Annotated in this window: 47 protein-coding genes and 1 pseudogene (2 of these 48 running past the window's edge); 15 read left to right on the top strand and 33 right to left on the bottom strand. The window is 64.8% G+C overall.

Going from position 1 to position 57,671, the window contains the following annotated elements:
* Both AB3X95_RS23565 and AB3X95_RS23560 read left to right on the top strand, forming a co-directional pair.
* On the top strand, window positions 1–228 hold the 3' portion of the coding sequence (locus AB3X95_RS23565) for an acyl-CoA thioesterase (protein WP_176122442.1). It extends 168 nt beyond the left edge of the window; the window shows 228 of its 396 coding nt (coding positions 169–396); its start codon lies off the left edge, out of view; the stop codon is at window positions 226–228.
* Window positions 229–349: 121 nt separating this feature from the next.
* The gene (locus AB3X95_RS23560) at window positions 350–961 is read left to right on the top strand and encodes a glutathione S-transferase family protein (protein ID WP_176367928.1); all 612 of its coding nucleotides are present in this window, start codon (window positions 350–352) and stop codon (window positions 959–961) included.
* A gap of 63 nt (window positions 962–1,024) precedes the next feature.
* Here AB3X95_RS23560 and AB3X95_RS23555 read toward each other — a convergent pair whose 3' ends face one another.
* On the bottom strand, window positions 1,025–4,204 hold the full coding sequence (locus AB3X95_RS23555; RefSeq protein WP_368622676.1) for an EAL domain-containing protein: 3,180 nt from the start codon (window positions 4,202–4,204) through the stop codon (window positions 1,025–1,027).
* 178 nt (window positions 4,205–4,382) lie between these two features.
* Window positions 4,383–4,859 carry a nitrate reductase associated protein gene (locus tag AB3X95_RS23550; protein ID WP_013088389.1) on the bottom strand — a complete coding sequence of 159 codons (477 nt, stop codon included), beginning with the start codon at window positions 4,857–4,859 and terminating at the stop codon, window positions 4,383–4,385.
* 158 nt (window positions 4,860–5,017) lie between these two features.
* Between AB3X95_RS23550 and fdhD the strand changes: the two genes are divergently transcribed.
* Window positions 5,018–5,902, top strand: a complete 885-nt coding sequence (gene fdhD / locus AB3X95_RS23545) for a formate dehydrogenase accessory sulfurtransferase FdhD (protein WP_368622675.1) — start codon at window positions 5,018–5,020, stop codon at window positions 5,900–5,902.
* A gap of 68 nt (window positions 5,903–5,970) precedes the next feature.
* Here the strand turns inward: fdhD and AB3X95_RS23540 are convergent, their stop codons facing one another.
* The 18 genes from AB3X95_RS23540 to AB3X95_RS23455 form a co-directional block, all read right to left on the bottom strand.
* Window positions 5,971–6,741 (bottom strand): enoyl-CoA hydratase, encoded by a 771-nt coding sequence (locus AB3X95_RS23540; RefSeq protein ID WP_176122437.1) that lies wholly within the window; start codon window positions 6,739–6,741, stop codon window positions 5,971–5,973.
* Window positions 6,742–6,859: 118 nt separating this feature from the next.
* A complete protein-coding gene (locus tag AB3X95_RS23535) occupies window positions 6,860–8,059 on the bottom strand; it encodes an acetyl-CoA C-acyltransferase (RefSeq protein WP_368622674.1) in 1,200 nt (399 codons plus the stop codon).
* 28 nt (window positions 8,060–8,087) lie between these two features.
* Window positions 8,088–10,523, bottom strand: coding sequence for a 3-hydroxyacyl-CoA dehydrogenase/enoyl-CoA hydratase family protein (locus tag AB3X95_RS23530; protein WP_184226031.1), 2,436 nt, complete (start codon window positions 10,521–10,523; stop codon window positions 8,088–8,090).
* Window positions 10,524–10,646: 123 nt separating this feature from the next.
* Window positions 10,647–12,434 (bottom strand): acyl-CoA dehydrogenase C-terminal domain-containing protein, encoded by a 1,788-nt coding sequence (locus tag AB3X95_RS23525; protein WP_368622673.1) that lies wholly within the window; start codon window positions 12,432–12,434, stop codon window positions 10,647–10,649.
* Between the two features lie 98 nt (window positions 12,435–12,532).
* On the bottom strand, window positions 12,533–13,132 hold the full coding sequence (locus tag AB3X95_RS23520; protein WP_176122433.1) for a TetR/AcrR family transcriptional regulator: 600 nt from the start codon (window positions 13,130–13,132) through the stop codon (window positions 12,533–12,535).
* A gap of 214 nt (window positions 13,133–13,346) precedes the next feature.
* Entirely contained in the window at window positions 13,347–14,606 is a 1,260-nt protein-coding gene (clsB, locus tag AB3X95_RS23515; protein WP_184226032.1) for a cardiolipin synthase ClsB, read from the bottom strand.
* Window positions 14,603–15,118 carry a dihydroneopterin triphosphate diphosphatase gene (gene nudB / locus AB3X95_RS23510; protein ID WP_176109569.1) on the bottom strand — a complete coding sequence of 172 codons (516 nt, stop codon included), beginning with the start codon at window positions 15,116–15,118 and terminating at the stop codon, window positions 14,603–14,605. Before nudB ends, clsB begins: the two co-directional genes overlap by 4 nt.
* Before the next feature lie 180 nt (window positions 15,119–15,298).
* Complete coding sequence (gene aspS, locus AB3X95_RS23505; protein ID WP_176109570.1) at window positions 15,299–17,098, bottom strand: aspartate--tRNA ligase; 1,800 nt, start codon at window positions 17,096–17,098, stop codon at window positions 15,299–15,301.
* Between the two features lie 75 nt (window positions 17,099–17,173).
* A complete protein-coding gene (locus tag AB3X95_RS23500) occupies window positions 17,174–17,830 on the bottom strand; it encodes a DUF502 domain-containing protein (protein ID WP_176122430.1) in 657 nt (218 codons plus the stop codon).
* A gap of 75 nt (window positions 17,831–17,905) precedes the next feature.
* Complete coding sequence (locus AB3X95_RS23495; protein WP_176367936.1) at window positions 17,906–18,238, bottom strand: FmdB family zinc ribbon protein; 333 nt, start codon at window positions 18,236–18,238, stop codon at window positions 17,906–17,908.
* A gap of 170 nt (window positions 18,239–18,408) precedes the next feature.
* The gene (locus tag AB3X95_RS23490; RefSeq protein WP_368622672.1) at window positions 18,409–19,032 is read right to left on the bottom strand and encodes a methyltransferase domain-containing protein; all 624 of its coding nucleotides are present in this window, start codon (window positions 19,030–19,032) and stop codon (window positions 18,409–18,411) included.
* Between the two features lie 96 nt (window positions 19,033–19,128).
* Window positions 19,129–20,706 (bottom strand): ubiquinone biosynthesis regulatory protein kinase UbiB, encoded by a 1,578-nt coding sequence (gene ubiB / locus AB3X95_RS23485; RefSeq protein WP_176109573.1) that lies wholly within the window; start codon window positions 20,704–20,706, stop codon window positions 19,129–19,131.
* A 15-nt stretch (window positions 20,707–20,721) separates the two neighbouring features.
* Window positions 20,722–21,366, bottom strand: coding sequence for an SCP2 domain-containing protein (locus tag AB3X95_RS23480; RefSeq protein WP_176122427.1), 645 nt, complete (start codon window positions 21,364–21,366; stop codon window positions 20,722–20,724).
* A 174-nt stretch (window positions 21,367–21,540) separates the two neighbouring features.
* The gene (locus AB3X95_RS23475; RefSeq protein WP_176122426.1) at window positions 21,541–22,545 is read right to left on the bottom strand and encodes a Tim44 domain-containing protein; all 1,005 of its coding nucleotides are present in this window, start codon (window positions 22,543–22,545) and stop codon (window positions 21,541–21,543) included.
* Window positions 22,546–22,582: 37 nt separating this feature from the next.
* Complete coding sequence (gene ubiE, locus AB3X95_RS23470; RefSeq protein ID WP_176122425.1) at window positions 22,583–23,314, bottom strand: bifunctional demethylmenaquinone methyltransferase/2-methoxy-6-polyprenyl-1,4-benzoquinol methylase UbiE; 732 nt, start codon at window positions 23,312–23,314, stop codon at window positions 22,583–22,585.
* A gap of 66 nt (window positions 23,315–23,380) precedes the next feature.
* Window positions 23,381–23,794 (bottom strand): gamma-butyrobetaine hydroxylase-like domain-containing protein, encoded by a 414-nt coding sequence (locus AB3X95_RS23465; RefSeq protein WP_013088372.1) that lies wholly within the window; start codon window positions 23,792–23,794, stop codon window positions 23,381–23,383.
* Between the two features lie 98 nt (window positions 23,795–23,892).
* Complete coding sequence (locus tag AB3X95_RS23460) at window positions 23,893–24,321, bottom strand: HIT family protein (RefSeq protein WP_176109577.1); 429 nt, start codon at window positions 24,319–24,321, stop codon at window positions 23,893–23,895.
* Between the two features lie 33 nt (window positions 24,322–24,354).
* Window positions 24,355–28,461, bottom strand: a complete 4,107-nt coding sequence (locus AB3X95_RS23455; protein ID WP_368622671.1) for a DUF3683 domain-containing protein — start codon at window positions 28,459–28,461, stop codon at window positions 24,355–24,357.
* A gap of 523 nt (window positions 28,462–28,984) precedes the next feature.
* Between AB3X95_RS23455 and ilvA the strand changes: the two genes are divergently transcribed.
* Genes ilvA through queF form a run of 3 tightly spaced genes read left to right on the top strand, consistent with a single transcriptional unit; the run spans window position 28,985 to window position 32,276 of the window.
* The gene (gene ilvA, locus AB3X95_RS23450; protein ID WP_368622703.1) at window positions 28,985–30,529 is read left to right on the top strand and encodes a threonine ammonia-lyase, biosynthetic; all 1,545 of its coding nucleotides are present in this window, start codon (window positions 28,985–28,987) and stop codon (window positions 30,527–30,529) included.
* A gap of 23 nt (window positions 30,530–30,552) precedes the next feature.
* Window positions 30,553–31,455, top strand: coding sequence for a 5'-nucleotidase (locus AB3X95_RS23445; RefSeq protein ID WP_176125028.1), 903 nt, complete (start codon window positions 30,553–30,555; stop codon window positions 31,453–31,455).
* The gene (queF, locus tag AB3X95_RS23440; RefSeq protein WP_176125029.1) at window positions 31,452–32,276 is read left to right on the top strand and encodes an NADPH-dependent 7-cyano-7-deazaguanine reductase QueF; all 825 of its coding nucleotides are present in this window, start codon (window positions 31,452–31,454) and stop codon (window positions 32,274–32,276) included. The genes AB3X95_RS23445 and queF overlap by 4 nt, the downstream gene beginning before the upstream one ends.
* 87 nt (window positions 32,277–32,363) lie before the next feature.
* Here queF and AB3X95_RS23435 read toward each other — a convergent pair whose 3' ends face one another.
* The 3 genes from AB3X95_RS23435 to AB3X95_RS23425 all read right to left on the bottom strand — a co-directional run bounded on the left by AB3X95_RS23435 (window position 32,364) and on the right by AB3X95_RS23425 (window position 35,198).
* Window positions 32,364–32,750 carry a RidA family protein gene (locus tag AB3X95_RS23435; RefSeq protein WP_008923846.1) on the bottom strand — a complete coding sequence of 129 codons (387 nt, stop codon included), beginning with the start codon at window positions 32,748–32,750 and terminating at the stop codon, window positions 32,364–32,366.
* A gap of 72 nt (window positions 32,751–32,822) precedes the next feature.
* Window positions 32,823–34,304 (bottom strand): amidohydrolase family protein, encoded by a 1,482-nt coding sequence (locus AB3X95_RS23430; RefSeq protein ID WP_184226038.1) that lies wholly within the window; start codon window positions 34,302–34,304, stop codon window positions 32,823–32,825.
* A 3-nt stretch (window positions 34,305–34,307) separates the two neighbouring features.
* Entirely contained in the window at window positions 34,308–35,198 is an 891-nt protein-coding gene (locus AB3X95_RS23425) for a MurR/RpiR family transcriptional regulator (protein WP_176125031.1), read from the bottom strand.
* A 155-nt stretch (window positions 35,199–35,353) separates the two neighbouring features.
* Here AB3X95_RS23425 and AB3X95_RS23420 point away from each other — a divergent pair, with 155 nt between their 5' ends.
* Complete coding sequence (locus AB3X95_RS23420; RefSeq protein WP_176125032.1) at window positions 35,354–36,631, top strand: amino acid deaminase; 1,278 nt, start codon at window positions 35,354–35,356, stop codon at window positions 36,629–36,631.
* A 110-nt stretch (window positions 36,632–36,741) separates the two neighbouring features.
* On the opposite strand, the gene AB3X95_RS23415 is transcribed toward AB3X95_RS23420, so the two are convergent.
* Together AB3X95_RS23415 and AB3X95_RS23410 are read right to left on the bottom strand one after the other, a co-directional pair.
* Window positions 36,742–37,245 carry a MarR family winged helix-turn-helix transcriptional regulator gene (locus AB3X95_RS23415; protein WP_176125033.1) on the bottom strand — a complete coding sequence of 168 codons (504 nt, stop codon included), beginning with the start codon at window positions 37,243–37,245 and terminating at the stop codon, window positions 36,742–36,744.
* A gap of 30 nt (window positions 37,246–37,275) precedes the next feature.
* Window positions 37,276–38,871, bottom strand: a complete 1,596-nt coding sequence (locus AB3X95_RS23410; protein WP_368622670.1) for an MDR family MFS transporter — start codon at window positions 38,869–38,871, stop codon at window positions 37,276–37,278.
* 137 nt (window positions 38,872–39,008) lie between these two features.
* Between AB3X95_RS23410 and AB3X95_RS23405 the strand changes: the two genes are divergently transcribed.
* Window positions 39,009–39,848, top strand: a complete 840-nt coding sequence (locus tag AB3X95_RS23405; protein WP_176109587.1) for an EcsC family protein — start codon at window positions 39,009–39,011, stop codon at window positions 39,846–39,848.
* Here the strand turns inward: AB3X95_RS23405 and AB3X95_RS23400 are convergent.
* The 8 genes and pseudogenes from AB3X95_RS23400 to AB3X95_RS23365 form a co-directional block, all read right to left on the bottom strand.
* Complete coding sequence (locus AB3X95_RS23400; protein WP_176125036.1) at window positions 39,815–40,783, bottom strand: alpha/beta hydrolase; 969 nt, start codon at window positions 40,781–40,783, stop codon at window positions 39,815–39,817. The genes AB3X95_RS23405 and AB3X95_RS23400 overlap by 34 nt on opposite strands.
* 132 nt (window positions 40,784–40,915) lie before the next feature.
* Window positions 40,916–41,350 carry a CHRD domain-containing protein gene (locus AB3X95_RS23395; RefSeq protein ID WP_176125037.1) on the bottom strand — a complete coding sequence of 145 codons (435 nt, stop codon included), beginning with the start codon at window positions 41,348–41,350 and terminating at the stop codon, window positions 40,916–40,918.
* 338 nt (window positions 41,351–41,688) lie between these two features.
* Window positions 41,689–46,151, bottom strand: a pseudogene (locus AB3X95_RS23390) (transporter substrate-binding domain-containing protein).
* Window positions 46,152–46,267: 116 nt separating this feature from the next.
* Window positions 46,268–47,011 carry an aquaporin Z gene (gene aqpZ / locus AB3X95_RS23385; protein ID WP_176368408.1) on the bottom strand — a complete coding sequence of 248 codons (744 nt, stop codon included), beginning with the start codon at window positions 47,009–47,011 and terminating at the stop codon, window positions 46,268–46,270.
* A gap of 249 nt (window positions 47,012–47,260) precedes the next feature.
* Window positions 47,261–47,905: a response regulator gene (locus AB3X95_RS23380; protein WP_368622669.1), complete on the bottom strand. Its 645-nt coding sequence runs from the start codon at window positions 47,903–47,905 to the stop codon at window positions 47,261–47,263.
* 108 nt (window positions 47,906–48,013) lie between these two features.
* The gene (locus tag AB3X95_RS23375) at window positions 48,014–48,703 is read right to left on the bottom strand and encodes a response regulator transcription factor (RefSeq protein ID WP_176125040.1); all 690 of its coding nucleotides are present in this window, start codon (window positions 48,701–48,703) and stop codon (window positions 48,014–48,016) included.
* Window positions 48,704–48,839: 136 nt separating this feature from the next.
* On the bottom strand, window positions 48,840–49,508 hold the full coding sequence (locus AB3X95_RS23370; RefSeq protein ID WP_176125041.1) for a response regulator transcription factor: 669 nt from the start codon (window positions 49,506–49,508) through the stop codon (window positions 48,840–48,842).
* Window positions 49,509–49,774: 266 nt separating this feature from the next.
* Window positions 49,775–51,106, bottom strand: coding sequence for an MFS transporter (locus AB3X95_RS23365; RefSeq protein WP_368622668.1), 1,332 nt, complete (start codon window positions 51,104–51,106; stop codon window positions 49,775–49,777).
* 94 nt (window positions 51,107–51,200) lie between these two features.
* Here AB3X95_RS23365 and AB3X95_RS23360 point away from each other — a divergent pair, with 94 nt between their 5' ends.
* The 7 genes from AB3X95_RS23360 to AB3X95_RS23330 all read left to right on the top strand — a co-directional run.
* Window positions 51,201–52,100, top strand: a complete 900-nt coding sequence (locus AB3X95_RS23360; RefSeq protein ID WP_368622667.1) for a LysR family transcriptional regulator — start codon at window positions 51,201–51,203, stop codon at window positions 52,098–52,100.
* A gap of 521 nt (window positions 52,101–52,621) precedes the next feature.
* Window positions 52,622–53,347: a cytochrome c gene (locus AB3X95_RS23355; RefSeq protein ID WP_368622666.1), complete on the top strand. Its 726-nt coding sequence runs from the start codon at window positions 52,622–52,624 to the stop codon at window positions 53,345–53,347.
* A complete protein-coding gene (locus AB3X95_RS23350) occupies window positions 53,344–54,684 on the top strand; it encodes a cytochrome c (RefSeq protein ID WP_184226047.1) in 1,341 nt (446 codons plus the stop codon). The genes AB3X95_RS23355 and AB3X95_RS23350 overlap by 4 nt, the downstream gene beginning before the upstream one ends.
* Window positions 54,685–54,736: 52 nt before the next feature.
* The gene (locus AB3X95_RS23345) at window positions 54,737–54,913 is read left to right on the top strand and encodes a hypothetical protein (protein ID WP_176125045.1); all 177 of its coding nucleotides are present in this window, start codon (window positions 54,737–54,739) and stop codon (window positions 54,911–54,913) included.
* A gap of 2 nt (window positions 54,914–54,915) precedes the next feature.
* Window positions 54,916–55,488: a cytochrome C oxidase subunit II gene (locus tag AB3X95_RS23340; RefSeq protein ID WP_176125046.1), complete on the top strand. Its 573-nt coding sequence runs from the start codon at window positions 54,916–54,918 to the stop codon at window positions 55,486–55,488.
* Complete coding sequence (locus tag AB3X95_RS23335) at window positions 55,475–57,100, top strand: b(o/a)3-type cytochrome-c oxidase subunit 1 (protein WP_176125047.1); 1,626 nt, start codon at window positions 55,475–55,477, stop codon at window positions 57,098–57,100. The genes AB3X95_RS23340 and AB3X95_RS23335 overlap by 14 nt, the downstream gene beginning before the upstream one ends.
* Window positions 57,097–57,671, top strand: the 5' portion of a protein-coding gene (locus AB3X95_RS23330; protein ID WP_176125048.1) for a cytochrome c. The gene runs 232 nt beyond the window's last position; the window shows 575 of its 807 coding nt (coding positions 1–575); it begins with the start codon at window positions 57,097–57,099; its stop codon lies beyond the right edge, outside the window. Before AB3X95_RS23335 ends, AB3X95_RS23330 begins: the two co-directional genes overlap by 4 nt.

Here is a 57,671-nt window from a genome sequence, read left to right as displayed (position 1 = left end):
ATCGCGGTCAATTCGTTCCTGTTCAAGCAGCCGGTGTTCGTCGGCGACCTGCTGAGCTTTTACGCGGATATCGTGAAGACCGGCAATACGTCGGTGACGGTGTCGGTCGAGGTCTACGCGCAGCGGATGAGACTGTCGCAGGAAGTCGTCAAGGTCACGGAAGCGATCCTCACCTACGTCGCCACCGACAGCGACCGCCGTCCGCGCGCGCTGCCCGCGCTGGACTGAGCCAGCAAGGATGCTTAAGCTAGCGGTTCCATGCGTCACGCGCCGCGCCACCCGCTAGCCGTTTCAGCCGATCAGCGCACGAGGCCGGGCGCCCGATAGTCGCTCTTCTAATGGATACGTGATGAAACTGATCGGAATGCTCGACTCGCCGTACGTGCGGCGCGTCGCCATCTGCATGAAGCTGCTCGCGCTCGACTTCGAACACGAGTCGATTTCGGTATTCCGCACCTACGACCAGTTCGCGAAGATCAACCCGGTCGTCAAGGCGCCGACGCTCGTCGCCGACAACGGCGCGGTCGTGATGGATTCGACGGTGATCCTGCAGTATCTGGCGACGCTCGCCGGCCCCACCCCGCTGTTCCCGACGCAAGCCGACGCGGCGTTGCGCGCCGCGCGTCTGACGGGTCTCGCGCTCGCCGCGTGCGAAAAGAGCGTGCAGATCGTCTACGAGCGCAATCTGCGACCGCAGGAGAAGCAGCATGAAGCGTGGGTCGAGCGCGTGCGAGCGCAACTGCTCGCCGCCTATGCCGAACTCGAACGCGAGTTGGGCGAAGGGCCGCTGCCGGACACGCAGCAGCAGTTCAGCGCGGCGGACGTGGCCGTCGCCGTCGCGTGGCAGTTCACGCACATGATGCTGCCGGAGGCGGTCAGCAAGGCCGATCATCCGCGGCTTGAGAAATTTTCCGCGTTCGCGGAAAGCCTGCCGGTATTCAAGGACACGCCAGCGGAGTGACCGGCGTTTGACACGACACGCGGTGACACGCGGCGACCCTGGGCGCCGCGCGTCACGCTCCCTTCACGCCGGCTCCAGCTCCCGCACCAACCCGCCCTGCAGCAGTTCGGAGATCCCTTCCGTCGATAGCGGCTTCGCGAAATAGAAGCCCTGCATCTCGTCGCACGCGCGTTCCTTCAGGAAGTCGAGTTGCGCGGACGTTTCCACGCCCTCGGCGATCACCTGCAGCTTCAGCGAATGCGCGAGCGCGATGATCGCCGACGTGATCGTCTCGTCGTCGCCCGACACGCCGATATCCGACACGAACGAGCGGTCGATCTTCAGGCGGTCCACCGGAAAGCGCTTCAGATAGCTGAGGCTCGAATAGCCGGTGCCGAAGTCGTCGATCGCGAGACCGATGCCGAGCGCGTGCAGCTCGTTGAGCATCAACACCGCTTCTTCCGCATTGCGCATGATCGTGCTTTCGGTCAGCTCGAGTTCGAGATACTTCGGTTCGAGCCCGGTCTCGGCGAGCACCTGCATCACGAGCTTCGCGATGTTGCGCTGCTGGAACACCCGCGCCGACAGATTCACCGACACGCGCGCCGGCGGCAAGCCCTGATCCTGCCACGCCTTGTTCTGGCGGCACGCCTCGCGCAGCACCCACTCCGACAGCGGCCCGATCAGCCCGCTTTCCTCGGCAAGCGGAATGAACGACGACGGCGGCACGAGGCCGGCCTCCGGATCGCGCCAGCGCACCAGCGCCTCGATGCCGACGATCTGGCCGCTGACGATATCGACCTGCGGCTGATAGTGCAGCAGGAACTCGTTATCGCGCAGCGCGCGGCGCAGGCGTCGTTCGAGATTCAGGCGCGCGCCCGCGCTCGCGTTCATCTCCGGCTGATAGAACTGGAACGTGTTGCGGCCCATGTCCTTCGCGCGGTACATCGCGACGTCGGCCTTCTTCATCAGCGTTTCGGCGTCCTCGCCGTCCTGCGGGAACAGGCTGGCGCCCATGCTGCAGCCGACGTACAGCTCGGTGCCGTCGAGCCACACCGGCTCGGCGATCGACGCGCGCACGCGCTCCATCCACGTGATCAGCGATTGCTCGTCGACGGTGTCGGTCATCACGATCACGAACTCGTCGCCGCCGTGGCGCGCAACCGTGTCGCTGGTGCGCGAGCAGCGCGCGAGCCGTTCGGCGACCACGCTGAGCAGCCGGTCACCGACGCTGTGGCCGAGGCTGTCGTTGACGTTCTTGAAGCCGTCGAGATCGAGGAACACGACCGCCACGCCCGTGTGATGCCGCTGCGCGACGACGAGCGCATGCTCGAGCCTGTCGCGCAGCAGGTTGCGGTTCGGCAGCCGCGTGAGGCCGTCGTAGTTGGCCTGGTATTCGAGCTGCTCCTGGTAGCGGATCAGCTCGGTCACGTCGTTGATGACGCCGATATGATGGGTGATCACGCCTTCCGCGTTCGGCACCGGCGCGATGAACAGCTGATTCCAGAACAGCGCGCCGTCCTTGCGATAGTTGCGCACCACGGCGCTGACCTCCCGATTCGCCACGAGCGCCTCGCGAATCAATGCGACGCCCTCCTGGTCACGGTCGTCGCGTTGCAGCACGCGGCAGTCGTGACCGATCACCTCATCGAGATCGTAGCCGGTGATACGCATGAACGCCGGATTCACGTATTCGATCAGATTGCCCGACGGCGACGGCGCGGTGATCAGGATCGCGTTGACACTCGCGTCGAGCGCACGGCTTTGCAGACGCAGCGCGAGATCGGCGCGCTTTTGCTCGGTGATGTCGGTGTACGAGCCGAGCACGCCGATCACCCGGCCGTCGCCGTCGGTGAACGGCAGCTTGCTCGTGACCCTCGTGCGATGCACGCCGTCGATCACGAAGTCGACCTCGAAGTTCATCTTCGGCACGCCGGTGCTCGCGACTTCGCGATCGTGCTCGTTCAGCAGGTCGGCGAACGCGCGCCACGGCAAATCGGTGTCGCTCTTGCCGATCACCTGCTCGGGATACGCGAGCCCCGCGTCGCGCGCGAACGCCATGTTGCAGCCCAGATAGCGCGAGTTCAGATCCTTCCAGAAAATCCGCTGCGGAATGTTGTCGATCACCGCTTCGAGCATCTGATTCGAGCGCAGCGCTTCGGCTTCGGCGTTGATCTGATCGGTCACGTCGTCCGCCAGTACGAACGACGCGTCGCGGCCCATGAAGCTGAGCGCGTGATACGACACGTTGACGCTGATGATCGAGCCGTCGTTGCGCCGATGCCGCCAGATGCCCGCCATCGTGTGGCTCTGGCGCAAGTCCGCGCTGCGCGCCAGATGCTTCTCGAGGCGCGCAACTTCGGAATCAGGGTGAATCGCGCGGATCGTCATGCCCAGAAACTTGCTTTCCGTGTAGCCGTATTGCTCGATCGCGGCAGCGTTGACGGCGAGAAAGCGCAGCGTATCGCGATCGAAGATGTACATCGGCACCCTGTGGTCGTCGAACAGGCTGCGAAAACGCTCGTCGTTGCGCGCCAGCGCGCGGGCGCTGCGCAGCTTTTCACGCGCGCTGTTCTCGCGCACGCCGAACGTGAGCATCAGCAGCACGCTGCCGGAGAGCATCGTCACGAGCAGTACGAACATCGCGCGCTGGCTGTCGCTCGCCGATGCCGCGAGCGCGGTCTGCAACGAGCGGTTTTCGTCGCTGCGCAACGAGGCGAGCGCGGCTTCGACACGCTCTAGCGAGGGGGCAAGCTGCGGGTCGGACGGCGCGGAGTCGACGGATGCGTCGAATCGCGCGTCGTCGTGGGCCGAGACCGGTGCTTCGGTCGATGCCGCGCCCGACGTCGCGCTGGCCGGGCCGGGTAAGTCGCTCGCGTGGTTGCGCAGCGTGTCCTCGAGATCGTGCTGCAGCGCGTGCCGCGCCGCGCTCAGGCTGGCGAGCGCCGCCGACATGGACGGTTCGCTCGCGAGCTCGTCGCGCAGTGCATCCTCGCGGCTCGCGAGTGTATTCGTCATCGAAGCGGCCGCGTCCGGCGGGACCGGATCGCCCGATTCCTTCAGGCGGTGCACCGCGGCGAGCGCTTTACCGAGCGCGGCGTGATAGGCATCGAGGTTCTGGCGCACGCTGGTCGAGCGCGCGAGGCGCGCATCGGCGTCTCGCTGCCCGCGAATCTGCGTGTACGCGACGAACGCGTTTGTACCGACCGCGACGACCACGACCGCAATATTGATCAGCAGTCGCTTCGACAAAAAAGGATTCATGGGTTCCGAACGTCAATCGTTCCGAGGGCGGGAGAGCGCGCTCGCTACCGGTGCGTCGGGCCGCATCGATGCAAATCTTTTACGCGCCAACCTTTGGATATCGGCAGCGATCGGAAGCGGGTTGAGGGTCGGCGTGAAAAAAAATCTGAGGATTGGGGAGTTGCGGAGCCGGCCGCGCCTAGCCGGCCGCGCCAAATTCCTTCATCGCCGGGACGAAATCGTGGTTGGCCTCGGGCTTGCGCGACAGCTTCGCGAGCACGTAACGTTTGAATGGATCGAGCTCCGCCCAGCGCGCGACGCTCGGCGCGGCGAGTCCGGCGAGACCCGCCTGATGCGCGACGCCGTCGGGCACGCTGTCGGTTTGTCGCCAGGCCGGCGACTCCTCTGGCGTGAACCACTCCGGTTCGATGTTCGCGTGCGTGCGCAGCATCTCGAACAGCGCGTGATCGAAATTCGGTTCGATCTGCGTGTCTTCTTCGACCGGGAAACGCGCGAGCAGCTTGCGGTCTTCGAGCGGCAGTTGCTGCCACTGCGCGAGCGTGATGCGCAGCCCGAACCGGTCGAGATTGAAGCGCACGGACATCGGGATATAAGTGAAATTCTCCGAAGACGCGACTTCGAAGTCGAACAGAAGCGGTGCTTCGTTGAGTCCCATGTCAGTGCTCCTTGTCGGTGGCGGACAGCGTACGGGCGTCGCTTGAGGTATTTTAGAACCTTATTCGCGCGACGGCGGCCCGCGCGGCGGCGGCCGCGAAGCATACGGCGAGCCGGGCGGGCACTTGAATGCGCGGCATGCTACAGGAGTGAAGCAGCTTGAACGGACAGGAAAACGGACGCGCAACCGCGGCGGCAAACGGCCAGCTCCACGACCTCGACAGCGACGAACAACCCGGCGCGGTGCAACTCGAGGTGCGCCGCCATCGGGGCACGGCGATCGAAACCGCGACCGATCACGTCGGCCAGGAGTGGCCGGTCGCGCTGGTGTTCAACGGCATCTCGCACGCGGTGATGATGTGCACACCGCGCGATCTCGAAGCGTTCGCGGTCGGCTTCGCGATTTCCGAGGGGATCGTCGAGCGCGGCAGCGATATTCAGGACATCGAGGTCGAACTGCACGGGCACGGCGAACTTCCGCATGCCGAGGTGCAATTGCAGGTCGTGCAGCAGGCGTTCGCCGGTCTGAAGGAAAAGCGTCGCGCGCTCGCCGGGCGCACCGGCTGCGGCGTATGCGGCATCGAAAGCATCGATCTGCTCGATCTGAAACCGCAGCGTGTAGCAAATACCGGCTTTCTGCAGCGGCTCGCGCCCGATGCGATCGCGCGCGCCGCGCGCGCGCTGCCCGAGCACCAGGCGCTCACCCGTTTGACGGGCGGCCTGCACGCGGCCGCGTGGTGTGATGCGCAAGGCGCGATCCGCTATGCGTTCGAGGATGTCGGCCGCCACAACGCGCTCGACAAGCTGATCGGCCAGCTCGTGCTCGAGCGCGCCGATACGCGCGACGGTTTCGTGTTTCTGTCGAGCCGCGCGAGCTACGAACTGGTGCGCAAGGCCGCGCGCGTCGACGTGCCGATGGTCGCGACGATCTCGGCGCCGTCGTCGCTCGCGATTGCGATTGCGCGCGAGGCGGGTGTGAGGCTCGTGAGCTTCTGCCGCGAAGGCAGCTACGTCGATTACGACACCTGGCAGCCGCGGGTTTGAGCGATTGAAGCGGCGCAGCGGCGACTCACGGCTAACCCGCCCCGAAGCACGGCTGCGCCGTACGTCCCTCAGTCGAACTGCCGGAAATCCGGCTTGCGCTTCTCGAAGAACGCCTTGAAGGCCTCGCGCGCCTCGGGCGCGAGCAGCATCTTGCCGAAGTGCACGAACTCCTCGGTCATCTGCGTCTGCACTTCCTGTTGGCTCGCGCGTTTCATCAGGCTCTTCGTCACGCGCAGCGACGACGCCGGCAGCGCCGCCAGCTTCGCAGCCTGCGACGCCGCGAACGCGTCGACTTCGCCCGCCGGCAGCACGCGATTCACCAGGCCCATCCGGAGCGCTTCCGCCGCGTCGAACGCCTCGCCGAGCAGCAGTTTTTCCGCCGCCGCCTGATAGCCGGCTACGCGCGGCAGCAGCAAGCTCGACGCAGCCTCCGGGCACAGCCCGAGTTGCGTGAACGGCAGCGAAAAGCTCGCGGTGTCGGCCGCGTAGACTAGATCGCAATGCAGCAGCAGCGTCGTGCCGACGCCCACCGCCGGCCCCGCAACCGCCGCCACGAGCGGCTTCTCCGCCGCGCTGATCGCGCGCAGGAACTGGATCACCGGGGGGTTGCCGCCGACCTGCGGCGTCTTCATGAAGTCTTCGAGGTCGTTGCCCGCGCTGAAAATGCCCGCGCTGCCGCGAATCAGGATCGCGCGCACCGACGCGTCGCCCTGCGCTTCTACGAGCGTGTCGGCCATCGTCTGATACATCGCGGCCGTGATCGCGTTTTTCCTGCCGGGCCGATTGAAGCTGATGGTCAGCACCGCATCGGCGCGCTCGACCAGAATATCCGTCGTCATCCCGCTCATCTCCTTGTGCTCCTGCTGAATGTAAAAACGGTTCGCAAGCCGGGCGGCCTGCGAACCGTTGCGCGGTCCTCACTGGATCACCGGAAGGATCCCCGGTGAAATCAGCGGCTCACAGACGCTCGATGATGCCCGCCGCGCCCATGCCGGTACCGACGCACATCGTCACCATGCCGTACTTGTAGTTGCGGCGGCGCAGGCCGTGCACCACGGTCGCCGCACGAATCGCGCCCGTCGCGCCGAGCGGATGCCCCAGTGCGATCGCGCCGCCGAGCGGGTTGATCTTCGACGCATCGAGGCCGAGGTCCTGGATCACCGCGAGCGACTGCGCGGCAAACGCCTCGTTCAGCTCGATCCAGTCGAGGTCGTCCTGCTTCAGGCCGGCAGCCTTCAGCGCGGCCGGAATCGCTTCCTTCGGGCCGATGCCCATGATTTCCGGCGGCACGCCGCGCACCGCGAAGCTGACGAAACGCGCGAGCGGCGTCAGGTTGAACTGCTTGAGGATCTTTTCCGACACGACGATCAACGCGCCCGCGCCGTCCGAGGTCTGCGAGCTGTTGCCCGCCGTGACCGAGCCCTTGTTCGCGAACACCGCGCGCAGCTTCGCCAGGCCTTCCATCGACGTGTCCGCGCGCGGGCCTTCGTCGAGCTTCACCTCGCGCGTTTTCACGTTGATCTCGCCGGTCGCGAGATCGGGCACGCGGTCGGTGATCGTGTACGCGGCGATTTCGTCGTTGAATTCGCCGGCTTGCTGCGCCTCGATCGCGCGGCGGTGCGATTCGACCGAAAACGCGTCCTGCGCTTCGCGGCTGATCTTCCAGCGCTCGGCGACCTTCTCCGCGGTCAGACCCATGCCGTACGCGATGCCAACGTCCTCGTTGCGATCGAAGATATGCGGCGACAGCGACGGCTTGTTGCCCATCATCGGCACCATGCTCATCGATTCGCAGCCGCCCGCGATCATTGCGTCCGCCTCGCCGACGCGGATGCGGTCCGCTGCCATCGCGAGCGCGGTCAGACCCGACGCGCAGAAGCGGTTCACCGTGACGCCGCCGACCGTGTTCGGCAGACCGGCGAGCAGCGCGCCGATCCGCGCGACGTTCAGGCCCTGCTCCGCTTCCGGAATCGCGCAGCCGACGATCGCGTCTTCGATCACGCCGGTGTCGAGGCTGGGGACCTGAGCGACGGCCGACTTGATCGCGTGTACCAGCAGTTCATCCGGGCGCGTGTTCCTGAACATGCCGCGCGGCGCCTTGCCGATCGGCGTGCGGCTCGCGGCGACGATATATGCGTCTTGCAATTGCTTTGCCATTTGTGAATCTCCTTTGTCGGCAAACCGCTTAGTTGCGCACCGGCTTGCCGGTCTGCAGCATGCCCATGATCCGTTCCTGCGTCTTCTGCGTGCCGAGCAGTTCAACGAACGCACGACGCTCGAGTTGCAGCAGCCATTCTTCGTCGACGAGGCTGCCCGCTTCGACGTCGCCGCCGCACACCGCTTCCGCGATGCGGCTCGCGATCAGGAAATCGTGATCGCTGATGAAGCGGCCGTCGCGCATGTTGACGAGCGACGCCTTGATCGTCGAGATCGCCGAGCGGCCCGCGACCGGCACCTGCGTCGCGCGCAGCGGCGCACGGTAGCCCGCAGCAGCAAGCGCGCGCGCTTCCTTCTTCGCGACGTCGAGCAGTTCGAACACGTTGAAGACGATCGTGTCGGACGGCTTCAGGTAGCCCATCGCGCGAGCATCGAGCGCGGAGGACGACACCTTGGCCATCGCCGCGTTCTCGAACGACTTCTGCAGGAACTTCAGCAGATCGTTGGTCGCGCCGACCTGGCTTGCCGCTTCGGCCGCGCGCAGCGCCGCTTCCTTCAGACCGCCGCCCGCCGGCACCAGACCTACGCCGACTTCGACGAGACCCAGATAGCTCTCGATGTGCGCGACGCGCTTCGCGCTATGCAGCGCGAGCTCGCAGCCGCCGCCGAGCGCGATGCCCGAGATCGCCGCAACCACCGGCACGTTCGCGTACTTCACGCGCAGCATGCCCTGCTGGAAACTCTTCACGAACGGCTCGATGCCCTTCGCGCCGCCCATCATGAACGCGGGCATCGCTTCTTCGAGGTTCGCGCCCGCCGAGAACGGACCGCCCGGCGTGCCGAGCTTCAGCGACGTGGGCTGCCACACGACGAGGCCCTTGTAGTCTTTCTCGGCCAGTTCGATCGCCTGCGTCAGACCCTCGATCACCGCCGGTCCGATCGTGTTCATCTTGCTCTTGAACGACACGATCAGCACGTCGTCCTCGCCCGCGCGATCGTCGACCCATGCGCGCACCGCATCGGTCTCGAACAGCGTCTTGCCGTAGGTCTTCGGATCGGCGCCGGTTTCGCCGACGAGCGGCGCGCGGAACACCTGCTTCTTGTACACGTCGAGCGACGAGCGCGGCACGAAGCTCTGCGTAGCCGGCGACCAGGAACCTTCGGCCGTGTGCACGCCACCCTTGTCGGCGACCGCGCCTTCGAGCACCCACGACGGCAGCGGCACGTCGGCGAGCGCCTTGCCCGCCGCGATGTCTTCTTGTACCCACTGGGCGACCTGCTTCCAGCCGGCCGTCTGCCAGCCTTCGAACGGGCCTTCGTTCCAGCCGAAGCCCCAGCGGATCGCGAGGTCGACGTCGCGTGCGTTGTCGGCGATCGACTCCAGATGCACGGCGATGTAGTGATAAACATCGCGGAAGATCGACCACAGGAACTGCGCCTGCGGATGCTGCGTTTCGCGCAACAGCTTCAGGCGTTCGGCAGCCGGACGCTTCAGGATGCGGCCGACGATTTCGTCCGCCTTGCCGCCGCCGTCGACGTAGTTGCCGGTCTTCGGATCGAGCACCTTGATCGCCTTGCCTTCCTTGCGGTAGAAGCCGGCACCGCTTTTCTGGCCGAGCGCGCCCTTCTTCACCAGTTCAGCGAGCACGGCCGGCGTTTCGTAGACCGGCAAGAACGGATCGTCCGGCAGTGTGTCCTGCATCGTCTTGATCACATGCGCCATCGTGTCGAGACCGACCACGTCGGCTGTGCGGAACGTCGCGGACTTCGCGCGGCCGAGGCGCGCGCCGGTCAGGTCGTCCACCTCGTCGAAACGCAGGCCGAACTTCTCGGCTTCGGCGACAACCGCGAGGATCGAGAAAACGCCGACGCGATTCGCGATGAAGTTCGGCGTGTCCTTCGCGCGCACGACGCCTTTGCCGACCACGCTGGTCAGGAAGGTTTCGAGCTGATCGAGAATTTCCGGACGCGTCGTCGCGGTCGGGATCAGTTCGACCAGATGCATGTAGCGCGGCGGATTGAAGAAGTGCACCCCGCAGAAGCGCGCCTTCAGTTCGTCCGAGAAACCTTCGGACAATGCGGTGATCGACAGCCCCGACGTATTGGTCGCGAAGATCGCGTTCGGACCGATGTGCGGCGCGACCTTCTTGTACAGGTCGTGCTTCCAGTCCATGCGTTCGGCGATCGCTTCGATCACGAGGTCGCACTCGGCGAGCTTTTCGATGTCGTCGTCGTAGTTCGCGGGCTGGATGTATTGCGCGTCGTCCTTCACGCCGAACGGCGCCGGCGACAGCTTCTTCAGATTCTCGATCGCCTTCAGCGCGATGCCGTTTTTCGCGCCTTCCTTAGCGGGCAGATCGAACAGCAGCACGGGCACCTTGGCGTTGATCAGGTGCGCGGCGATCTGCGCGCCCATCACGCCGGCGCCGAGCACGGCTACCTTGCGAATGATCAGATTGCTCACGTCGTTTCTCCGGAGAGTTGTGCGGTGGCGCGAAGCGTCAGCCATGCTTCGCGCGAGGTGTGTGGTCTGGAGCGAGGCAGCGCGGGTTCGCTGCGCGCGGGCGCCTCGCTCTATCTGTGAGCGTTAGAACAACGCTTCTTCGACGTCCATCATCGGCTTCGAACCGGCTCGCGCCTGGCGGATCGTCATCGCCGTTTCGGGCAGGAGCTTCGCGAAGTAGAACCGCGCGGTCGCGAGCTTCGCCTTGTAGAACGGATCGCCCGATGCCTCTTTGTCCAGCGCGATACGTGCCATGCGCGCCCAGAAGTACGAGAACACCAGATGGCCGACCGTGCGCAGATACGGCACGGCCGCGGCGCCGACTTCGTCCGGGTTCTGCATCGCCTTCATGCCGATTTCCATCGTCAGCTTCTGCACCTTTTCACCGATGTCGGCGAGCGGGTTCACGAACTCCTGCATTTCCGGCTTGATGCCTTCGGCTTCGACGAACTCGGCGACGAGCTTGCCGAACTTCTTAAGCTTCGCGCCCATGTCGCCGAGTACCTTGCGGCCGAGCAGATCGAGCGACTGGATGCCGTTGGTGCCTTCATAGATCATGTTGATGCGCGCGTCGCGCACGTACTGCTCCATGCCCCATTCGGCGATGAAGCCGTGGCCGCCGTAGATCTGCATCGCGTGGTTGGTGCCTTCGAACGCGTTGTCCGACAGGAACGCCTTCAGGATCGGTGTGAGCAGCGCGACGAGGTCGGCGGCATCCTTGCGCTCGGCTTCGTCGGCGTGCGACAGCTCCTTGTCGATCTGCAGCGCCGACCAGTACGAGAACGCGCGGCCGGCTTCGGCGTAGGCCTTTTGCGTGAGCAGCATGCGGCGCACGTCCGGATGCACGATGATCGGATCGGCGGCCTTCTCCGGCGCCTTCGGACCGGTCAGCGAACGCATTTGCAAACGCTCTTTCGCGTAGGCGAGCGAGTTCTGATACGCAACTTCGGTCAGGCCGAGGCTCTGCATGCCGACGCCGAGACGCGCGGCATTCATCATCACGAACATCGCATTCAGGCCTTTGTTCGGCTCGCCGACCATCCAGCCCTTCGCGTTGTCGAGATTGATCACGCAGGTCGCGTTGCCGTGAATGCCCATCTTGTGCTCGATCGAGCCGCACTTGACGCCATTGCGCTCGCCGGGCTCGCCCGCTTCGTTCGGCACGAACTTCGGCACGATGAAGAGCGATATGCCCTTGGTGCCCTTCGGCGCATCCGGCAGACGCGCGAGCACGAGGTGAACGATGTTCTCCGCCAGATCGTGTTCACCGCTCGAGATGAAGATCTTCGTGCCGCTGATCGAGTACGAGCCGTCGCCATTCGGCTCGGCCTTGGTGCGCAGAATGCCGAGGTCGGTGCCGCAATGCGGCTCGGTCAGACACATCGTGCCGGTCCAGACGCCCGCGACGAGCTTCGGCAGATAGCGCTGCTGCAGTTCCGGCGTGCCATGTGCGTGCAGGCATTCGTACGCGCCGTGCGACAGGCCCGGATACATCGTCCACGCCTGATTCGCCGAGTTCAGCATTTCATAGAGCGCGTTGTTGACGAACGCGGGCAATCCCTGACCGCCATATTCCGGGTCGCAGCCAAGCGCCGGCCAGCCGGCTTCGACGTATTGCTGATAGGCTTCCTTGAAGCCCTTCGGCGTGTTCACGACGCCGTCGCCGGCATACGTGCAGCCTTCCTGATCGCCGCTGTGGTTGAGCGGGAACAGCACTTCGGAGCAGAACTTGCCGGCTTCCTCGAGCACCGCGTTGATCGTGTCGGCATCGAGATCGGCGTGCTTCGGCATGTGCCGAAGTTCGGCTTCGACGTTGAGCAGTTCGTGCAACACGAATTGCATGTCGCGCAGCGGCGCGGCGTACTGTCCCATGACTTCCTCTCCCTGAATTGACAAAAAGCCAGACCGTTGGCCGGGTCCGTGTAGGGACCTTGTGCGCCGCGCGTTTCCGGTAAGTTCCGGCGACGCCGCTAACGGCTTTCGCTCTGATACGAATTAATCAGTTTTTCCAGCGCGGCCCACGTGAGGCGCACCGCATCCGGCAAATGCAGGAAGCGCGCGTCGTGATGCAGGCCGAGCGTGACGCTATACAGTTCGAACAGCATCAGCTGCGGGTCGGTATCGGCGCGCAGATGCCCTTCGTCCATCGCTTGCGAAATCGCGCGCGTGAGCGCCGCACGCCACGTCGTCACGCTCGACACCAGTTGCTCGCGCACCTGGCTGTCCGCGCGATCGTCGTATTCGACGGCGCCGCTGATGTAGATGCATCCGGTCGTGACTTCCTGAATGCGCTTCTCGAACCAGCGGGAAATCATCGCGCGCAAGCGCGGCAGACCACGCGGCTCGCGCAGGCTCGGGAAAAACACCTCGTCTTCGAAACGGCGGTGATATTCGCGCACGACCTCGACCTGCAGATCCTCGCGCGACCCGAAATGCGCGAACACGCCGCTCTTGCTCATCTGCATGCGCTCGGCGAGCAGGCCAATCGTCAGACCTTCCAGTCCGTCTCGGCCTGCCAGATCGAGTGCTGCGTCGAGAATCGCGGCTCGGGTTTGTTCGCCTTTTCGCATAGCTGTTCTACCGTTCTAATGTGACCGAATCAAAAATCGAACGGCCGTACTATTATTGAGTGCTTGCCGTCCTAGAAACAAGGACTTTATTAGAAACCGGTTTCTAACCGGGCCTCTAATTTTGCGGCTTTCGACCATCAGATCAATCAGATTTTTTAGAGGCGTTTGCCTTGCATTGACGGTTGCCGACGAGTGCGCGCGTGCTCTATTGGCGTCAATCGTAGCCGCCCACCGTCAGCAGTTTCATCGCGACCCGGTAGCTCGTGTACGCGAGCCAGCTCAGCGCGCGCAAGCGCGCCGGTCGCGATTCGTAGTGCGCTTCATCGATCCGGCGCGCGTCCGTGAACGCATCGAGAATCGCCTCGCGAAGTTTCGCGATCGACGGATCGTTGACGAGCACGACGTTCGCTTCGTTGTTGAGCATCAGGCTGAGCGCATCGAGATTCGACGAACCGACCGTGCCCCAGTTCGAATCGACCACCGCGACCTTGCCGTGCAGCAGCGTCTTCTCGTATTCCGCGATCTGCACGCCCGCGCGCAGCAGCGCGTGGTACAGGAACGGCACCGCGTAATCGAGCGCCTTGAACTCCTTGCGCCCGATGATCAGCTTCACGACCACGCCTCGCCGCGCCGCGAACACCAGCGCGCGGCGCAGCTTGCGCCCCGGCATGAAGTACGGATTCGCCAGCAGAATTTCATGGCGTGCCTGGCCGATCGCGGCCAGATAGGCCTTTTCGATCGCACGGCGGTTGATCAGGTTATCGCGCGCGACGAACGCGACGCACGGCTCGCCGCCGGCCCACAGCTCCTCGTTGCGGCGCCGCCGGCGCCGGCGCAGACTGCCGAGCGAGTTGGCGTCCTGCGACGACACGTCTGGCCTGATCGAATCGAGCGGCCGATGGCCGAGGCGAATCCGCCGCCACTGCACCTCGATCGCGTCGCGCACGTCAGCGACCACCGGCCCGCGCAGTTCGACCGCGAAGTCCCAGCGGTGGTAGGGCAGCTTCTCGCCGTTGTTCTCGTAGTCATCGACGATATTGATGCCGCCGCAATACGCGATCCGATCGTCGATCACCGCCAGTTTGCGGTGCGTGCGCGAAAAGCCGAAGCGGCCGAACAGATGCGGGTTGTAGATGCGATGCTCGATGCCGCCCGCCGGCCATTGCTCGAACATTTTCAGGCGCGCGGTGCCGATGCCGTCGGTGATGACGCGCACCCTGACGCCGCGCGCGGCCGCGCGCAGCAACGCCTCGCTGACCGCGTGGCCGGCTTCGTCGTCGCAGAAGATGTAGGTTTCGAGCGCGACGCTGTGCTCTGCAGCATCGATGCGCTCGATCAGCGCATCGAAGAAGTCGTCGCCGGAGCGCAGGAGCTCGACCTGGTTGTTGCCGGTGAAGCGGTAGCGCTGAAAGTAACGACGGCCGAGCAACGTATGCCGCAGACGCGCGAGACGGCCCGAACCGCCTGCGCTCACTGGCCACGCTCCCCGGCCAGCTGGCCGGATTGGGGGTCGATCGGGCGCGCGGCGAGGCGGCGCGGCAACTGCAGGATCGCATCGGCATTCGACGACGAAAAGCAGCGCGATGCGGCCTCTTCATACGGCAGCCACATATAGGCGGTGTGTTCACGCGGCGCGAGCGACACGTCGATACGCTCCGGTACCTGCAGGCTGAACCAGTGCTCGGTGTTGTAGAGCACGCCCGCTTCGTAGCGGTAACGAAATTCCGGGTAGATCTCGTAGTCGATCGAGTACTGCCAGTCGAACAACGCGCTGCGCGGCACCAGCGCGCCGCCGATCATGATGCCGGTTTCCTCGCCGACTTCACGCACCGCCGTGTCGGCGAGCGGTTCGTCGAGCCGGTCTTTCGAACCCGTTACCGACTGCCAGAACGCGGCATGGTCGGCGCGTTCGAGCAGCAGCACGTCGAGCGCGGGCGTATGAATGATGACGAGGACGGACTGCGGAATTTTCGGCGGTTTCGGCATGGCTCAAAACTGGGCGCGACGCGACGCGCGGTACATGTCGGATGACGGTCGAAAGGGTCGGGAAAGCGGTGGCTTCACTGTAACGCAAAAAATGAAAAAGGCGCTGAGGTGGAGAACACCTCAGCGCCTTTTCGTTTCGCTCGTGTGGCTTTTTTGCGGCCGCGAGAAGCGGCCACGGTTTTACGCCTTCGGTTCCGGCGAACGCAGACGGATGTGCAGCTCGCGCAGCTGACGCTCGTCGACTTCGCTCGGCGCCTGCGTGAGCAGATCCTGCGCGCGTTGCGTCTTCGGGAACGCGATCACGTCGCGGATCGAGTCGGCGCCGGCCATCATCGTGACGATGCGGTCCAGGCCGAACGCGATACCGCCGTGCGGCGGCGCGCCGTATTGCAGCGCGTCGAGCAGGAAGCCGAACTTGGCCTGCGCTTCTTCCGCGTTGATCTTCAGCGCGCGGAACACCTTGCTCTGCACTTCCTCACGATAGATACGCACCGAGCCGCCGCCGATTTCCCAGCCGTTCAGCACCATGTCGTAGGCCTTCGCGAGGCAGCGCGCCGGGTCCGTTTCGAGGTACTCGAGGTGCTCGTCCTTCGGGCTCGTGAACGGATGATGCGCGGCGACGTAGCGGTTGTCTTCCTCGTCGTATTCGAACATCGGGAAGTCGACGACCCACAGCGGCTTCCAGCCGGACTCGACCAGACCGTTGGCCTTGCCGAACTCCGAATGACCGATCTTCAGACGCAGCGCGCCGAGGCTGTCGTTGACGACCTTCGCGCGATCCGCCGCGAAGAAAATGATGTCGCCGTCTTGCGCGCCGGTGCGCTCGATGATCGCCTTCAGCGCTTCGTCGTGCAGGTTCTTGACGATCGGGCTTTGCAGACCGTCACGGCCCTTCGCCGCTTCGTTGACCTTGATCCACGCGAGGCCCTTCGCGCCGTAGATGCGCACGAATTCCGTGTAGCTGTCGATGTCGCCACGCGACAGCTCGCCGCCCTTCGGCACGCGCAGCGCCGCGACGCGGCCGTCCTTCGTGTTGGCCGGCGTGCTGAACACCTTGAAGTCGACGTCGCGCATCGCGTCGGTCAGCTCGGTGAACTCGAGCTTCACGCGCAGGTCCGGCTTGTCCGAACCGAAGCGGCGCATCGCTTCCGCGTATTCCATCACCGGGAATTTCTCGTCGAGCGCAACGCCGATCGTCGTCTTGAACACGTGGCGGATCATCGCCTCGAACAGATCGCGAATTTCCTGCTCCGACAGGAACGAGGTTTCGCAGTCGATCTGCGTGAATTCCGGCTGACGGTCGGCGCGCAGGTCTTCGTCGCGGAAGCACTTGGTGATCTGGTAGTAACGGTCGAAGTTCGCGACCATCAGCAACTGCTTGAACAGCTGCGGCGACTGCGGCAGCGCGAAGAACTGGCCCGGGTTCGTACGCGATGGCACGAGGTAGTCGCGCGCGCCTTCCGGCGTGCTCTTCGTCAGCATCGGCGTTTCGATGTCGATGAAGCCTTGCTCGTCGAGGTACTTGCGCACTTCGATCGCGACGCGATAGCGCAGACGCAGGTTGTGCTGCATCTGCGGACGGCGCAGGTCGAGCACGCGATGCGTGAGACGCGTGGTTTCCGACAGGTTGTCGTCGTCGAGCTGGAACGGCGGCGTGACCGACGCGTTCAGCACGATCAGCTCGTGGCACAGCACTTCGATCTTGCCGCTCTTCAGCGACGCGTTGGTCGTGCCTTCCGGACGACCGCGCACGACGCCCTTGACCTGCACGCAGAACTCGTTGCGCACGCCTTCGGCAATCTTGAACATGTCCGCGCGATCCGGATCGCAGACGACCTGAACGAGCCCTTCGCGATCGCGCAGGTCGATGAAGATGACGCCGCCATGGTCGCGGCGGCGGCTTACCCAGCCGCACAGCGAGACGGATTGGCCCAGCAGTTCTTCGGTCACCAGACCGCAGTATTCAGATCTCATCGACATGATGTTTGTCTTTCGTTTTGCATTGGTTGAACGGCGCGCCGCAGACGATCCTGCATGAAGCGTTGCGCGCCGGCATTACAGCGGAGGCTCGACGGTGGTGCGGCGCACCGGCGCCGGCGGTGGCGCGGACGGCGCCACGACGCCCATCGAGACGATGTACTTGAGCGCAGCGTCGACCGTCATGTCGAGCTCGATCACTTCGCTTTTCGGCACCATCAGGAAGAAGCCGGACGTCGGGTTCGGCGTGGTCGGCACGTACACGCTGACGTAATCTTCCTTCAGATGGTTGGCCACGTCGCCGCCCGGGATGCCGGTCAGAAACGCGATCGTATAGGAACCGCGGCGCGGGTACTCGATCAGCAGCGCCTTGCGGAATGCATTGCCGCTGCTCGACAGCAGCGTGTCGGACACCTGCTTGACGCTGGTGTAGAGCGGGCCGACCACCGGAATGTGCGCAACCAGCAGCTCCCACCACTGCACGAGCTTCTGCCCAATGAAGTTCTGCGTCAACAGCCCGACGACGAAGATGAACGCGAGCGTGAGCACCGCGCCGAGGCCCGGCAAGCGATAGCCGATCGCGCGTTCCGGCTGCCACGAGGTGGGCAGCAGCAACAGCGTCTGGTCCATCGTGCCGATGATCAGACCGAGCACCCACAGTGTGATAGCCAGAGGCACCAGCACCAGCAGGCCGGTCAGAAACACCGATTTGAGCGTGAATTTCTTCGTCGTCATGTGTACCGCCAGAAAGCTGCGCAGGCCGAAGCCCATGCGCGGTAGATACGCCGCCCGCGCGGGGCGGCGGTCCCACTAGGCGCTGCCGGAACCGCTCGCGCTCGCGGCGGCGGGCGCTGCGGCGGGGGCCGCGGGCGCGGCCGGGGCAGCCTGTTCAGCCGGGGCAGCGGCCGCGGACGGCTCGGACTTCGCTTCCGGCGCGGCCGGTGCGCTCGTGCCGCCGCTGCCACCGCGGAAATCGGTCACGTACCAGCCGGAGCCTTTCAACTGGAAGCCGGCGGCGGTGAGTTGCTTGCTAAAGGTGTCTTTTCCGCACTCGGGGCACTGCGTCAACTGGGGGTCGCTCATCTTCTGGAGCACGTCCTTCCCAAAGCCGCATGACCCGCAACGATAAGCGTAGATCGGCATGATCCTTTCCTACTCCAAATCCCTACTGAATCTTGTAAACGCTTGCAAAGCCTTGAATTATAGCCGCAAACGATGTCCGTTCCCCGGATTTCGGGAAGCGGACGCGTGACGCGCCCGCCACCGCGCAAGATGGGGGCGTCCCGCGGAACTCTCAAGAGCGGCGCGTGACGCTAGCCGCGACGCCGCCAGGTGAGCCAGCGCTCGTGTCCGGCGAATACGGCGATCGAGTCGTCGACCGCTTCGTCTTCGATCAGCTCGAAGTGTGGCGTGAACAGCGCGTCGAGCTCCTCGCGTTCGATGCTGAACGGCGGCCCCTTCGGCGTCGCGCCGAGAAAAAAGTACCCCGCGAGCAACCCGCCGGCCGGCAGCAGTTCGGCCATTCGTTGCGCGTAGTCGGCGCGGCGCGTCGGCGGGAGCGCGCAGAAGAACGCGCGCTCGTAGATCCATGCCGGCGTGAACGGCGGCGCATAGCTGAAAAAGTCCGCCTGCTCGACCAGCGATGCGTGCTGCGCGCCGAGTTGCTCGCGCGCCGCCGCGACGGCGGCGGCGGAGAAGTCGATCGCGCGCACCGGGTTGCCCCGACGCGCGAGCCATGCCGCTTCGTGGGCACTGCCGCAGCCTGGAATCAGCACGGCGGTGTCGCGGTGCCGTTCGGCGAACGCGCGAAACGCGGACGGCACGCCCGCCTGGTCCCACGGCGTGTAACGGCGCTCGAAACGTTCGTCCCAGAACTCGGGTGAGTTGGGATCGCGGTTCGCGAAATCGGGCATGGGGGGTTGGGTCGGATCGCTCATCGGATGCCTCGTTCAGGTTTGCGCGCGGCCGTCACCGGGAGCCGCGGCTTACACCGCCGCTGAAACACCGCGCGGCCAATGGGCCGGCAGCCGCACTCAACCGCCGTATGCGAGCGCCAGGAACGCCCGCGCCAGCATCGCGCCGACGCCGACCGCCACGCCGAACAGCAGCAGGCCCTGCAGCAGACGGTTGGTGCGCTTCTGCTCGAGCAGGATCTGGCGGATCACATCGTCGTTCGCGCCGCCCACTGGATGATGGCGCTCGGCCAGCATGTTGTGGACGAGACGCGGCAACTGCGGCAGCGTCTTGCTCCACTGCGGCGCCTCGATCTTCAAACGCTCGTACCAGCCGCGCAAGCCGATCTGCTCGTTCATCCAGCGCTCGAGGTAAGGCTTCGCGGTCTTCCAGAGATCCAGTTCGGGGTCGAGCGAACGGCCGAGTCCTTCCACGTTCAGCATCGTCTTTTGCAGCAATACGAGCTGCGGCTGAATCTCGACATTAAAGCGCCGCGACGTCGAGAACAGGCGCATCAGCACCTGGCCGAGCGAAATGTCCTTCAGCGCGCGATCGAAGTACGGTTCGCAGACCGCGCGGATCGCGCTTTCGAGCTCCTCGACACGCGTGGTCGGCGGCACCCAGCCCGACTCCAGATGCAGCGTCGCGACTCGATGGTAGTCGCGCTTGAAGAACGCGAGGAAGTTTTGCGCGAGGTAGTTTTTATCGAAGTCCGACAGCGCGCCGATGATGCCGAAGTCGAGCGCGATATAGCGGCCGAAGTGCGCGGGATCGAGGCTCACCTGGATGTTGCCGGGGTGCATGTCGGCGTGGAAAAAGCCGTCGCGGAACACCTGCGTGAAGAAAATCTCGACGCCCTCGCGCGCGAGCTTCGGGATATCGACGCCCGCCGCGCGCAATGTGTCGACCTGGCTGATCGGCACACCGACCATGCGCTCCATCACGAGCACCGTGGGCGTGCAGAATTCCCAGTACATCTCGGGCACGAGCAGCAGGTCGAGCCCCTGGAAGTTGCGCCGCAACTGGCTACCGTTGGCAGCCTCGCGCATCAGGTCGAGTTCGTCGTGCAGATACTTGTCGAATTCGGCGACCACCTCGCGCGGCTTCAGGCGTTTGCCGTCGGCCCACAGACGCTCGGCCCACACGGCGATGTCGCGCAACAGCGCGAGGTCGGAATCGATCACCGGCAGCATGTTGGGACGCAGCACCTTCACCGCGACCGCCTTGCCTGCGTGCTGGCCGGCCTTCACCGTCGCGAAGTGGACCTGCGCGATCGACGCGCTCGCGACCGGGACCCGCTCGAAATCGTCGAACAACACGTCGACCGGCGCGCCGAGCGACTTCTCGACGAGTGCGATCGCGACCGCCGAATCGAACGGCGGCACCTGGTCCTGCAGCTTCGCGAGTTCGTTGGCGATGTCGACCGGCAGCAGATCGCGACGGGTCGACAGCACCTGGCCGAACTTGACGAAGATCGGCCCGAGACTTTCGAGGGCGAGCCGCAGACGAACGCCCGGAGGCGCATCGAACTTGCGGCCGAGCGTCGTGATACGCAGCAGCAGACGCACGCGCCGATCGTTGATGCGGCTCAACATCATTTCGTCGAGGCCGAAGCGGATTACCGTGAAAAATATCTTGAGAAAACGCAGAAAACGCATGGCTGTGCCCGTTGACTAGCGCGTGCCGCGCGACGTGGCGGCGCCGCCCGACGCTTGCGCGCCGCGGGCTTCGACCTTCTGTTCGAGACGCTCGATGCGCTTTTCGACGCGTGCGAGCGAATCACGCGCGCGCGCCAGCTCGACGTTGAAGTCCGCGAGCGCGGTACGGCGCACCAGCTGCGGATTCTCGTCGAGCAGATACTCGGCTGCCGTGTCGAGCAGGTTGCGGCCGGTGCGTTGCACATGCTCGCCGACCGAACGCACGAGCGACGTGATGCGCCACGCGGGACCATCACCGATCAGCTTCGCGAGATCTTCCTCCGGCTCCCAGCGCAGATGCTCGGCGAGCTTCGCGATCACGGTCGCGAACTCGGCGTCGCCCTCGATCTTCACGTGCTTCATCACCGCGGCCTGGCCACCTTGCAGGAAGGCCGGCAGTGCGTCGGACGGCACCGAGATGGTCACGTCGAACTGATGCGCATCGGCTTCGTCGAGCGTGCCGAGATAGCCGTCGGGCTGCACGAGCAGTGCAAGCACAACCGGCGGACATGACAGGCGTGCGGTCTTGCCCGCGTACGGGGCGAGGCGCTCGCGGGCCCACGATTCGCGGGCGAGCAGATGATTGACAGCAGCAGCGAAGGGCTTGGCGGCGAGGGTCATCGAAGGTGGCAAGAAAAAACCCGCGCGAGCGAGGTGCTTGCGCGGGCTCCCATTGTAACGTCCGTTCGCTTCGCGGCCTTCTATGCCGAACGGCCTAAGCGATGCGCGAGGCGAGGAATCGCCGTGCCGTGGCCGGCTTTTTTCGAGGCAAACGCGACTCGATGCTTCGGCATGTCAGTGTTGCTCGACCTGCTGGATGCCGGCAAGCAGCCATCCTTCGCCAGGGCGGTTCGCCTTCGTCAGATTCCAGACTTCGACGAACGGCTCGGCTGCCGCGCCCGGCGCCTCGCGGATCAAACCGGAGAAGCGCACGCTCGCGAAGTATTCGGTCGCGCGCTCCTCGACGCCGAGCAGCTCGGCGTTCAACTGCACGACGTCGGTCTGGTTCGGCTGCGTGCCGCGCGCGGTGAGATCGACGCGCACTTCGGCGAACATTTCCGGCGTCGTGAATTCGCGGATGTCATCGACATTGCCGACGTCCCACGCGGCCTGCAGGCGCACGAAGTACACCTTCGCGTTACGCAGAAACGCTTCCGAATCGAAGCCGGCCGGCACCGACGGCGTCGCGCCGAGCGATGGCGTCGTCAACGGGTTGCCCTGCGGTTCGAGATACGAGCCGGTCGGCGGCGCGGTGTAACGCGGCTCCTGAATATAGTCGGTGCCTTTGGTGTTCAGCGACGGCGCCGTGCCCGCGTAAGCCGGTTGCGCCGCATCGCGCTTGCGGCCGGTAAAGCGGCGGATGAGCCAGATCACGACCATTGCGATCAGCGCAATCACGATCACGTTGGCGAACATGCCGGCGAACGCCTCGCCGAGCCCGAAATGCGACAGCAACGCGGCGATGCCAAGACCGGCCGCAAGACCGGCGATCGGCCCGAGCCAGCGATTGCGGTTCGGCGCGGCGGGCGGCGTGGGCTTGGTTGCAGGAGCCGCCGGTTGCGCGCTCTGCTGCGTGGCCTGATTGTTCTGCGCAGGCTGGGACGGCGGCGGCGTCTGACGCTGCTGCTGCAGACTGTTCGATTGACGGCCGAAGCTGCGGCCTCCGCCCATGCGGCGTGCTTCGGCGTCGAGAGAGGCAAGGGTGCCGGCCGTCAGCAGACCGACCATCGCGATCAGTCCGATTCTTCTCGCCAGCGACCCCTTAACCTTACGAGCAGATAACAGATTCGAATCGGACATTTCGCACTTTCCTTTAAAAATCGATGGGTTAGGGACCCTAGTATTTGGTCCCCACATGCAACGCTACCACGCCAGCTGACAAATTGTAATATTTGACGCCGTCGAGACCAGCTTGTTCCATCATAGTTTTCAAGGTTTCCTGGTCAGGATGCATGCGGATCGATTCCGCCAGGTACTGGTAGCTTTCCGCGTCCTTGGCGAAGCGCTCGCCGAGCCACGGCAACACCTTGAACGAATACAGATCGTAGACCTTCTTCAGCGGGTCCCATACCTTCGAGAACTCGAGCACGAGCAGCCGCCCGGCCGGTTTCAACACACGACGCATCTCGGCGAGCGCGATGTCTTTATGCGTCATGTTGCGCAAGCCGAACGCGACCGTCACGACGTCGAAATAGTTATCCGGAAACGGGATTTTCTCGGCATCGCAAAGCAGCGTCGGCGTAATGATGCCCTTATCGAGCAGCCGGTCGCGGCCGACGCGCAGCATCGATTCATTGATGTCGGTATGCCAGACCTCGCCCGTCTCGCCCGCCTGTTTGGCGAACGCCTTCGACAGGTCGCCAGTGCCGCCCGCGATGTCGAGCACCTTGTAGCCCGGCCGCACGTTCGCCTGGGCGATGGTGAACACCTTCCACGCCCGGTGCAATCCGCCCGACATCAGGTCGTTCATCAGGTCGTAGTTGGCGGCCACCGAGTGGAACACCCCCGCCACTTTCTGCGCCTTGTCCTGTTCGTCGACCGATTGAAAGCCGAAGTGGGTTTTGCTCATCGCGCTCGTCCTTTCGCGTGTTCTTGAATGTTGCGCCGCTCGAGCGGCGTTCGGGGGCGAATCGTATCAGTGACAGTGCCCGTGCGCAGCAGCGGCGGGCACCATCGGCGTGTCGCGATCGATGCCGGCCGCTGCCAGTTTGGCGAGATACGCGCGCCAGAGTTCATCCTGACGCACTGCCATGTCGTACAGCAGGTCCCACGAATAGATACCGGTGGAGTGGCCATCGGAGAAAGTCGGCTGCAGCGCATAATTGCCGACGCCTTCGATCATCGTGATCGTCACGTCGCGCTTGCCCGTCTGCAGCGTTTCCTGGCCGGGCCCGTGGCCCTGCACTTCCGCCGACGGCGAATACACGCGCAGCAGTTCGAACGGCAGCCGGTACGCTTCGCCGTTCGCGTACTGCAGTTCGAGCACGCGCGACTTGGAATGCACGACCACGCCGGTCGGCACCGGCGTCTCGGGAGTCAATCCGCTCATGTTGGCCTCATCAGATAACGGCGGGGTGATAACGACGGGTCGGCCGCCCCGCGCACCGACCGGAGCCCGGCGGTGCGCGGCGGCGGATTCAGCGATGCTCAGCCCAGCGCCTGTTCGATTTCCTGCCGCACGGCTTCGCGCAGCAACGTGGCGTGCGCGCGACGCGACGACAGCATCGCTTCGGACACCGTGCGCTGGCGCGGCGCCCAGATCGGCAGGGGGAAATGCGCGTCGTTCGAGAAACGCGGAATCACGTGCCAGTGCACGTGCGGCACCTGGTTGCCGAGGCTCGCGAGATTGACCTTCGCGGGCTGCATCACGCGCCGCTGCGCACGCTCGACCGCGTAGACGGCCTTCATCACGTGATCGCGGTCGTCGGCGGAAAGATCCGAAAACTCGGCTACGTGAGCGTTCCAGATGACCCGGCAAAAGCCCGGGTAGTCGTGTTCGTCGGCGAGGACGACTCGCAACGCGTCGTCCTGCCATAGCACATCGCCGCCGTCTTCACGGCAAAAAACGCAGTCCATCGTCGTCCTCGGCAAATATCGTCGGTCGTGCCATTAAACCAGCACGCGCTCGATTCCGCCATTGTTCGCCCGTTGTACGTAGTCCGCCATCCAGTTTTCGCCGAGCACGTGACGTGCCATCTCGACCACGATGTAATCGGCCTCGGTACCCGCGTCTTCGTTGTAGCGCGACAGCCCTTGCAGGCACGACGGGCAGCTCGTGAGGATCTTGACGTCGGTCGAACCCGCGTTGCCGTTACCCGGCTGCGGACCGTCGCCGGCCTTCAGCACGGAACCGTTGGGCGCACCGGCGGATCCGGCCGATGCATTGGCCGGATTGATCGCGTTCGCGCCTGCTTCGGCAACGAGCGGAATGCCGCGCAGCTTCGCCGCACCCTTGCGAATTTCTTCTTCCTTGCGGAAGCGCACCTGGGTCGAGATGTCGGGACGCGTGACCGCGAGCGTGCCCGATTCGCCGCAGCAGCGGTCGTTCTTCTCGATCTTGTAGCCGTCCTGCTCCGAACCCATCAGCTGGTTGACGAGCTTGACCGGGTCCATCGTCTTGATCGGCGAATGGCACGGGTCGTGGTACATGTAGCGCACGCCGTTCACGCCATCGAGCTTGATGCCTTTTTCCAGCAGGTACTCGTGGATGTCGATGATCCGGCAACCCGGGAAGATCTTTTCGAATTCGTAACCGGCGAGCTGGTCGTAGCACGTGCCACACGACACCACCACCGTCTTGATGTCGAGGTAGTTCAGCGTATTGGCGACCCGGTGGAACAGCACGCGGTTGTCGGTGACGATCTGCTCGGCCTTGTCGTACTGGCCCGAGCCGCGCTGCGGATAGCCGCAGCACAGGTAGCCCGGCGGCAGCACGGTCTGCACGCCCGCCTCCCACAGCATTGCCTGGGTCGCGAGCCCCACCTGCGAGAACAGCCGCTCGGAGCCGCAGCCCGGAAAGTAGAACACCGCTTCGGTGTCGGCGGTGGTCGTCTTCGGATTGCGGATGATCGGGACGATCTTGTTGTCCTCGATATCGAGCAAAGCACGCGCGGTCTTCTTCGGCAGGTTGCCAGGCATCTTCTTGTTCATGAAGTGGATCACCTGCTGCGTGATCACCGGCTTGCCGACCGTGGCGGGTGGATGCGCGGTCTGCTTCTTCGTGAACTTCTTCAGCACCTCGTTGCCGAGACGTTGCGCCTTGTAGCCGACGCCCATCATCGCGGTGCGCGCGAGGTTGATGGTCTGCGGATTCGTTGCGTTCAGGAAGAACATGCCCGCCGCGTTGCCCGGGTTGAACTTCTTCTTGCCCATCTTGCGCAACAGGTTGCGCATGTTCATCGACACGTCACCGAAGTCGATCTTGACCGGGCACGGCGTCACGCACTTGTGGCAGACGGTGCAGTGATCGGCGACGTCGTTGAACTCGTCCCAGTGCTTGATCGACACGCCGCGGCGCGTCTGCTCTTCGTACAGGAATGCCTCGACCAGCAGGGAGGTGGCGAGAATCTTGTTGCGCGGGCTGTACAGCAGGTTCGCGCGCGGCACGTGCGTCGCGCAGACCGGCTTGCACTTGCCGCAGCGCAGACAGTCCTTGATCGACTCGGAAATCGCGCCGATATCGGACTGCTGCATGATCAGCGATTCGTAGCCCATCAGCCCGAAGCTCGGCGTGTACGCGTTGCGCAGGTCCGCGCCTTCGAGCAGCTTGCCCGCGTTGAAGCGGCCATGCGGATCGACGCGCTGCTTGTACTTGCGGAATTCGCCGATCTCGTCGTCGGTCAGGAATTCGAGCTTCGTGATGCCGATGCCGTGCTCGCCGGAGATCACGCCGTCGAGCGAACGCGCGAGCTTCATGATGCGCGCGACCGCCGTATGCGCGTCCTGCAGCATCTCGTAGTTGTCGGAGTTGACCGGGATGTTGGTGTGCACGTTGCCGTCGCCCGCGTGCATGTGCAGCGCGACGAACACGCGGCCGCGCAGCACCTGCTTGTGGATCGCCTGGGCTTCGTCGAGGATCGGCTTGAACTCGCCGCCATTGAAAATCTGCCGCAATTCGGCACGGATTTCCTGCTTCCACGACACGCGGATCGTGCGGTCTTGGGCGAGGTGGAATACGGTTGCTTCCGGTTGCGCGTCGACGCGATCGGCAAACTTCTCCGCGAGCGATTCATAGCCGAGGCCGACCAGATAGTGCTGCGCCTCGCGCAGCGACAGATCGAGCTTGTCGCGCACGAACTCCCAGCGCGTGCGCACCCGCGCGAGCAGATCGAGCGCCTGCTGCACGCGGTCTTCGAGCAGCTCGGCGCTCGGGATTTCGTTCGCGTCGTCGCTCTTGCCGAGCGGCAGCTTGCCGCCCTTGAAGAACGCTTCGAGCGCGTCGACCAGTTGCAGCTTGTTCTTCAGCGACAGCTCGATGTTGATGCGCTCGATGCCGTCCGTGTACTCGCCCATCCGGTCGAGCGGAATCACGACGTCTTCGTTGATCTTGAACGCGTTGGTGTGCTTCGCGATCGCGGCGGTGCGGCTGCGGTCGAGCCAGAAGCGCTTGCGGGCCTCGGCGCTGACCGCGACGAAACCTTCGCCGCTCTTGCCGTTGGCCATGCGCACGACTTCCGAGGTAGCCTGCGCGACCGCGTCCGCATCGTTGCCGACGATATCGCCGATCAGCACCATCTTCGGAAACGCGTTGCGCTTGCTCTTGGTGGCATAGCCGACCGCGCGCAGATAGCGCTCGTCGAGATGCTCGAGGCCCGCGAGAATCGCGCCGCCCTGGCGCGACGTCTCGAACAGGTAGTCCTTGATTTCGACGATGCTCGGAATCGCCTCGCGCGCCTGGCCGAAGAACTCGAGACAGACGGTGCGCGTATGCGCGGGCATCTTGTGCAGCACCCAGCGCGCGGACGTGATGAGGCCGTCGCAGCCTTCCTTCTGCACGCCCGGCAGTCCGGCGAGGAATTTATCGGTGACGTCCTTGCCGAGGCCTTCCTTGCGGAACACGCGGCCCTTGATATCGAGCGCCTCGGAGCGCAATAGCTTCTCGCCCGGCGCGTAGTTGCCGTCGAACCACTTGAGCTCGAAACGCGCGACTTCGATGTCGTGGATCTTGCCCATGTTGTGCTCGAGACGCGTGACTTCGAGCCAGTTCCCTTCCGGGTCGACCATGCGCCACCACGCGAGGTTATCGAGCGCCGTGCCCCATAGCACCGCCTTCTTGCCGCCCGCGTTCATCGCGACGTTGCCGCCGACGCAGGACGCGTCGAGCGAGGTCGGGTCGACCGCGAACACGAAGCCGGCCTGCTCGGCCGCTTCGGTCACGCGGCGCGTGACGACGCCCGCACCCGAGAAGATCGTCGCGACCTTGCGATCGACGCCCGGCAGCTGGGTCATTTCGACCGGGCCGAGCTGTTCGAGCTTTTCGGTGTTGATGACGGCCGAGAACGGCGTGAGCGGCACCGCGCCGCCCGTGTAGCCGGTGCCGCCGCCGCGCGGAATCACGGTCAGGCCGAGTTCGAAGCAGGCCTTGATCATGCCGGCGATTTCGGCTTCCGAGTCCGGCGTCAGCACGACGAATGGGTATTCGACGCGCCAGTCGGTCGCGTCGGTCACGTGCGAGACGCGTGACAGGCCGTCGAACTTGATGTTGTCCTTCTGCGTGACCTTGCCGAGCACGCGGGTGGTGCGGCGGCGCAGGTCGTAGGTCTGCTGGAATTCGCCGGCGAATTGGTCGATAGCGCGGCGCGCGGCCTGCACCAGCTTTTCGACGCGCGCGGCGCGCTCGACGCCGGCTTCGTCGCCGTGTTCGCTCAGATCGGCGCGGCGGCGCTTCTCGATTTCGGCCAGGCGGTGATTGAGCGCCTCGATCAGCAGCGCGCGGCGCTTCGGATTGTCGAGCAGGTCATCCTGCAGATACGGATTGCGGCGCACGACCCAGATATCGCCGAGCACTTCATACAGCATGCGCGCCGAGCGGCCGGTGCGGCGTTCGGCGCGAAGTTCGGCGAGCGCGTCCCAGGCGTCGTTGCCGAGCAGGCGGATGACGATTTCGCGGTCGGAGAACGACGTGTAGTTGTAGGGAATTTCGCGCAGACGCGCTTCGGGATCGGCGGCCACCGCAGCGGCGGCGCCGTGCGGATCGAAAACTTGAGGTGCGTTCATGTTTGGACGACTCGGTAGGTCGGCCTGGCGCGCTCGTCACGAGGCGTCGGCCGACAATGCGCGTGGGGCGCAATGCTTGAAATCTTCTAGGGCTTCCAGGGGAGCGAACGCGACCGGCGGCCAACTCACGGCGGTCGCTTCGCGGCACTCAGGGACAGCTACACGATCGCGCGTGGCGGACATGCCGCTCCGCCGCGGGGCAGGATTCGCGCGGAACGGGCCTCAAATGGGCGATCCGAGGCTGCCAGTGCATCTTCCGATCCTTATTCCAAAATGGAATTCTACCGCATCATCCCGCCACGCGTTGACGGCAGGAACCTGGGCGGTGACGGCGCTTCGGGGGATTTGGCGCCGAATCCCGCGGCGTTTCGCATGCGACCCCATTGACCGGCCGGACGGTTTGGCAAACTTCGCTCAACGGTGCCGAAACGGCCCGGCCAGCGGCGTGCCACCCTTCTCCGCCGCGCGCGGAACGGCCAGAGCAGGCACCGTTGGCGCTATCATTGACGTTTTCCCGTCTCACATAGCGCACCGCGCGACCCGCATGGCTTCCCACGACTACCTGAAAAAGACCCTGACCGCGCGCGTCTACGACGTAGCGCGCGAGACCGAACTCGAACGCGCGCCGAACCTGTCGGCGCGGCTGCGCAATCCGGTCTATCTGAAGCGCGAGGACAACCAGCCGGTGTTCTCGTTCAAGCTGCGCGGCGCGTACAACAAGATGGCGCATATTCCGGCCGAAGCGCTCAGCCGCGGCGTGATCACCGCGTCGGCCGGCAATCATGCGCAGGGCGTCGCGTTGTCGGCCGCACGCATGGGCGTGAAGGCGATCATCGTCGTGCCGGTGACGACCCCGCAGGTCAAGGTCGACGCGATCCGCACGCACGGCGGGCCGACCGTCGAGGTCGTGCAGTTCGGCGAATCGTATAGCGATGCCTACGGTCACGCGGTCAAGCTGCAGGAAGAACGCGGCCTGACCTTCGTGCATCCGTTCGATGATCCGTATGTGATCGCCGGCCAGGGCACGGTGGCGATGGAAATCCTCAGCCAGCACCAGGGGCCGATTCACGCGATCTTCGTGCCGATCGGCGGCGGCGGTCTCGCGGCCGGTGTCGCCGCATACGTGAAATCGGTGCGCCCGGAGATCAAGGTGATCGGCGTGCAGACCGATGATTCGTGCGCGATGGCCGCGTCGCTGAAGGCGGGCGAGCGCGTGACGCTGAACGAAGTGGGCCTGTTCTCGGACGGCACCGCGGTGAAGCTCGTCGGCGAGGAAACCTTCCGCCTGTGCAGCGAATATCTCGACGAAGTGCTGCTCGTGAACACCGATGCGCTGTGCGCGGCGATCAAGGACGTGTTCCAGGACACGCGCAGCGTGCTCGAACCGGCGGGCTCGCTCGCGGTGGCGGGCGCGAAGCAGTACGCCGAACGGGAAGGCATCGAGAACCAGACGCTGATCGCGATCACGTCGGGCGCGAACATGAACTTCGACCGCATGCGCTTCGTCGCCGAACGCGCCGAAGTGGGTGAAGCCCGCGAGGCGGTTTTCGCGGTGACGATCCCCGAAGAGCGCGGCAGCTTCAAGCGCTTCTGCGAGCTGGTCGGCACGCGCAGCGTCACCGAATTCAACTACCGGATCGCCGACGCGAACTCAGCGCATATCTTCGTCGGCGTGCAGATCCGCAACCGCAGCGAACCGGCGCAGATCGCCGGCGCATTCGAAGCGCACGGCTTTGCGACCGTCGATCTGACCTTCGACGAACTGTCGAAGCAGCACATCCGCTACATGGTCGGCGGCCGCTCGCCGCTCGCGCGCGACGAGCGACTGTTCCGCTTCGAGTTTCCCGAGCGTCCGGGCGCGCTGATGAAATTCCTGTCGTCGATGGCGCCGAACTGGAACATCAGCCTGTTCCACTATCGCAACCAGGGCGCGGACTACAGCTCGATTCTGGTCGGCATTCAGGTGCCCGAAAGCGACCACGCGGCGTTCGAGTGCTTCATCGAAACGCTCGGCTATCCGTGCTGGGAAGAAACGAAAAACCCGGTCTACCGCCTCTTCCTCGCCTGATCTCTTCGGACCGGAACTCACCGATGGCGCTTTCGCTTGTCGACAAACTGGTGGTCGCAATCTCGTCGCGCGCGCTGTTCGACTTCGAGGAAGAGAACCGCGTCTACGAGGCCGGCGACCTGAAGGCTTATGAAGCGTTGCAGCGCGAGCGCCTGAACGTGCCCGCGAAACCGGGCGTCGCGTTTCCGCTGATCCGCAAATTGCTTGCGCTGAACGCCGTCGGTCATCGCGTCGAAGTGGTGATCCTGTCGCGCAGCGATCCGATCAGCGGCCTGCGCGCGTTTCATTCGTGCCGCGAACACGGACTCGCGATCGAGCGCGGCGTGTTCACGCGCGGCCGCGCGCCGTTCGGTTATCTGAAGCCGCTGAATGCGTCGCTGTTTCTGTCGGCGAATCAGCAGGACGTGCGCGATGCGCTCGCCGCTGGCTTCCCTGCCGCACGCGTGTTGCCGGAATCGGCGAAAATGGCGAGCAAGTATCCGGACGAAATCCGCATTGCGTTCGACGGCGACGCGGTCTTGTTTTCCGACGAAGCGGAACGCATCTTCCAGAAAGACGGCCTGCGCGCGTTCGTCGGTCACGAGATCGACAACAAGCATCTGCCGCTTGCGGACGGTCCGCTCAAGCCGCTGCTCGAAGCGCTGCACCGGCTGCAAAAACTGGCGGACGAGGCCGCGCCGATGCGCATTCGCACGGCACTGGTAACAGCACGCTCGGCCCCCGCGCATGAGCGCGCGATCCGCACCCTGATGGCGTGGAACATCGAAATCGACGAAGCGATGTTCCTCGGCGGCCTCGACAAGAGCGCATTTCTGCGCGAGTTCGAGCCCGACTTTTTCTTCGACGACCAGATCGGCCACTGCGAATCGGCCCGCGTCGTAACGGCGACTGGGCACGTGCTGAGTGGCATCGTGAACGCATCATGACACCCGAACAATCCCCGCTCGGTAAGTCCTCGACTTACACCGAACAATACGATCCGACGCTGCTGTTTCCGATTGCGCGCAGCAATGCGCGCGAGGCGATCGGCATTACCGCGCGACTGCCGTTTTTCGGCACCGATATCTGGAACGCCTACGAGCTGTCGTGGCTGAATACACGCGGCAAACCGCAGATCGCGGTCGCGACGTTCTTCGTGCCGGCCGATTCGCCGAACATCGTTGAATCTAAGTCGTTCAAGCTGTATCTCGGCTCGTTCGCGCAGACCGCCTTCGAATCGGCCGAGAGCGTGCGCGACACGATCAAGCGCGACGTGTCCGCGTCGTGCGGCGCGACGGTGTCGGTGCAACTGCACACGCCGCACGAATTCGGCAAGCTGAAAATGGAAGAATTCGACGGCTTGTCGCTCGACCGGCTCGAACTCGAGGCGAGCATCTATCAGCCGGACGCGTCGCTTTTGTGCGCGGCGCACAACGAAGCGCCGGTCGAGGAAACGCTGTTCTCGAACCTGCTCAAGTCGAACTGCCCGGTGACCGGCCAGCCGGACTGGGGCAGCGTGCAGATCCACTACGCCGGCCCGCAGATCGATCACGCGGGCCTGCTGCGCTACATCATCTCGTACCGCAATCACACCGGCTTTCACGAGCAATGCGTCGAGCGGATCTTCGTCGATATCATGAAGATGTGCAAACCGCTGAAGCTCGCGGTGTATGCGCGCTACACGCGCCGCGGCGGGCTCGACATCAACCCGTTCCGCACCAACTACAACCTGCCGATGCCGGACAACATGCGGCTCGCGCGGCAGTAACGGTAAAGCACGGCGGTAAACGCAACGAGGGCGCCGCAGGCCATCACAGCCTGCGGCGCCCTCGTCACATGAAAGCCGTCAAAGCGCTCAGGCCGCCGGCTTCTTGTAAGCGACGCAATCCACCTCGACCTTGCAGTCGATCACCATCGACGACACTACGCACGCGCGCGCCGGCGGATTCTCGCCAAAATACTCGCGAAACACCTTATTGAACGACGCGAAGTCGCGCGGATCGTCGAGCCACACGCCGCAACGCACGACGTGTTCGGCGCCGTAGCCCGCTTCCTTCAGGATCGCGAACACGTTCTGGATCGCCTTGTGCGATTGCTCGACGATGCCGCCGTTGATCACTTCGCCGTTTTCCATCGGCGTCTGGCCCGACACGAACAGCCAGCCGTCCGCTTCGACCGCGCGCGCGAACGGCATCACCTGACCGCCCGTTCCCTTTCCGCCTTCCACGCCATATCGCTTCATCGTCACACTCCTTAAAAAGTCGGGCACGTGCGCGGCGCCCTCGCCGCGCGTGCCGCCATCAATCGATAAAAATCAGAACGCGCCCTGCGCATCGCCCTTCGACGGTGCGCCGCGCGTGACGAACCGGCCAGCCCTCTCGCCCGTCACCGCGCCGTCGCGATAGGACAGCACGCCGTTGACCCACACCGCGTCGATGCCGGCAGCGGGCTGCTGCGGCTTGTCGAAAGTCGCCAGGTCGAGCACTTTCGACGGATCGAACAGCACGAGGTCGGCGTGATAGCCGATGTGCACTTCGCCGCGCTGCGCGAGACCGAAGCGGCGCGCGGACAGGCTCGTCATTTTGCGCACCGCCTCTTCGAGCGGCAGCAGCGCGGCATCACGCGCATAGTGGCCGAGCACGCGCGGAAACGCGCCCCACAGCCGCGGATGCGGCAGCGGATCGTTCGGCAGGCCGTCCGAGCCGACCATCGTCGCCGGATGCGACAGGATGCGCCGCACGTCGTCTTCGGACATGTTGTGATAGACCGCGCCCGCCGGCTGCAGGCGCTTGCCCGCTTCCTGCTGCGAGACGCCCCACTCCGCCGCGACTTCGCTGATCAGCTTGCCGGCCATCTCCGGATGCGGCTCGGACCACGTGATCGTGATGTCGATGTCGCCCGTCACCTGCTTCAGATCGAGCGTCGACGAGCTGCGGTTGTACGGATAGCAGTCGCAACCGACCGGCTGCCCGCCGCGCGCGCCTTCGAGCGACTTCAGCACTTCGACGCTGCGTCCCCAGTTCGACGGCCCCGCGCACTTCAGATGCGAGATCACGACCGGCACGCGCGCATGCCGGCCGACGCGGTACGCCTCGTCCATCGCGTCGAGAATCGCGTCGAACTCGGTGCGCATGTGGGTTGTATAGAGCGCGCCCGCGGCGGCGAGCGGCTCGGCGAGCGCCATCACTTCCTCGGTCGGCGCGGCGAACGCCGAACCGTACGCGAGCCCCGAGCTCAAGCCCAGTGCGCCGTGCGCGAGCGCTTCCTCGAGCTGCGCGCACATGCGCTCGATTTCCTCGGCAGTCGCCGCGCGATCGAGCCGGTCCATCTGGTTATTGCGCAACGCCGTGTGGCCGATCAGCGCGCCGACGTTCACCGCCGGCCGCGCGGCGTTCACCGCGCTCACGTAGTCGGCGAAGGTCGGGTACTGGAACGCATCGCGCTCGCCGAGCAGGTTCATCGGATCGGGCGGATCGCCCTTCAGCGACACCGGCGATGCGCTGATGCCGCAATTGCCGACGATCACCGTCGTCACGCCTTGGGTGATCTTCGGCAGCATCTGCGGCGAGCGGATCACGTGCGTGTCGTCGTGCGTGTGCACGTCGATGAAGCCCGGCGCGAGCGCGCGCCCCTCGGCCTCGATCACCTCTTCGGCAAGCCAGTTCGACAGATTGCCGATCGCGGCGATGCGCCCGTCGCGGATCGCCACATCGCGCTCGACGGGCGGAGCGCCCGTGCCGTCATACAGTTGCGCGCCGACGATCAGCGTGTCGGCGGCTTCGGGATGCGAATGCATGGATCAATCTCCTAACGGTTGTCGATCGCCGCCGCCGCGGTGCGCGTCGAGCGCGTGCTTCATGCGGCGCAGCAATTCGCGGCTCTCGTCGCCCTGGCTGACGGCAAGTTCGGTGACGAGCACATCGAGCGCCATCATCATCGCGTAACGGGAAGACGACGGCTTGTAAATGAAGTCGGTTTCGAACGCGACGATCGGGATCAGCCAGTCGGCGAGCTTCGCCAGTGGCGACGCGGGCGCGGTCACCGCGACCACGGTCGCGCCGTAGCTGCGCGCGATCTTGCAGTTCTCGAGCATCTCGGGCACGCGTCCCGTGGTGGACAGCGCGATCACCACGCAGTCGCGCGACACCGTGCTCGCCACCATGCGCTGCAACAGTCCGTCCTGATAGGTCGCGACCGGGCGGCCGAGGCGCACGAGCCTGAAACGCATTTCGTCGGCGAGCGCGGTCGAGCCGCCGCCCATGCCGAACACGTAGATCATGCGCGCATTGCGCAGCGCGGCCGCCGCTTCGGCGAGCGGCGCCTGACGCAGCAGTTGATGATTGTGCGCGAGCGCGGTTTGCAGTTCGTCGAAGACGCGCGTGGCGATCGGCTCGGGTGCGTCACTTGCTGCGTCGCGCTCGAGAAAACGCTGACCGACCGCGGCCGCCTGCGCGAGCCGCAGCTTCAGCTCGCGCACGTCGCGGCAGCCAACCGCCTTCGCGAAGCGCGTGACGGTCGCGATGCTGACCTCGGCCTGCTGCGCGAGCGCGCCTATGCTCGCGCGCGACGCGCCGGTCAGATCGTCGAGGATCAGCGCGGCGACCTTGCGTTCGGCCGAGCGCAATTCCGGCGCACATTCGGCGATGCGCGCGACGATGTCGAAAGCGAGCGGTTCGGCGCTACTGTTCATGGCGGGCGGCGGGGTTCGCGGCACGGCTTTCGCGGCCCTTTCCGGCGGCCTTCGAAACCCGTGGTACTAAATAACATTTCTCCGGACATCGTACTTTCGGTAACATGGTAAAGTCAAATCTGATTCAATTTAACCGGACGATGGAGCACGGAGACATGAAAGTTACAAACTATCAGGGCGCGACGATTGATCCTTATAGCAAGGGCTTGGGCATGGTTCCGGGCACGAGCGTCCAGCTGAAGGACGCCGCGCGCCTCGAGTGGAACCTGCTTGCCGAAGACGTGAGCCTGCCGGCCGCCGTGCTGTACGAGGACCGCGTCGAGCACAACCTGAAGTGGATGCAGGCGTTCGTCGCCGAATACGGCGTCAAGCTCGCGCCGCACGGTAAGACCACGATGGCGCCGCAGCTGTTTCGCCGTCAGCTCGAAACCGGCGCGTGGGGTATCACGCTAGCCACCGCCCATCAGGTGCGCGCGGCGTATCACGGCGGCGTGTCGCGCGTCCTGATGGCGAATCAGCTGGTCGGCCGCCACAACATGATGATGATCGCCGAGCTACTCAGCGATCCGGATTTCGAATTCTTCTGCCTCGTCGATTCGGCCGAAGGGGTCGAGCAACTCGGCGAATTCTTCACCTCGGTGAAGAAGCCGCTGCAGGTGCTGCTCGAACTCGGCGTGCCGGGCGGGCGCACCGGCGTGCGCGATGAAGCGCAGCGCAACGCGGTGCTGGACGCGATCGCGCGCTATCCGGACGTGCTGAAGCTCGCGGGCGTCGAACTGTACGAGGGCGTGCTGAAGGAAGAAGCCGAAGTGCGCGCGTTCCTGCAAGGTGCGGTTGCAGTTACGCGCGAGCTAGTCGAGCAAGGACGTTTCGCGCGTTCGCCGGCGGTGTTATCCGGCGCAGGATCGGCGTGGTACGACGTGGTCGCGGAAGAATTCGCGCAGGCGACACAAACCGGCAAGGTCGAGGTCGTGCTGCGGCCCGGCTGCTACCTGACGCATGACGTCGGCATCTATCGCAAGGCGCAGACCGACATCTTCAAGCGCAATCCGGTCGCGAAGAAAATGGGCGAAGGCTTGCTGCCGGCGCTGCAATTGTGGGCGTACGTGCAGTCGATTCCCGAGCCGGATCGCGCGATCATCGGCCTCGGCAAACGCGACTCCGCGTTCGACGCGGGCATGCCGGAGCCGGCGCGCCACTATCGTCCGGGCAACGAGGCGCCGCGCGACATCGCCGCGAGCGAGGGCTGGGAGATCTTCGGTCTGATGGATCAGCACGCGTATCTGCGCATTCCCGCCGGCGCCGATCTGAAAGTGGGCGACATGATCGCGTTCGACATCTCGCATCCGTGCCTGACGTTCGACAAGTGGAAGCAGGTGCTGGTCCTCGATCCGCAGTATCGCGTGAAGGAAGTGATCGAGACGTTTTTCTGATTGGATTGGAGTGGATTGCGCCGTGCTGAAGCGCGGGCTTTCCGACGATAGAAAAAAGGCTGTGAGCCCAAGGGCGCACAGCCTTTTTGTCGTCGCAAGCGCAGAAAAGATCACACGCGTTGGGCCGCCTCGTCGCCGGCGGTTTCCTGGGCTGCTCCAGCGGCGCCGGCCGCTGCGCTCGCATTGGCCGCCACTTCGCCGATGCGCGTCTCCAGCATTTTCAGCGCGCTCGACAACGCCGCGAGCGCCTCATCCGGCAACCCTGCCATCGTGTCGTGCAAGAACGCCTGGCGACGCGGCAGGCTCGCTTCGGTCGCGTCGCGACCTGCTTCAGTGAGGCGCACGTTGGTCACGCGGTTATCGCGCGCATCCATGCTGCGGGCGATCCAGCCCAAGCTTTCGAGCGCCTTCAACTGCCGCGTCAGCGCGCCCGGATCGACGCGCAGCCGCTCGACGAGCCGCTTCTGCGACGACTCGCCGGCCTGCTCGTGCAGCGCGAGCAGAATGCGCCAGCGTGGCAGCGGATGACCCACCTGGGTCTCGAATGCCGACATGAATGCCCGATACGTGCGACCAAATTGCTGCATGACGGCGACGCGGTCCTGTTCTTCCATAATCTGCCTGTCCAACACCAAGTCAAAAAATCAGTCTGCGTGAATCACCGGCTCGAGCTTGCGCTGCAGCTTGACCGGCGGCACGCGGCGGCTTTGCCACACCGACACGACGGCTATCAGCGCGGCCATCGCGAGACCCAGATGAATCGCGCCGACCAGCGACTCGCGCGCGCTTTCGAGCAGCATCGCGCCGTTGTGGCCCGCGTGCGTCAGCTGGTTGACGAGCGTGGTCTGCGCATCGCGGTTGATCAGGATCTGCGGGTCGCCCAAATCGCCGAACCAGTGCGACGCGCCCGCGCCTTCGAGCGCACTGCGCACGCCGCTCTTGTACATATGGGTCACGAGCGTGCCGGTCAGCGCGGTGCCGATCATGCCGCCGATCATTCGCAGCGACTGCAGCAGCGCGGTCGCGATGCCGAGGTGTTCGCGGCCCGCGGTCTGCTGCGCGAAGATCGTCAGGTTCGGCATCACGAAACCGAGCCCGAGGCCGCCGACGACCATGAACGACATCAGCACCCATTGCTGCATCGAACGGGTCGCGACGACGATGCCAAGGCATGACAGCGCGACCATCGCAAAGCCGATGTACAGCATCAGGTTCGGATTCCGGATCCGCGACACGACGCGCCCGTTCGTGATGCTGCCGATCGTGATGAACACGACGAGCGGCGTGATCACTAGGCCCGCCTCTTTCGGCGACATGCCGAAGCCCCCCTGGAACAGCAGCGGTGCGTAAAACAGCAGCGAAAACATCGTGAAGCCGCCGAGCACCGCCAGCGTGAACAGCGCGGCAAGACTACGGTTGCGGAACATGTCGACGGGCAGAATCGCGGTGGGGCAACGCTTTTCCCATTTCCACAGCGCGATGGCCGACACGACGCTCAAGCCCAGCAGCGCGAACGCGCTCAGCGTGATGCCGCGCTTTGGCAGCAACTCGACGAACAGTTGCAGGGAGCCGAGCGCGATCGCGATCAACAGCGCGCCGGGCCAGTCGAGCCGCATCTTGCCTTCATGCTCGACGTGTCGCAGATGCGGCAGGAAACGCCAGACGAAAAACAGCGACAGGAGGCCTACCGGCAGATTCACGTAGAACACCGAACGCCAGCCGTAGTACTGCGTCAGAAAACCGCCGAGCGACGGCCCGACTGCATTGGCAATGCCGAACGCCGAGCTCATCAGCACCTGCCAGCGCAACCGCACGACGGAATCGGGGAACAGATCGGGAATGCACGCGAACGCGGTGCCGACCAGCATGCCGCCGCCAATGCCCTGCAAGCCGCGCGCGAGCACGAGAAACAGCATGTCGTTGGCCGCGCCGCACAGCACCGAGGCGCCGGTAAACACGACGATCGATGCGATCACGAACGGCTTGCGCCCGTAGTAATCGCCGAGCCGGCCGAAGATCGGCACGGTGATCACCGAGCTCAGCAGATACGAGGTGGCGACCCACGCGTACAGCTCGAAGCCCCGGAGCTCGGACACGATGGTGGGCAGCGCGGTGCCGACCACGGTCTGGTCGAGCGCGACCAGCATCGTGACGAACGAGATGCCGAGCATGGCCAGCAGGGATTCGCGGAATGGTAAGACTTGCCCACTCGAATGGTGGGCGGCGGTATGGACAGCCATTTTTGATGCAGCAAAAGTTGACGTGTCAAAAGATCGGAAATCATACCACGCTGCAACGCTCCACGCGGGACAGAACCCGTCTTGCAACGCGGTAGACTCACTTGCAGTACCCACGCCATGACATGCCAGGGAGGCTCATGCAGCCGAGTTCGCTCGCAGCACCATCCTTATCGGAGCAGGACCTCGCCGCGCTGCGGCGCGCCAAACATCAGCTCGAAAGCCCCGCGCTCGCAATGAAGCTCGCAAGCGTCGTCGGCGCGCCGATCGAAAAGCTGCTGTCGCGCATTCCGGCGTTCGCCAACGAAAAAGTGTCCGATGCGACGCAGGCCGCGTTGCGCAAATGTCTGTCAATCGCGCTGCGCACGCTCGGCCGGCGCGACGACGCCAGGCTGCTCGCACCCGACAAGCCGAACAACCTGCTGCACAAGTTCGCGGTCGCGACGACCGGTGCGGCCGGCGGCGCGTTTGGATTGCTCGCGCTGCCGGTCGAGCTGCCCGTCACGACAACGCTGATGTTCCGCTCGATCTGCGACATCGCGCGCAGCGAGGGCGAGGACCTGACCTCGGTCGACACGCAGCTGCAATGCCTGACCGTGCTCGGCATGGGCGGCACCTCGAGCGAGGACGACGACGCCGACCTCGGCTACTTCTTCATGCGCGGCGCGCTCGCGCAGGCGGTGTCGAAGGCGTCGTCCGAGGTGGCCAGCAAGGGCTTCACGGCCCACGGCTCGGCGGCTCTGTTGCGGCTCATCAACGCGATCGCCGCGCGCTTTTCGGTGCAGGTCAGCGAGCAGATCGCGGCCAAATCGATTCCGGCGATCGGCGCGGTGCTCGGCGCGATGGTCAACACCGTGTTTATCGATCATTTCCAGCAGGTGGCGCACGGGCATTTCACCGTGCGGCGGCTCGAGCGGCAATATGGCCAGCAAACGATCGAAGCCGTCTATCGGACGCTCGACATCACGCTCGACGCCTGAGCCCTGTTCGCGGCGCGGCTCGTCGCGCGTCGCACGAAGGCGGCCGCGCGATCGAGCGCTCGGTTCGCCTCCGGCATGAACGGCGCGAACATCGGCCACACGTGCGGCAGGTTTTTCCACACCTCGCATTCGCAATCGACTCCTGCCGCGTGCGCGTTGTCGGCGACGCGGCGCGTGTCGTCGAGCAGCACCTCGGTGCTGCCCGCCTGCAGGAACAGCGGCGGCAGACCGTGCAGGTCCGCATAGACCGGCGACGCGTACGGATGGGTGGGCGACGCGTCGCCCAGATAGACCTTGGCCGCGCGCTCGATCGAGGCGCCGCAGAACATCGGATCGACGCTGTCGTTGGTGCGCAGGCTCGCGCCGGTGGTCGCCAGATCGGTCCACGGCGAGAACAGCAGGCCGCCCGCGGGCATCGGCGCGCCGGCGTCGCGCAGCGCAACCAGCGTGGCGAGCGCGAGACCGCCGCCGGCCGAGTCGCCGGCGATCACGATCGAGCTGGGTGCGATGCCCATCGCGAGCAACTGGCGATAGGCGGCGGTGGCGTCGTCGAGCGCCGCTGGAAAGCGGTGCTCTGGCGCGAGGCGGTAGTCGAGCGAGAAAAGCCGCGCGTCGGCGCGAGTCGCGAGAGCGAAGGTCAGCGACCGGTGCGTGCGCGGCGAGCAGAAGTAGTAGCCGCCGCCGTGGCAATACAGCACCGTGGGCTCCGCGCCGCCGGCCGTGCCGCCGTCCACGCGCTCCAGCCATTCGCCGACGAGCGGCGCGTCGCCTGCGCGATACGTTTCGCGCAGATGCCAGCCGCGCGGCACGCGTGGCGACCACACGCGCTTCGAGGTCAGCGCGCGCGCCCGTTCGACGTTGATAGACGGTTTGAGGGTTTCGGGCCGGAACTGCCTGCGCAAATACCAGCACGCGAGCGCGCTTTGCCAGCTCATCGGGACATGCTCCTTCGCTGAAGTCCCGTCATGGTACGTGGGTTGGCAGGGGGCCATTGGTTTGGCGGGTTCCAATCGCGTGACGGTGATCGAGGCCACGGCACACGCGCCCGGCCAACGCGAGGCCCATGCCTAGTTCGCTGGCAACACCTGTCCGCGAATTTCGCCCGTCGGATTCTGTGCGGTGTGAACATTGAAGTACCACTGCCCCGCCATCAGATCCGTGACCTGCTGCTCGGTCAGCTTCACCGTGCCTTTGATCGGACTCGCGAGCCCATTCTTCTCGATCGGCACCTGGACCTTCGCATTCTGGCCGACCGGCGCGGGACCGTGGAAATGCGCGGCGGTGACCGGACCGCTCAAGCCCTCGTAAGTCACAGTCCACTGCAGCGATTGGGTGGACGTGTCGAAGGTCGCATTCAGCATGCCATGCCCGTGACTCACACGCGGCGGCACTTCGCTCGACGGCTGGAGATTCGCCTTCAGCGCAACCGTATCCGCAAAAGCAGCGCTCGATCCAAGCGCCCACAACACTATGGCCAGATTAAATTTTCGCTGCCAAATCATGGTCTTCTCCGGACATTGACGCGCCGCCGCGGCGCCGTGTCGGCCGTGCGGAGCTTCCACATACTAGTGCAAATCATATGGAGTCGACTGGAATGAAGGCCTGCAGAGACGTAATGCGAAATGGCTTTAGTCGATTTAATCGAAAATATAATTGCGCGTTTCGTAATAAATAAATGATGTCATTCCTGGTATGCTTCGACTCGCGAGAAGTGACTCCTTCATCGAAGGACGTCTCCAAACCTTTAACGCGGCTTCGGCCGCGTTTTTTTTCGTCCTGATTTGGGTTGCCGCCGTTTGAATCGCCTGGGTATTTGCGCGAGGTTCCGGCGTATCGTTCGCTACGCGAGCAAAGTGGCCTGCTGTTCGATGCCATCGAGCATCGCCTCGCATTGTCGAATTAGCGCATACCCCTCGTCACGCACCTGCTGCGGCGACTTCGCGGCAATGACGCGGCGATAGGCTTCGAGCGCCTGTACGAGCGGCGGATACTGCAGCACGCTCGCCGCCCCCATCACCCGGTGCAGCCACTCGTGCACCCGCCCCATGTCCGCGCGTTCGAGTAACGTCGCCAGCGCGTCGATGTCGTCGCGCATCGACGAGACGAATGAATCTAGCAACGCCTTGACCGTCGACTCGCTTCCCCATAACTGCGTCATGCGCGCGAGGTCGATGGGCACGAACGGTTCAGCATCGACAGGTTGTGTGGCCTGCCGCTCGCCGGCCGACGCAGTCGAGACGCGATCGGAAGTTTCCGCCGGCGCGGGGGGCCACTCGGCGTCAGTGCCAAACCAGCGGCTCAGGTGGTCGCGCAGCGTGGCGAGCCGGGTCGGCTTGATCAGAGTGTCGTCCATGCCGGCTTCGCGGCACAGACTCAGGTCACCGGGCGCGGTATTGGCCGTGATGCCGAGTATCGGCAGATGCTGCGCGCCGCCGTGCAGTGCCTCCGCTTCTCGGATACGACGGGTCAGTTCGTAACCGGAAAGGTTCGGCATATGTCGTCCGTGATCAGACAGCCATAGCTCGTGCGCTCCAGCGCGGCGAGCGCTTCGGCGCCGTCGTTGGTGACGTCGCACGCGAACCCCAGCAGGGTGAGCTGATGACGGATCAACTCCTGATTGACTGGATGATCTTCCGCGACAAGAATCAGCCGCCCGTTCGCGAGCGCGCGTTCGCGATCAGGCGGCGGCGCGATGCCATCGGTCGTGAACGGCGCACCCACCACGCGCGACGGCATCGGGGCAATCGACGGCAGCCCCGTAGTCGCGGCCGCACACGCGGCGCCGAGGCCGCGCCACGAAATCGGATTGATGCTGACGCGCACCTTGCCGTCGAGGATGCGGTAACCGCTCGGCTTTGGTTTTTCGGTCAGCGTGACGATGCGCGCATTCGTGCCGATATGTGCCGGCAACGTGACGTCCTCGGCGACGAACAGCAGATCCGCGCGGCTCAGCACGTCGCTTTTGCCCAGCGTCGCCGCATCGGCCGAGAGGCTGCGCAGTTCGAGCCCGAGCGCCTTGCCGAAGTGTGCGAGGGCCCGGCCGATGCGTCGATCTCGCGTGACCACTACGCCGAGTTTGCCGCGCAGACCGTTGATCGGATAGCACTGTTCGACGATCGGCATCGTCAGCCGCACGATCATGCTCGTGCCGTGGCCGGGTTCGCTGTGCAGCGTGAGCGTGCCGTTCATCAGGTCGATCAGCTTGCGGCAGATCGTCAGCCCCAGGCCCGTGCCGCCGAAGCGCCGCGTGGTGGACGACTCAGCCTGCACGAACGGCTCGAATAGCCCCGCCTGCACATCGGGCGCGATGCCGATGCCGGTGTCCCGAACGGTCAGTTCCAGCGTCTGCGAATCCGCGCAATCTTCGACGACCGCTACGCTGACACCCACCTCGCCCTTCGGCGTGAACTTGATCGCATTGCCGAGCAGGTTGAACAGAATCTGGCGCAGACGCACGCTGTCGCCACGGAGCGTCGCAGCGGCGTCGCTCGCGATGTCGACGCGCACTTTCAGCCCTTTTTCGTGAGCGCGCCCGGCGAGCAGGCCCACCGCGTTATCGACGAGCTCGCGGAGATCGATCGGCTCGGCTTCGAGCGTGAGCCGACCCGCCTCGATCTTCGAATAGTCGAGCAAATCATCGAGAATCTGCAGCAGCGCGCCCGCCGACTCGTGGATCATGCCGAGCATTTCGCTCTGGTCGGTACTGAGCGGCGTGCGTTCGAGCACTTCGACGAGACCGAGCACGCCGTTCATCGGGGTGCGGATTTCGTGGCTCATCATCGCGAAGAAGTTGTCCTTCGCGCGCGAGGCCGCCTCGGCCAGATCGCGAGCTCGCGCGAGTTCCTCCGAACGCGCACGCTCGACGCTCGCGTCGACCCAATAGCCGCTCCACAGGACACCGCCATCGGCATCGCGCCGCGGCACCAGCTCGGCCCGCACCCACTTGAGTTGACCGGCGCTTTCGACGCGGAACTCCATATGCACCGGAGAGGTACAGATCGCAGAACGCTCGAGCTCGGCGAGAACGAGCGGCCGATCCAGCTCCGATATGCGCTGGAAGTCGACTCGCGCCCCGCCCTGCGAATCGCTGTCGCCGAGCAGATGTCGCGCGTCGCCGCCGATGTACGGGAAGGAATAGGCACCGGCCGGCGAGCGCCGCATCTGGAACACGACGGCCGGCAACGAGCGCGTGACGTCGAACAGGCGCCGTTCGGTTTCGCGCGCGCGCATTTCGGCGCGCCGGATGTCCGTGATATCGACCATCGTGCCGAGCACGTACGCCGGCTGTCCATCGTCGCCTTCACAGACGCTCGTCCAGAAAATCCCATGCCGCGCCTCGCCAGCACCGTCCTCGAACTGCAGTTCGACTTTAGCGATGCCGCCGCCGCGCAGGAGCTCGCGCGTCATGTCGTCGAGCACGCGGCTGTTTGCGTCGCCCCATGTGCCGACCTCGGCCGTCGTACGCCCGAGCACGTCCTTCCGCTCCAGCCCACACGCTTTCTCATAGGCCTCGTTGATCGCGATGTACCGTCCGTCCAGGCCTTTCGCGATGAGCGGATACGGCACCGTCTTCATCATCGTTTCCTGGAAGTTCAATTGCAGTGCGAGTTCGCGCTCGGTCTGCTTGCGCAGCCGGACTTCGCGTTGCAGCAGCACATACGCGCGCAACGTGACCAGCAGCACGACGCCGATGCCGATCAGCACCGGCAGCAACCGCACCGCAGTCACGCTCCACATCGCGTTGTCCGGCGCGGCGGGGCTCACCCACTTGCGCCGGATGCGTTGCTTTTCGGCTGCCGGCATGGCCTGCAACGCGCGATCGATCAGCTTGACGAGCGGGCTCAGATCCTCGCGTACAGCAAAATATAACGAGTCGGATTCACCGAGCGAGTCGAGCACCCTGAGTGCGCCTGTGTAATGCTGCCGGATTTGCACGTTGATCGCGGCAGCGTTGCCGACCAGTACGTCGGCCTCGCCGCTCGCGACCATGCGCATCGCCTCGCCCAGGCTCGCCGCGACGACGATGTGATCGACCGGCACCGCCCCCAACGCGAGCGGCACCGAACCGGCTACGTGCGGCGACATTACGACGCGGCACGACGTGATGTCGTCGAACCAGCATGGAGTGGGCACGCCGCTGCGTCCGACGATCACCAGCGGATCGCTCTCGTATACGCGACTATGGTCGGCGCCCACGAGAAGCGCCCCGCGACTCGATGTGAAGGACAGCATCGCGAGCTCGCCGCGCTGGAACGCGTCGACGGTAGCGGCCCAGTCGGCCGTGCGCGCGCGGTTGAACACCACACCGAGCGTGCTGCTCAGGTATGCGAGGTAATCGGCGGTCAGACCGACGGGGCGACCGGCGGCGTCAACATAGCTGAACGGGGCCCAGTCGTCGTCGAAGCCGATCTGCAACGGCGGCAGCGAACGCAGCCAGTTCTTTTCTTCCGGCGTTAGCGCGAAGCGTGCTGCACCCGTCGCAGGCGCCGCGTTGAAGTTGCCGGACAGCCAGAGCGCGCGTATCGCGGCAGCCTCGGCGGGATTCATCGACACGAGCGCGCGGTTCAGTTGATCGCGCAAGGCAAGCTGGCGGGGCGATACCGCAAAGCGCAGGTCGAGCGCTTTGCCGCCTTGCTCGAACGCTACGCGCAGATTGCGATACGCGTCGGTCGCCAGTTCGTATTGCACGACCGGCGTGAAGCCGAAATAGGCGTCGGCATCGCCATGCAGTACCGCGTTCAGTGCTTCGTGCGTGCTCGAGAACGAGACGATCTTCGCGCGAGGAAAACCGGCGCGCAACAAACGCTCACGCGCAAAACCGCGCTCGATCGCAATACGCGCGCCAACGAGGTCGGTGGGTTTCATATACCGGGCATCGTCGCGACGCACGACAGCCGACGCGAACGAGTGGAAGTAGGGAGCCGTAAAGCCGAGGCAGCGCTCGCGCTGCGGCGTGCGCGCTATGCTGGTCAGCAGGTCGACCTCGCCGGCGCAAGCCGCGGCGACCAGTTTGGCCATGTCGGGAAAGCTCTTCGTCTCGATGACGACGTTCGGCCCCACGAGCGCGCGCAACAGGTCGCCGCTGACGCCGGCGAGCTGGCCACCTCGCGGGATGTCGAACGGCGGCCAGCCACCTTCGAGTATGCCCACGGTCAGTTTGGAAGGAAATGCAATGGGTGGCCAAGCGGAAGCATCGGCTCGTACGGTGGAGATGACGGGTGACTCTGACGCAGCGCCGGCAGGCGCGGCCATGCAGACCGCATGCGAAGCCGCCAGCAGACATAACGCCAGCCAACGCATCATTGAGTGGCGCGGCGAGCGCTGCCGCAGACACCGCAACAAACGCCGCAGCCCCAACGTCAGCGTCACCTCGCCTTGAAAACTCGCATCGATCGGAAGTGGTGAGTAGCGTCCCCCGCTCACGAAACGTCACCCTGTCCGTCCAATGACACCGCGGACGAATCAACTCGACCGTCCAGAAACGAAAACAGCACGCCAGCCGCGATTGCGCCGGCCAACGGCGCGGCCCAGAACAGCCACAACTGGTCCAGCGCCCAGTTGCCGACGAACACTGCCTGCGCTGTCGAACGGGCGGGATTGACCGCTCCATTGGTAACCGGAATGGACACCAGGTAGACGAGCATCAGACATGCGCCGGTGATGAACGGCGCAACCGTTGCCAACTCTTTTCGAACGACGACCAGCAGGCAGGTCCCGACAAACACGAACGACAGCACGACTTCCACGACGAGCGCGGAATGCAATGGATAGTCAGCGGGCGAATGAGCGCCGAAACCGTTCGCCGCGAATTCACTCGCGGCGAGTTCGAAACCTGGCCGGCCACTGGCGAGGTAGGCGAGAAGCGCCGCGGCGACTATCGCGCCGCCGATTTGCGCGGCGATATAGGGCAACAGGTCACGCACCGGAAAGCGCTGCGCGATGGTCAGACCGATGGTGACGGCAGGATTGAAATGCGCGCCGGAGATCTTGACGAAGGCATAGCTGCCAGTAGCGAGTGCAAGCCCGAACGCCAACGACATCTGCAGGGCGCCACTAGCCTGCGATATGCCCGTGGTATCCAACACCGTACTGCCGCAGCCGACGAACACGAGCCATGCCGTACCCACTCCCTCGCTCCACAATCGCTTGCCTAGCGCAACCATCTCTACCCCATCCGTCAAGTACGAGGCACAGACTCCGAACGATCGCGCGAAGATGTCTGCACCGGATTCCCTTGATCCGTTGCTAATCGGATCACGAACTAGCCATAGCGGCAGTTGCGGCGCAAGGCGCGCAATGACCGGCGGCGGCCAGGATTATTAGGGGCTCCCGCAAGCCATGCCAATCAGATAAGTCTGATAAGGACTACATCAAAGCCGTCGCAAGCAAGAAGATATGACCATCGCGCCGTCTCATATCAGCCCAATCTGAGTGGCGTAGTTGATCAGGTCAGCTTCTGTTTCCAGTCCGAGCTTGCGCATCGCGCTGCGTTTTTGCGTGCTGATGGTTTTGTCGCTACGTCGCAGACGTGTGGCGATCTCGTGCACCGCGAGGCCTCGCACGTAGAGTTGAAACACCTCCCACTCGCGTGCGCTCATCGCACCGCCGCGCCGGGGCGAAGTAGGCTCCGCGGCCGCGAGTGCGGCACGAACCTGTTCCGATAGATGGGTGCCTCCGGCGGCAACGGCTTCGATCGCGTCGATCAATGCGTCCACAGCGTCGCGCTTGTCGACGATTCCAGTCACGCCGATATTGCGCAAGCCGGCCAATACATGCGCGCGCCCAATCATGGTCAGCACGACCACGTGGGGATGCGGCGTGCGCCGAAGCAGCCGACGCAATAGCGGCACCGCGCTGGTATCTCCGTCGAGTCCCGGCATGCCGATGTCCGACACGACGACGTCGCACGCGCAGGCTTCGAGCAGCTTCGCGAGACCACGGGTGTCGGCAGCTTCGCCAACAATCTCGATATTCGGCCTGTCGCGCAGCAGCGATCGGACACCCGCGCGAACGGAGTCGTGATCGTCCGCCACGACGACGTGAATCTTGTTTGTCATTCTGTTCCGTGACTTTTTTATGGTGTCGATCGGCATACCGCACGAAATGTGTCTCCCCGGTTATGCCGATCTATTCGCCGCGCCCATGCGCGGCAGGTTGCCGCCCAGTTAGCGGACCTGACCAAGCCGGTCTGGCACTACTCCGTACTCGACTGCGAAGCGAAACAGTTCGGCGTCGCTATTCAGCGACAGCTTGCGCATGGCCATGCACTTCTGCGCGCTGATCGTCTTCACACTGCGTCCCAACCGCAGGGCGATTTCCGTGACGCAGAGCCCTGACGCGTACTGCGTAAATACCTCGAACTCGCGGCGGGACAGGGTGGCGCGCACGAAGTCGAGACGTTGCGTCAGCGTTACGTCGGCCAGCATGGCGCGCACCGCCGGACCGACATAACACTCGCGCGCCAGCGCCATGACCAGCGCCACATGGATCAGATCGATACGATCACGCTTGCTCAGCAGCCCATCCACGCCCAGCGACATCACCTTGCGCAGCGTCGCCGCTTCCGTTTCCATTGTCAGGATGACGAGCGCCACGTTGGGATAGCGCGCCTTCAACTGCCTGACGATGTCGAACCGGTTTTCGTTGTTCCCTCCTGGCATGTAAAGATCCATCAGCACGAGATCGCAGGGACAGCGATCGACTTCGATCAACAGTTCGGCGACATCCGCCGCACGGCCAACCACCTTCAGGTTGGGGTAGTTGCCAATCAGATTTTCTATAGCCAGTAGAACCAGCGGATGATCGTCCGCAATGATCGTTCGAACAGGCGTGCCTGATGCAGCCATGAGGTTCATCTTCTGGCGCTCCTCGATACTTTCATTTCTCGACACCCTGTTATGTATGACCGGCGCTCACGCAATGGTCGAGCATTTCTTTTGCGACAAACATCAGAGCGCTCTGAAATGAACCGAACGACGGCGCGCCCGATGCTTAGTTTTCTGGTTCTAGGAGGAGCGAGCCGCAGGCGCGCACACAGGAAAAGAGCGCGGGGTCGTCGGTCACGCCCAATCGCGCCATCGCTTCACGCTTTTGCCGACTCACCGTGCGGCGATGGCAGCCGAGCGCCGCCGCGATCTGCACGATGGACTCGCCGCTCACGAGTCTGCGCACGATGTCGGTCTGCCGCTTCGACAACAGCAGTGCCGACACGAACCGACCGTTGTCCGGCTGCGAACGCTCGAGCGTTTCGACCACCGAGCGGCCCAGGTAGCGCGCGCCGCGCACACTGTCGCAGACGGCTCGCGGCAGTTCCTCGAGCGAATCGGCTTTGCCGACCACGCTGACTGCGGCATCGGCGGCGACGACGCGCAACATCGCGGCATTCGTCTGCCCGGTCACGACGACGACGCGCAATGACGGCCACTCGCCACGAATGCGCTGGATCAGGCCGAGTCCGTCGCAAATCTCGCCGGCGGGCTCCGGCATGGAAAGATCGACGACGAGCACGTCGCACGGTGTGTGCTGCAGCAACGCGATCAACGCGGTGGGCGTCTGCGCCTGACCGACGACAGTCAGACCTTCGTGCGCCTCCAGCGTCCATTTCAGGCCAAGCAGGACGAACGGATGATCGTCCGCCAGAATGATTCGAAGATTTGTCACGATTAGTCTCGCTCGTTATCGGAATGGTCGGAATGCGTGTGGGGGTGGCTGTGCAGGCGGCAGGCGTCGACCTTCGCCGCGTCAATCAAGCGACGTGCCGAAAAAGCCATCTCATCACCCTCGCAAATTCACGACAATCGGAGCGTTCCTAATCCGGTTGACTGATTGGGATAATTTATAGTTCTACCGAGCAATATGCGCACCGTTATTCGAATCGAATCAAAACCAATTCCGAAACGCAAAGCGGGCGCCGTTCACATCATCTCTCACGCCGCATCGCAAGCACGCGTCGCGCGCATCGCACGCGTCGACGCGGCGCGCGGAAACACTGGCAACGCGAGCAACGCGCACGCGCTCGCCACGGTCCACACCAGCGGCCATGCTCCGATGGACAGCAGCGCCGGAATCGCGAGCGGCGTCACGAACAGCGTGAGGAACACGCAGGTGTTGCCCATCGCGAGCGCGGTGCCCGCGCGGCGCGTACCGGCGAGCGACGCGAGTTCGGTGAACGCGACGCCGTGCCACGCCGACGCGCTAACTCCGCCGAACACGATCATCAGCGCGAACAGCGCGACCGTCCCGGCGCGATGCATGCCGACGAGCCCGGTCGCGAGCGCGAGCAGCACGAACAGCACGGCGGTCAACAGACTGCAGGCCCGCATATACGCGCGACGGTTGCCGCGCCGGTCGGTCCACGCGCCGCTCCAGACCCGCGCGACCGCGGCGCCGGTCTGCACCGCGGCCATCGTCACGCTGATCGCGAACACGCCGGCACGCCCGAAGTCGTGCAGGAACACCGTGCCGAACGTGATCACGGCAATCTGCGGCACGCACAGCGCGCCCGCGCCGAGCGCGACGCGCCAGATTGCGATGTCGCGCAGTGGCGAACGCGTCGCCAGCGGCGCGCCGACGTTCGAAGCGTCTGCGCCGCGCCCGCTGGCCGCCGCTGCGCCGGCCGTCGCAGTCGCCTGCGCGGGCTCGTGAAGCCAGCGCCACGCGAACCACGCGGTGATCGCGCATGCCAGCGCCAGCACCGCATAAGCGCTCGCAAAACCGAAGTGCGAGGCGAGCACCGGCAGCACCAACGCACCGAGTCCACCGCCCGCCGGCACGGCGGTTTGCCGGATGCTCATCGCGAGACCGCGCTCGCCTTCGCGAAACCACGCCATCACGGCTCGGCCGCTCGATCCGTTGACGCTGCCGCCCAGCAATCCGACCAGCAGCAGCCCGAGCGCGAGCGGAACGATGCCGGGCACCTGCGCGTCGCCCGGCGACACGAACAGCGCGAGACCGGCGAGCGCGGCCGCGGTCGACAGCAAGCCGAGCAGCAGCACGCGACGATCGCCCCAACGGTCGGTCAGCAGTCCCCACGGCAACTCGCTGACCGCAATGCCGAGCCCGAGCATGCCGAGCACGAGGCCGAGCCCGTGGTTGCCGAGGTGGTAGTCCGAGCGCAGGAACACTGCCGTCGTCGGAATTCCCGAAAATGCCGCCGAAAAGCTCGCATTCGCGGCAAAGCCCACGCCCAGCACCTTCCAGCGATGCCGCGCGCCGCGCTCGCCGGTGCCGCGCGACGCTGTCATAGATCCGTTTTCCATCACACCCTCCGCATGTATTCGGGGGTATGCTACGGCTGGGCATTCCATCGGAAAAGCCGGAAATTCAGATCATCACCATCGGAAAAACCGAATCATGAGCCAGCGTGGTTTCGACCTTGCGCAGTTGCGGACCTTCGTCGCCGTCGCCGAATCGGGCGGAGTGTCGGCGGGCGCCGAGCGCGTGTTCCTGTCACAGTCGTCGGTAAGCGAGCAGCTGAAAAAGCTCGAGGAGCGCGCCGGCCAGCCGCTCCTCGTGCGCGGCCGCCAGGGTGTGAATCCGACACCCGCGGGCGAGCGTCTGCTCGAGCACGCGCGCCGCATCATCGCGATGAGCGAAGCGGCCTTCGACGACCTGCAAGGCCGCTCGCTCGACGGCGAGCTGCGCATCGCAATCACCGATTACTACCGCCCGCACGACATCGCGCGCATCCTCAAGACGTTTTCGGAACAGCATCCGCGGCTGAAGCTGCACGTGACGGTGCTGCCGAGCGCGGTGATCGACAGCGGCGCGGACGATCACGCGTCGTTCGACATCGGTTTGTCGGCGCGGCTCGTCATCGGCCAGCCGCGCGCACGCGGCGCCGGTGCCGGTGCGGGTGCCGGTGCCGCGAGCATCGTCGTGCGGCGCGAAAAGCTGCTATGGGCCAGCTGCGCCGATGCCCCCACCCGCCCCGCCACACCGTATCAACTAGTGCTGCTGCCGACGACCTGTCAGCTGCAGCGCTTCGTCGTCAAGCTGCTCGACGAACACAAGGTAGCGTACGTGGTGTCGCATTCGGCGTCGGGCGTCGCGGGGCTGCAGCTCGCCTTGAAGGCGGGGCTGGGGATTTCCTGTCTGAACGAGTCGTCGCTCGGCGGCGGCGTGGTCGCGTGCGCCGCGAACATCGGCTTGCCGCCGCTGCCCGCCATCGAGTTTCATCTGTTGCCGCGGCGTCCGGGCGAAAGCGAACTGGTCAGCAATGCACGTGATGCGCTCGTGCGACTCTTCGCATGAAGCCACGGCCGTTTGCGCAAAACGTGAAACCACACGAATGAGACTAGACCCCGGCACAAATAAAATTCACAGCAAAATTTATGGATCGACATCAGCTGATCACATTAACCTGATGCATTGACATCGATAAGCCGAGGCGCAACAAAATCCACCGCGCCGGAACGCCTGTTTACCTTTGTATTCTCTATTGACGCATGCAACGAATTGTTGCACGCTGCTACTGGATATCACGCGCTTTTCAGCGCCTCATGCGTCGCTCATTGGAGCCCGAAAGCCGCCGTCCCAGGCGCATCCAGCGCGGATCATTGTCGCAGATCAAAGTTTTTGCCGGACAATTGCATCATCATGGCGCTTCTGTAGTTCGCGTTCCCGAACAAGCCCGTTCCGAATAGCGGTTAATAGCAAGTCAATTAAAAGCAGCTAGTCCCGAGATGCGCCGTTTCCGGATTCATGAGTCAATCCGCACACCCGCGCCGGGTATATAAATCGAGCGATAAGAACGTTCCAAAACGAGGCCCGGTGTGTATCGCAAAACTATCGGCTCTGCGGTCCTGTTCGTGGTGTGCGCGCTTCACGCGCTATGGAGCGGCGCGGCGTTAGCGGCCACCGACGCGTCCGGCGCGATGCCGCCATCGATGGACCAGCGCATACGCGCTTGCACGTCGTGTCACGGCGAGCAGGGCCAGGGACGCAAAAACGACTACTTCCCGCGCATCGCCGGCAAGCCGGCCGAGTACCTGTTCAACCAGCTGATCGCGTTTCGCGACGGCGGCCGCACCTATCCGCCGATGGGCTATCTGCTCGCGTTCCTGCCCGACGACTACCTGCGCCAGATCAGCGAGTACTTCGCGGCCCTGCAGCCGCCCTATCCCGAATCCGAGCGCGCCGCCCTATCGCCGAAGCTGCTTGCCGCCGGTGAAAAGCTCGTGACGCATGGCGACCCGGCGCGCGGCATCCCGGCGTGCATCGCCTGTCACGGCGCCCGCATGACCGGCACGCAGCCGGGCATTCCGGGCCTGCTCGGCTTGCACGCGAGCTATATCGCCGGACAGATGGGCACATGGCGCTCGGGCACCCGCCACGCGCTCGCGCCGGACTGCATGCGCACTATCGCGCTCAAGCTGAACGACAACGACATCGCCGCGGTATCGAACTGGCTCGCGCGCCAGCCGCGTCCCGCCGATCCCCGGCCCGCACCGGCATCCGCCGAGCGGCTGCCCCTCGCTTGCGGGAGCCAACCGCAATGAAGCCGACATTCCGCCCGCCCGGTTGGCTGCGCCCGGCCAGCATGGCTAGCGTCCTTGCAACCGGCAGCTTGGCGCTCGCGTTAATGGTCCATGGACCGCTCACGACGCCGGCGCGTGCCGCGACCGCCGCGCCCCAAGGCGCGGAAGCAACTGCCACGGCTGGAACCAGTTCCGACACTCGCCCCGAGATCGTCAGACGCGGCGAATACCTTGCGCGCGCGGGCGACTGCATTGCGTGCCACACCGCGCCGCGCGGCCGGCTGTTCGCCGGCGGGCTCGCGATGGAAACGCCGTTCGGCACACTGTATTCGCCGAACATCACGCCGGACCCGCAGTACGGCATCGGCACGTGGAGCGAGGAAGCGTTCTTCAAGATGATGCGCACCGGCCGCAAGCCGGACGGCGCGCCGATCTATCCGGCAATGCCGGTCGCCCAGTACACGAAGGTCACGCGCGAGGACTCGGACGCGATCTTCGCGTTCCTGAAGACCGTCGAGCCGGTGCGTCAGCCGAATCACCCGCACACGCTGCGCTTCCCGTTCAATCAGCGCGATCTGCTGTACGGCTGGCGCACGCTGTATTTCCACGAGGGTGAGTTCAAGCCCGACCCGACCAAATCGGTCGAATGGAATCGTGGCGCGTATCTGGTCGAGGGGCTCGGGCACTGCACGATGTGCCACACGCGCATCAACATGCTGGGCGGTTCGTCGCCGCGCGAGCAGTTCGCGGGCGGGCTGATTCCGGTGCAGAACTGGTACGCGCCGTCGCTCACTTCGGACAAGGACGGCGGCCTCGGCGACTGGAGCATCCAGGACATCGTCGATCTGCTGCAGGCGGGCATCTCCAATCGCGGCGCAGTCTACGGCCCGATGGCCGAGGTCACCTATCACAGCCTGCAGCATCTGAGCGAGGAAGACATCCGCGCGATGGCCGTCTATCTGAAGTCGCTGCCCGACCAGGGCGGCCGCAAGACCGGTCCGAGCGCGACGCCGAACCCGAAGGTGTTCGCGCTCGGCAAGCAGATCTATGCGGACAAGTGCGCGATCTGCCACGGTGACAACGGCGAAGGACAGCTGCCGCACTACCCGCCGCTCGCGGGCAACCAGTCGATCGAAATGGACTCGGCGGTCAATCCGATCCGCATCGTGCTGAACGGCGGCTTCCCGCCGGGCACCAAACGCAATCCGCAGCCGTTCGGCATGCCGCCGTTCGGCCAGGAGCTGAACGACGCCGAAGCGGCCGCCGTCGTCACGTTCATCCGCACCGCGTGGGGCAATCACGGGCTGCCGGTGACGGCCCGCGAGGTCAACGAGCTGCGCAAGGCACCGCTACATTGAGCTGCCGTCCCGAAAGGGCCACACCGAAGCGCCGCATAGGAGAAGCATCGACATGAAAGCGAACGACCCGCCCAGCGCCGCTCCGCCGACCGACGACGAAGTCGAACACGTCGTCGCGGCCGGTCCGCGCGGCGCGATCGCGCTGGCCGGCGTCGCCGCCGTCATCGTGATGCTGATCTGGTTCGCCTTCTACTTTTTCGCGTTTCTGCCGCGCGGCATCATCCACTGACCATGTCGACCGACTCCTCTCATCAACCCGGTAGCGGCCACGCGGTCGCATTGCGCGCCGAGCGGCGCTGGGCGATCTTCGCGGTCGCGCTGATCGTGCTGATGCTCGCCGTGATCGTGTTCGTGGGCGTGCATTGGTCGATGATGCCGCCGTCTCGCGTCGAGACGATCGATCCGTCACGCCTGCAGCTATCCGGCGAATTCGCCGAAGACAACCTCGGCAGCGCGGTGCAGCCGGACGGCTCGGTGATCGTGCGCTTCGTCGCGCAGCAGTACTCGTTCACGCCGCAATGTCTGCTGGTGCCCGCCGATACGCCGATCACGATCCGCACCACCAGCGCCGACGTCGTGCACGGCCTGCTCGTCACGGACACCAACATCAACACGATGGTCGTGCCCGGCTACGTCGCGACGCTGAACACCGAGTTCGACCATCCGGCCGATCACGCGATGCCGTGCCACGAATTCTGCGGCTTCGGCCATCAGACCATGTGGGCGCACGTGAAGGTGATCGACAAAGCCGCCTTCTTCGAGCAGGCACGACAATCACGGAGACTGAGCTGTGTTCCACGCTAAGCGACTCGTACTCGCGCATTTCTGGCTCGCCTTCATCACGTTCGCGATCGCGCTATGCCTCGGCGCATGGCAGATGCTGGTACGCAGTCCCCTGTTGCCGTGGATCGGCGATCCTGAGCTGTACTACCGTTCGGTCACCGCGCACGGCACCGTGATGGCCTACGTGATGCCGACGCTGGTCGCGATGGCCTTCGGCTACGCGATCGTCGAACTCTCGCTCGGGCAGCGCCTCGTCGGCCTCAAATGGGCGTGGGCCGCGCTCATCATGCTGCTGGTCGGCGCGGTGATGGCGATGGTGCCGGTCGCGCTCGGCCGCGCCTCGGTGCTCTACACGTTCTATCCGCCGATGGTCGGCAGTCCGTTCTACTACCTCGGCGTCGTGCTCGTAGTGGTCGGCTCGTGGATCTGGGTCGCGCTGATGCACGTGAACCTGCGCATCTGGAAGCGTGCGAACCCGGGCAAGCCCGTGCCGCTCGCGATGTTCGCGAACGTCGCGGGCGCGTACCTGTGGGCCTGGACCGCGGTCGGCGCGGCGCTCGAGATCCTGTTCCAGATCCTGCCGGTCGCGCTAGGCTTCGCCCATACGATCGACGCCGGCCTCGCCCGCGTGCTGTTCTCGTGGACGCTGCACGCGATCGTCTACTTCTGGCTGTTTCCGGCTTACATCGCGTTCTACACGCTGGTGCCACGCTCGATCGGCGGACGGCTCTACAGCGACTCGATGGCGCGGGTGTCGTTCATCCTGTTCCTCGTGTTCGCGATGCCGATCGGCATCCATCACCTGTTCGTCGATCCGCAAGTCGGCGCTGGCTTCAAGTTCGTGCATGCGGTGTTCACCGGCATGGTGTCGGTGCCGACGCTGCTGACCGTGTTCACGATCTGCGCGTCGGTGGAAATAGCCGGCCGGCTGCGCGGCGGCAAGGGCGCGCTCGGCTGGCTGACCGCGTTGCCGTGGAGCAACCCGATCATGCTGGCGGTCGCGTTCTCGTTCGTGATGCTCGGCTTCGGCGGCGCGGGCGGCCTCATCAACATGAGCTATCAGCTGAACTCGACCGTGCACAACACGCAGTGGGTGACCGGCCACTTCCACCTGATTTTCGGCGGCGCGATCGTCATCATGTACTTCGTGATCGCGTACGAACTGTGGCCGCAACTGACCGGCCGCGCGATCGTGTCGGTGAAACTGATGCGTACGCAATTGTGGCTGTGGTTCATCGGCATGATGGTGGTCACGATACCGTGGCATTGGGTCGGCCTGCTCGGCGCGCCGCGCCGCATGGCCTATTACGACTACGCGATGCCCGGCGTGCAGGGACAGGGCGTGTGGGTCGTCATGTCGGCGGTGGGCGGCCTGATCCTGCTGGTGTCCGGCCTGCAGTTCGTCTATATCCTCGCGAAATCGCAGTTCGGCCCCGTGGAAGAACCGCCGGCGTTCCGCTTCGCGGTCGCGGCGCACCCGGTCGAGCGCGTGCCGGTCGCGCTCAACGGCTTCGGCCTGTGGGTCGCGCTGATGATCGGGCTCACGGTCGTCAACTACAGCTTCCCGATCGTCCAGTTGCTCAAACTGCCGCAGACTTCGGTGCCGGCAGTCGTCGTCGGAGCGCCGCGATGAATGAAGAACGCCTGTTCACCCTGCGCAATCCGTGGTTCGTGTGGAGCGTCGGCGGCACGGTTGCGATCGCGGTCGTCGCGATCCTGATCGGCTTCGTATGGCTGCCGTCGGCTAGCAGCGCATTCGGCGACCTCAGCCTGTGGGCGAGGATTTGCGGCGCCGCCGGCGTGCCGTCGAGCTGGTACAGCGGCAACGAGAAGAGCCAGGTGCCGAGCGACGTCGTCGTATTGCCGCCTGCGGGCGCGAACCACCCGTTGGCGGATTCGATCGGCCGCGGCGCGACGCTTGCTAATCAGCACTGCTCGATGTGCCACGGCGTACTCGCTACCGTGCAGGTCACCGCGCCGCCGTTAGCCGGACAGTACGCCGACGCGATCTACAAGGAACTGCGCGACTTTCAGAGCGGCCAGCGGCCAAGCGCGGTGATGCAGGAGATCATCGCGGGACGCAGCGACCAGGATCTGCACGATCTGGCCGCCTACTACGCGTCGCTCCCGCTCGCTCCGGCCGCCGAGAAAACCCGGGCCGGCGAAGGACCCGATCCGATTGCTGTCAGGCTCGCGATGCAGGG

Origin of the sequence: Paraburkholderia sp. BR13444, assembly GCF_040948755.1 — a bacterium.
Classification (GTDB): domain Bacteria; phylum Pseudomonadota; class Gammaproteobacteria; order Burkholderiales; family Burkholderiaceae; genus Paraburkholderia; species Paraburkholderia youngii.
The sequence above is the reverse complement of the archived record's forward strand: the minus strand, read 5'-3'. Positions and strand labels throughout refer to the sequence as shown.

What these genes read in the sequence shown, in the direction of transcription:
- AB3X95_RS23560 (WP_176367928.1), top strand. Translation starts at nt 350, where the DNA reads ATGAAACTGATCGGAATGCTCGACTCGCCGTACGTGCGGCGCGTCGCC.
- AB3X95_RS23555 (WP_368622676.1), bottom strand. Translation starts at nt 4,204, where the DNA reads ATGAATCCTTTTTTGTCGAAGCGACTGCTGATCAATATTGCGGTCGTG.
- AB3X95_RS23550 (WP_013088389.1), bottom strand. Translation starts at nt 4,859, where the DNA reads ATGGGACTCAACGAAGCACCGCTTCTGTTCGACTTCGAAGTCGCGTCT.
- AB3X95_RS23540 (WP_176122437.1), bottom strand. Translation starts at nt 6,741, where the DNA reads ATGACGACGGATATTCTGGTCGAGCGCGCCGATGCGGTGCTGACCATC.
- AB3X95_RS23535 (WP_368622674.1), bottom strand. Translation starts at nt 8,059, where the DNA reads ATGGCAAAGCAATTGCAAGACGCATATATCGTCGCCGCGAGCCGCACG.
- AB3X95_RS23525 (WP_368622673.1), bottom strand. Translation starts at nt 12,434, where the DNA reads ATGGGACAGTACGCCGCGCCGCTGCGCGACATGCAATTCGTGTTGCAC.
- AB3X95_RS23520 (WP_176122433.1), bottom strand. Translation starts at nt 13,132, where the DNA reads ATGCGAAAAGGCGAACAAACCCGAGCCGCGATTCTCGACGCAGCACTC.
- nudB (WP_176109569.1), bottom strand. Translation starts at nt 15,118, where the DNA reads ATGCCGAAACCGCCGAAAATTCCGCAGTCCGTCCTCGTCATCATTCAT.
- aspS (WP_176109570.1), bottom strand. Translation starts at nt 17,098, where the DNA reads ATGTCGATGAGATCTGAATACTGCGGTCTGGTGACCGAAGAACTGCTG.
- AB3X95_RS23500 (WP_176122430.1), bottom strand. Translation starts at nt 17,830, where the DNA reads ATGACGACGAAGAAATTCACGCTCAAATCGGTGTTTCTGACCGGCCTG.
- AB3X95_RS23495 (WP_176367936.1), bottom strand. Translation starts at nt 18,238, where the DNA reads ATGCCGATCTACGCTTATCGTTGCGGGTCATGCGGCTTTGGGAAGGAC.
- AB3X95_RS23490 (WP_368622672.1), bottom strand. Translation starts at nt 19,032, where the DNA reads ATGAGCGATCCGACCCAACCCCCCATGCCCGATTTCGCGAACCGCGAT.
- ubiB (WP_176109573.1), bottom strand. Translation starts at nt 20,706, where the DNA reads ATGCGTTTTCTGCGTTTTCTCAAGATATTTTTCACGGTAATCCGCTTC.
- AB3X95_RS23480 (WP_176122427.1), bottom strand. Translation starts at nt 21,366, where the DNA reads ATGACCCTCGCCGCCAAGCCCTTCGCTGCTGCTGTCAATCATCTGCTC.
- AB3X95_RS23475 (WP_176122426.1), bottom strand. Translation starts at nt 22,545, where the DNA reads ATGTCCGATTCGAATCTGTTATCTGCTCGTAAGGTTAAGGGGTCGCTG.
- ubiE (WP_176122425.1), bottom strand. Translation starts at nt 23,314, where the DNA reads ATGAGCAAAACCCACTTCGGCTTTCAATCGGTCGACGAACAGGACAAG.
- AB3X95_RS23465 (WP_013088372.1), bottom strand. Translation starts at nt 23,794, where the DNA reads ATGAGCGGATTGACTCCCGAGACGCCGGTGCCGACCGGCGTGGTCGTG.
- AB3X95_RS23460 (WP_176109577.1), bottom strand. Translation starts at nt 24,321, where the DNA reads ATGGACTGCGTTTTTTGCCGTGAAGACGGCGGCGATGTGCTATGGCAG.
- AB3X95_RS23455 (WP_368622671.1), bottom strand. Translation starts at nt 28,461, where the DNA reads ATGAACGCACCTCAAGTTTTCGATCCGCACGGCGCCGCCGCTGCGGTG.
- AB3X95_RS23445 (WP_176125028.1), top strand. Translation starts at nt 30,553, where the DNA reads ATGGCGCTTTCGCTTGTCGACAAACTGGTGGTCGCAATCTCGTCGCGC.
- queF (WP_176125029.1), top strand. Translation starts at nt 31,452, where the DNA reads ATGACACCCGAACAATCCCCGCTCGGTAAGTCCTCGACTTACACCGAA.
- AB3X95_RS23435 (WP_008923846.1), bottom strand. Translation starts at nt 32,750, where the DNA reads ATGAAGCGATATGGCGTGGAAGGCGGAAAGGGAACGGGCGGTCAGGTG.
- AB3X95_RS23430 (WP_184226038.1), bottom strand. Translation starts at nt 34,304, where the DNA reads ATGCATTCGCATCCCGAAGCCGCCGACACGCTGATCGTCGGCGCGCAA.
- AB3X95_RS23425 (WP_176125031.1), bottom strand. Translation starts at nt 35,198, where the DNA reads ATGAACAGTAGCGCCGAACCGCTCGCTTTCGACATCGTCGCGCGCATC.
- AB3X95_RS23420 (WP_176125032.1), top strand. Translation starts at nt 35,354, where the DNA reads ATGAAAGTTACAAACTATCAGGGCGCGACGATTGATCCTTATAGCAAG.
- AB3X95_RS23415 (WP_176125033.1), bottom strand. Translation starts at nt 37,245, where the DNA reads ATGGAAGAACAGGACCGCGTCGCCGTCATGCAGCAATTTGGTCGCACG.
- AB3X95_RS23410 (WP_368622670.1), bottom strand. Translation starts at nt 38,871, where the DNA reads ATGGCTGTCCATACCGCCGCCCACCATTCGAGTGGGCAAGTCTTACCA.
- AB3X95_RS23405 (WP_176109587.1), top strand. Translation starts at nt 39,009, where the DNA reads ATGCAGCCGAGTTCGCTCGCAGCACCATCCTTATCGGAGCAGGACCTC.
- AB3X95_RS23400 (WP_176125036.1), bottom strand. Translation starts at nt 40,783, where the DNA reads ATGAGCTGGCAAAGCGCGCTCGCGTGCTGGTATTTGCGCAGGCAGTTC.
- AB3X95_RS23395 (WP_176125037.1), bottom strand. Translation starts at nt 41,350, where the DNA reads ATGATTTGGCAGCGAAAATTTAATCTGGCCATAGTGTTGTGGGCGCTT.
- aqpZ (WP_176368408.1), bottom strand. Translation starts at nt 47,011, where the DNA reads ATGGTTGCGCTAGGCAAGCGATTGTGGAGCGAGGGAGTGGGTACGGCA.
- AB3X95_RS23380 (WP_368622669.1), bottom strand. Translation starts at nt 47,905, where the DNA reads ATGACAAACAAGATTCACGTCGTCGTGGCGGACGATCACGACTCCGTT.
- AB3X95_RS23375 (WP_176125040.1), bottom strand. Translation starts at nt 48,703, where the DNA reads ATGAACCTCATGGCTGCATCAGGCACGCCTGTTCGAACGATCATTGCG.
- AB3X95_RS23365 (WP_368622668.1), bottom strand. Translation starts at nt 51,106, where the DNA reads ATGGAAAACGGATCTATGACAGCGTCGCGCGGCACCGGCGAGCGCGGC.
- AB3X95_RS23360 (WP_368622667.1), top strand. Translation starts at nt 51,201, where the DNA reads ATGAGCCAGCGTGGTTTCGACCTTGCGCAGTTGCGGACCTTCGTCGCC.
- AB3X95_RS23350 (WP_184226047.1), top strand. Translation starts at nt 53,344, where the DNA reads ATGAAGCCGACATTCCGCCCGCCCGGTTGGCTGCGCCCGGCCAGCATG.
- AB3X95_RS23345 (WP_176125045.1), top strand. Translation starts at nt 54,737, where the DNA reads ATGAAAGCGAACGACCCGCCCAGCGCCGCTCCGCCGACCGACGACGAA.
- AB3X95_RS23340 (WP_176125046.1), top strand. Translation starts at nt 54,916, where the DNA reads ATGTCGACCGACTCCTCTCATCAACCCGGTAGCGGCCACGCGGTCGCA.